Annotated in this window: 58 protein-coding genes (2 of these 58 running past the window's edge); 10 read left to right on the top strand and 48 right to left on the bottom strand. The window is 69.7% G+C overall.

Translation table 11 applies throughout. The features are described from left to right. Both ACILR4_RS00825 and ACILR4_RS00820 read right to left on the bottom strand, forming a co-directional pair. Positions 1–1,811: the 5' portion of a CHASE2 domain-containing protein gene (locus ACILR4_RS00825; RefSeq protein WP_395698951.1), read on the bottom strand. It extends 280 nt beyond the left edge of the window; only the first 1,811 of its 2,091 coding nucleotides appear in the window; its start codon is at positions 1,809–1,811; its stop codon lies beyond the left edge, outside the window. Positions 1,812–1,840: 29 nt separating this feature from the next. Continuing rightward, positions 1,841–3,268: a FecR domain-containing protein gene (locus ACILR4_RS00820; protein ID WP_395698898.1), complete on the bottom strand. Its 1,428-nt coding sequence runs from the start codon at positions 3,266–3,268 to the stop codon at positions 1,841–1,843. Here ACILR4_RS00820 and ACILR4_RS00815 point away from each other — a divergent pair. Continuing rightward, positions 3,267–4,031 carry a Crp/Fnr family transcriptional regulator gene (locus tag ACILR4_RS00815; protein WP_395698897.1) on the top strand — a complete coding sequence of 255 codons (765 nt, stop codon included), beginning with the start codon at positions 3,267–3,269 and terminating at the stop codon, positions 4,029–4,031. The genes ACILR4_RS00820 and ACILR4_RS00815 overlap by 2 nt on opposite strands. 6 nt (positions 4,032–4,037) lie before the next feature. Here the strand turns inward: ACILR4_RS00815 and ACILR4_RS00810 are convergent, their stop codons facing one another. Genes ACILR4_RS00810 through ACILR4_RS00755 form a run of 12 tightly spaced genes read right to left on the bottom strand, consistent with a single transcriptional unit; the run spans position 4,038 to position 15,892 of the window. Next, positions 4,038–4,550 carry a TlpA family protein disulfide reductase gene (locus tag ACILR4_RS00810; RefSeq protein WP_395698896.1) on the bottom strand — a complete coding sequence of 171 codons (513 nt, stop codon included), beginning with the start codon at positions 4,548–4,550 and terminating at the stop codon, positions 4,038–4,040. Positions 4,551–4,597: 47 nt separating this feature from the next. Further along, positions 4,598–6,490, bottom strand: a complete 1,893-nt coding sequence (locus ACILR4_RS00805) for a polysaccharide biosynthesis protein (protein WP_395698895.1) — start codon at positions 6,488–6,490, stop codon at positions 4,598–4,600. 10 nt (positions 6,491–6,500) lie between these two features. Further along, the gene (locus ACILR4_RS00800; RefSeq protein ID WP_395698950.1) at positions 6,501–7,097 is read right to left on the bottom strand and encodes a sugar transferase; all 597 of its coding nucleotides are present in this window, start codon (positions 7,095–7,097) and stop codon (positions 6,501–6,503) included. A 20-nt stretch (positions 7,098–7,117) separates the two neighbouring features. After that, positions 7,118–8,278 (bottom strand): DegT/DnrJ/EryC1/StrS family aminotransferase, encoded by a 1,161-nt coding sequence (locus tag ACILR4_RS00795; RefSeq protein ID WP_395698894.1) that lies wholly within the window; start codon positions 8,276–8,278, stop codon positions 7,118–7,120. Then, positions 8,275–8,982, bottom strand: a complete 708-nt coding sequence (locus ACILR4_RS00790) for a class I SAM-dependent methyltransferase (protein ID WP_395698893.1) — start codon at positions 8,980–8,982, stop codon at positions 8,275–8,277. The genes ACILR4_RS00795 and ACILR4_RS00790 overlap by 4 nt, the downstream gene beginning before the upstream one ends. Further along, on the bottom strand, positions 8,979–10,196 hold the full coding sequence (locus tag ACILR4_RS00785; protein ID WP_395698892.1) for a glycosyltransferase family 4 protein: 1,218 nt from the start codon (positions 10,194–10,196) through the stop codon (positions 8,979–8,981). Before ACILR4_RS00785 ends, ACILR4_RS00790 begins: the two co-directional genes overlap by 4 nt. Beyond that, the gene (locus ACILR4_RS00780) at positions 10,193–11,281 is read right to left on the bottom strand and encodes a glycosyltransferase (protein WP_395698891.1); all 1,089 of its coding nucleotides are present in this window, start codon (positions 11,279–11,281) and stop codon (positions 10,193–10,195) included. Before ACILR4_RS00780 ends, ACILR4_RS00785 begins: the two co-directional genes overlap by 4 nt. After that, positions 11,278–11,874, bottom strand: a complete 597-nt coding sequence (locus ACILR4_RS00775; RefSeq protein WP_395698890.1) for an acyltransferase — start codon at positions 11,872–11,874, stop codon at positions 11,278–11,280. Before ACILR4_RS00775 ends, ACILR4_RS00780 begins: the two co-directional genes overlap by 4 nt. Then, a complete protein-coding gene (locus ACILR4_RS00770) occupies positions 11,874–13,097 on the bottom strand; it encodes an oligosaccharide flippase family protein (protein ID WP_395698889.1) in 1,224 nt (407 codons plus the stop codon). Before ACILR4_RS00770 ends, ACILR4_RS00775 begins: the two co-directional genes overlap by 1 nt. 34 nt (positions 13,098–13,131) lie before the next feature. Then, positions 13,132–14,241: a DegT/DnrJ/EryC1/StrS family aminotransferase gene (locus ACILR4_RS00765; RefSeq protein WP_395698888.1), complete on the bottom strand. Its 1,110-nt coding sequence runs from the start codon at positions 14,239–14,241 to the stop codon at positions 13,132–13,134. Next, positions 14,223–14,825 carry an acyltransferase gene (locus ACILR4_RS00760; RefSeq protein WP_395698887.1) on the bottom strand — a complete coding sequence of 201 codons (603 nt, stop codon included), beginning with the start codon at positions 14,823–14,825 and terminating at the stop codon, positions 14,223–14,225. The genes ACILR4_RS00765 and ACILR4_RS00760 overlap by 19 nt, the downstream gene beginning before the upstream one ends. Positions 14,826–14,830: 5 nt before the next feature. Further along, positions 14,831–15,892, bottom strand: a complete 1,062-nt coding sequence (locus ACILR4_RS00755) for a Gfo/Idh/MocA family protein (RefSeq protein WP_395698886.1) — start codon at positions 15,890–15,892, stop codon at positions 14,831–14,833. 138 nt (positions 15,893–16,030) lie between these two features. Here ACILR4_RS00755 and lysS point away from each other — a divergent pair, with 138 nt between their 5' ends. Next, complete coding sequence (lysS, locus tag ACILR4_RS00750) at positions 16,031–17,545, top strand: lysine--tRNA ligase (RefSeq protein ID WP_395698885.1); 1,515 nt, start codon at positions 16,031–16,033, stop codon at positions 17,543–17,545. Positions 17,546–17,606: 61 nt separating this feature from the next. On the opposite strand, the gene ACILR4_RS00745 is transcribed toward lysS, so the two are convergent. The 7 genes from ACILR4_RS00745 to ACILR4_RS00715 form a co-directional block, all read right to left on the bottom strand. Beyond that, positions 17,607–17,969, bottom strand: coding sequence for a DUF4148 domain-containing protein (locus ACILR4_RS00745; protein ID WP_395698884.1), 363 nt, complete (start codon positions 17,967–17,969; stop codon positions 17,607–17,609). Between the two features lie 184 nt (positions 17,970–18,153). Then, on the bottom strand, positions 18,154–18,942 hold the full coding sequence (locus ACILR4_RS00740; protein WP_395698883.1) for an enoyl-CoA hydratase: 789 nt from the start codon (positions 18,940–18,942) through the stop codon (positions 18,154–18,156). 25 nt (positions 18,943–18,967) lie between these two features. Beyond that, positions 18,968–20,143: a DUF3108 domain-containing protein gene (locus ACILR4_RS00735; protein ID WP_395698882.1), complete on the bottom strand. Its 1,176-nt coding sequence runs from the start codon at positions 20,141–20,143 to the stop codon at positions 18,968–18,970. Next, a complete protein-coding gene (locus ACILR4_RS00730; protein WP_395698881.1) occupies positions 20,136–21,866 on the bottom strand; it encodes a M61 family metallopeptidase in 1,731 nt (576 codons plus the stop codon). The genes ACILR4_RS00735 and ACILR4_RS00730 overlap by 8 nt, the downstream gene beginning before the upstream one ends. A 3-nt stretch (positions 21,867–21,869) precedes the next feature. Further along, positions 21,870–22,316 carry a DUF3429 domain-containing protein gene (locus ACILR4_RS00725; RefSeq protein WP_395698880.1) on the bottom strand — a complete coding sequence of 149 codons (447 nt, stop codon included), beginning with the start codon at positions 22,314–22,316 and terminating at the stop codon, positions 21,870–21,872. 65 nt (positions 22,317–22,381) lie between these two features. After that, positions 22,382–23,110: a DsbC family protein gene (locus ACILR4_RS00720; RefSeq protein ID WP_395698949.1), complete on the bottom strand. Its 729-nt coding sequence runs from the start codon at positions 23,108–23,110 to the stop codon at positions 22,382–22,384. Between the two features lie 21 nt (positions 23,111–23,131). Then, on the bottom strand, positions 23,132–24,238 hold the full coding sequence (locus ACILR4_RS00715) for an FAD-dependent monooxygenase (protein WP_395698879.1): 1,107 nt from the start codon (positions 24,236–24,238) through the stop codon (positions 23,132–23,134). 99 nt (positions 24,239–24,337) lie between these two features. Here ACILR4_RS00715 and ychF point away from each other — a divergent pair, with 99 nt between their 5' ends. The 3 genes from ychF to rpoH all read left to right on the top strand — a co-directional run bounded on the left by ychF (position 24,338) and on the right by rpoH (position 29,788). Further along, positions 24,338–25,432, top strand: a complete 1,095-nt coding sequence (gene ychF / locus ACILR4_RS00710; RefSeq protein ID WP_395698878.1) for a redox-regulated ATPase YchF — start codon at positions 24,338–24,340, stop codon at positions 25,430–25,432. Positions 25,433–25,568: 136 nt separating this feature from the next. Then, positions 25,569–28,721: a CHASE domain-containing protein gene (locus tag ACILR4_RS00705; RefSeq protein ID WP_395698877.1), complete on the top strand. Its 3,153-nt coding sequence runs from the start codon at positions 25,569–25,571 to the stop codon at positions 28,719–28,721. 143 nt (positions 28,722–28,864) lie between these two features. Beyond that, positions 28,865–29,788 carry an RNA polymerase sigma factor RpoH gene (rpoH, locus tag ACILR4_RS00700; protein ID WP_395698948.1) on the top strand — a complete coding sequence of 308 codons (924 nt, stop codon included), beginning with the start codon at positions 28,865–28,867 and terminating at the stop codon, positions 29,786–29,788. 18 nt (positions 29,789–29,806) lie between these two features. On the opposite strand, the gene ACILR4_RS00695 is transcribed toward rpoH, so the two are convergent. From ACILR4_RS00695 to ACILR4_RS00675, 5 genes are read right to left on the bottom strand one after another with little or no spacing between them, the layout of a single operon-like run. After that, a complete protein-coding gene (locus ACILR4_RS00695; RefSeq protein ID WP_395698876.1) occupies positions 29,807–30,421 on the bottom strand; it encodes an SCO family protein in 615 nt (204 codons plus the stop codon). After that, positions 30,409–31,314 (bottom strand): heme o synthase, encoded by a 906-nt coding sequence (gene cyoE / locus ACILR4_RS00690; protein ID WP_395698875.1) that lies wholly within the window; start codon positions 31,312–31,314, stop codon positions 30,409–30,411. Before cyoE ends, ACILR4_RS00695 begins: the two co-directional genes overlap by 13 nt. A gap of 14 nt (positions 31,315–31,328) precedes the next feature. Next, on the bottom strand, positions 31,329–32,438 hold the full coding sequence (locus tag ACILR4_RS00685; protein ID WP_395698874.1) for a heme A synthase: 1,110 nt from the start codon (positions 32,436–32,438) through the stop codon (positions 31,329–31,331). Positions 32,439–32,460: 22 nt separating this feature from the next. After that, a complete protein-coding gene (locus tag ACILR4_RS00680) occupies positions 32,461–33,120 on the bottom strand; it encodes an SCO family protein (protein ID WP_395698873.1) in 660 nt (219 codons plus the stop codon). 10 nt (positions 33,121–33,130) lie between these two features. After that, entirely contained in the window at positions 33,131–33,862 is a 732-nt protein-coding gene (locus ACILR4_RS00675; protein WP_395698872.1) for an SURF1 family protein, read from the bottom strand. Positions 33,863–33,892: 30 nt separating this feature from the next. Between ACILR4_RS00675 and ACILR4_RS00670 the strand changes: the two genes are divergently transcribed. Beyond that, positions 33,893–34,117 carry a DUF2909 domain-containing protein gene (locus ACILR4_RS00670; RefSeq protein WP_395698871.1) on the top strand — a complete coding sequence of 75 codons (225 nt, stop codon included), beginning with the start codon at positions 33,893–33,895 and terminating at the stop codon, positions 34,115–34,117. Between the two features lie 67 nt (positions 34,118–34,184). On the opposite strand, the gene ACILR4_RS00665 is transcribed toward ACILR4_RS00670, so the two are convergent. The 8 genes from ACILR4_RS00665 to ACILR4_RS00630 all read right to left on the bottom strand — a co-directional run bounded on the left by ACILR4_RS00665 (position 34,185) and on the right by ACILR4_RS00630 (position 40,625). Beyond that, on the bottom strand, positions 34,185–35,069 hold the full coding sequence (locus ACILR4_RS00665) for a cytochrome c oxidase subunit 3 (protein WP_395698870.1): 885 nt from the start codon (positions 35,067–35,069) through the stop codon (positions 34,185–34,187). A 54-nt stretch (positions 35,070–35,123) separates the two neighbouring features. After that, the gene (locus ACILR4_RS00660; protein WP_395698869.1) at positions 35,124–35,354 is read right to left on the bottom strand and encodes a DUF2970 domain-containing protein; all 231 of its coding nucleotides are present in this window, start codon (positions 35,352–35,354) and stop codon (positions 35,124–35,126) included. Beyond that, a complete protein-coding gene (locus ACILR4_RS00655) occupies positions 35,351–35,959 on the bottom strand; it encodes a cytochrome c oxidase assembly protein (RefSeq protein ID WP_395698868.1) in 609 nt (202 codons plus the stop codon). Before ACILR4_RS00655 ends, ACILR4_RS00660 begins: the two co-directional genes overlap by 4 nt. A 43-nt stretch (positions 35,960–36,002) precedes the next feature. Next, entirely contained in the window at positions 36,003–36,128 is a 126-nt protein-coding gene (locus ACILR4_RS00650) for a cytochrome oxidase small assembly protein (protein WP_395698867.1), read from the bottom strand. A gap of 8 nt (positions 36,129–36,136) precedes the next feature. Beyond that, a complete protein-coding gene (gene ctaD, locus ACILR4_RS00645) occupies positions 36,137–37,786 on the bottom strand; it encodes a cytochrome c oxidase subunit I (protein ID WP_395698866.1) in 1,650 nt (549 codons plus the stop codon). 32 nt (positions 37,787–37,818) lie between these two features. Continuing rightward, positions 37,819–38,991 (bottom strand): cytochrome c oxidase subunit II, encoded by a 1,173-nt coding sequence (gene coxB, locus ACILR4_RS00640; RefSeq protein ID WP_395698865.1) that lies wholly within the window; start codon positions 38,989–38,991, stop codon positions 37,819–37,821. Continuing rightward, positions 38,988–39,569 (bottom strand): DUF2244 domain-containing protein, encoded by a 582-nt coding sequence (locus ACILR4_RS00635; RefSeq protein ID WP_395698864.1) that lies wholly within the window; start codon positions 39,567–39,569, stop codon positions 38,988–38,990. Before ACILR4_RS00635 ends, coxB begins: the two co-directional genes overlap by 4 nt. A gap of 102 nt (positions 39,570–39,671) precedes the next feature. Beyond that, entirely contained in the window at positions 39,672–40,625 is a 954-nt protein-coding gene (locus ACILR4_RS00630; RefSeq protein ID WP_395698863.1) for a biotin synthase, read from the bottom strand. Here ACILR4_RS00630 and ACILR4_RS00625 point away from each other — a divergent pair. Both ACILR4_RS00625 and ACILR4_RS00620 read left to right on the top strand, forming a co-directional pair. Then, on the top strand, positions 40,573–41,328 hold the full coding sequence (locus tag ACILR4_RS00625) for a double zinc ribbon domain-containing protein (protein WP_395698862.1): 756 nt from the start codon (positions 40,573–40,575) through the stop codon (positions 41,326–41,328). The genes ACILR4_RS00630 and ACILR4_RS00625 overlap by 53 nt on opposite strands. Positions 41,329–41,362: 34 nt before the next feature. Further along, positions 41,363–41,833 carry a tRNA (cytidine(34)-2'-O)-methyltransferase gene (locus tag ACILR4_RS00620; RefSeq protein ID WP_395698861.1) on the top strand — a complete coding sequence of 157 codons (471 nt, stop codon included), beginning with the start codon at positions 41,363–41,365 and terminating at the stop codon, positions 41,831–41,833. Between the two features lie 18 nt (positions 41,834–41,851). On the opposite strand, the gene ACILR4_RS00615 is transcribed toward ACILR4_RS00620, so the two are convergent. From ACILR4_RS00615 to ACILR4_RS00600, 4 genes are all read right to left on the bottom strand, one after another. After that, positions 41,852–42,832, bottom strand: coding sequence for an NAD(P)H-dependent glycerol-3-phosphate dehydrogenase (locus ACILR4_RS00615; protein WP_395698860.1), 981 nt, complete (start codon positions 42,830–42,832; stop codon positions 41,852–41,854). A gap of 15 nt (positions 42,833–42,847) precedes the next feature. Beyond that, a complete protein-coding gene (gene secB, locus ACILR4_RS00610) occupies positions 42,848–43,321 on the bottom strand; it encodes a protein-export chaperone SecB (protein ID WP_395698859.1) in 474 nt (157 codons plus the stop codon). A 108-nt stretch (positions 43,322–43,429) separates the two neighbouring features. Further along, complete coding sequence (gene grxC, locus ACILR4_RS00605; RefSeq protein ID WP_395698858.1) at positions 43,430–43,690, bottom strand: glutaredoxin 3; 261 nt, start codon at positions 43,688–43,690, stop codon at positions 43,430–43,432. 129 nt (positions 43,691–43,819) lie between these two features. Then, entirely contained in the window at positions 43,820–44,227 is a 408-nt protein-coding gene (locus tag ACILR4_RS00600; RefSeq protein ID WP_395698857.1) for a rhodanese-like domain-containing protein, read from the bottom strand. An 84-nt stretch (positions 44,228–44,311) separates the two neighbouring features. Between ACILR4_RS00600 and gpmA the strand changes: the two genes are divergently transcribed. Then, positions 44,312–45,055, top strand: coding sequence for a 2,3-diphosphoglycerate-dependent phosphoglycerate mutase (gene gpmA, locus ACILR4_RS00595; protein ID WP_395698856.1), 744 nt, complete (start codon positions 44,312–44,314; stop codon positions 45,053–45,055). A 16-nt stretch (positions 45,056–45,071) separates the two neighbouring features. Here gpmA and ACILR4_RS00590 read toward each other — a convergent pair whose 3' ends face one another. From ACILR4_RS00590 to ACILR4_RS00555, 8 genes are all read right to left on the bottom strand, one after another. Next, entirely contained in the window at positions 45,072–46,178 is a 1,107-nt protein-coding gene (locus ACILR4_RS00590; protein WP_395698855.1) for an HD-GYP domain-containing protein, read from the bottom strand. A gap of 115 nt (positions 46,179–46,293) precedes the next feature. After that, positions 46,294–47,178 (bottom strand): ribose-phosphate diphosphokinase, encoded by an 885-nt coding sequence (locus ACILR4_RS00585; protein WP_395698854.1) that lies wholly within the window; start codon positions 47,176–47,178, stop codon positions 46,294–46,296. 17 nt (positions 47,179–47,195) lie between these two features. Then, entirely contained in the window at positions 47,196–47,957 is a 762-nt protein-coding gene (locus tag ACILR4_RS00580; protein WP_395698853.1) for a lysophospholipid acyltransferase family protein, read from the bottom strand. Continuing rightward, the gene (locus ACILR4_RS00575) at positions 47,958–49,265 is read right to left on the bottom strand and encodes a dihydroorotase (RefSeq protein ID WP_395698852.1); all 1,308 of its coding nucleotides are present in this window, start codon (positions 49,263–49,265) and stop codon (positions 47,958–47,960) included. It lies immediately after the preceding gene. Between the two features lie 5 nt (positions 49,266–49,270). Beyond that, a complete protein-coding gene (locus ACILR4_RS00570; RefSeq protein WP_395698851.1) occupies positions 49,271–50,233 on the bottom strand; it encodes an aspartate carbamoyltransferase catalytic subunit in 963 nt (320 codons plus the stop codon). A gap of 6 nt (positions 50,234–50,239) precedes the next feature. Further along, positions 50,240–50,743, bottom strand: a complete 504-nt coding sequence (gene pyrR / locus ACILR4_RS00565) for a bifunctional pyr operon transcriptional regulator/uracil phosphoribosyltransferase PyrR (RefSeq protein WP_395698850.1) — start codon at positions 50,741–50,743, stop codon at positions 50,240–50,242. Further along, complete coding sequence (gene ruvX / locus ACILR4_RS00560) at positions 50,740–51,171, bottom strand: Holliday junction resolvase RuvX (RefSeq protein ID WP_395698849.1); 432 nt, start codon at positions 51,169–51,171, stop codon at positions 50,740–50,742. Before ruvX ends, pyrR begins: the two co-directional genes overlap by 4 nt. Next, entirely contained in the window at positions 51,168–51,746 is a 579-nt protein-coding gene (locus tag ACILR4_RS00555) for a YqgE/AlgH family protein (protein ID WP_395698848.1), read from the bottom strand. The genes ruvX and ACILR4_RS00555 overlap by 4 nt, the downstream gene beginning before the upstream one ends. Positions 51,747–51,762: 16 nt before the next feature. On the opposite strand from ACILR4_RS00555, the gene ACILR4_RS00550 reads away from it, so the two are divergent. Next, positions 51,763–53,250 carry a cryptochrome/photolyase family protein gene (locus tag ACILR4_RS00550; protein WP_395698847.1) on the top strand — a complete coding sequence of 496 codons (1,488 nt, stop codon included), beginning with the start codon at positions 51,763–51,765 and terminating at the stop codon, positions 53,248–53,250. Positions 53,251–53,259: 9 nt separating this feature from the next. Here the strand turns inward: ACILR4_RS00550 and ACILR4_RS00545 are convergent, their stop codons facing one another. Continuing rightward, entirely contained in the window at positions 53,260–54,309 is a 1,050-nt protein-coding gene (locus ACILR4_RS00545) for an alpha/beta hydrolase family protein (protein ID WP_395698846.1), read from the bottom strand. 12 nt (positions 54,310–54,321) lie between these two features. Next, positions 54,322–54,408 carry the 3' end of a GGDEF domain-containing protein gene (locus tag ACILR4_RS00540; RefSeq protein WP_395698845.1) on the bottom strand. It continues 945 nt past the right edge of the window, so 87 of the gene's 1,032 nt are visible here — the last part of the coding sequence; the start codon falls outside the window, past its right edge; it ends in the stop codon at positions 54,322–54,324.

The raw sequence follows: 54,408 nt of genomic DNA, 5'->3' as shown, positions 1-54,408 counted from the left end.
AGCGTCATTTGTTGCAATCGGGCAGCAACGCTCACCGGCTCTCCCAGCGCCGCATGCGCACGGCGCCGCGCCGGGCCGAAGGAGCCGACCACGGCAACGCCGGACTCCAGCCCCACGCCCAGCGCCAAGGGCTGGACAGGACTGTCTTCATGCGGGGGTTGAGAGGGCGCAAGCAAGGTTCGGGTGGCACGCAGCAGTTCCTGGGCGGCAAGCAGCGCCTGCCGCGGGTGATCAGCGCAATCCGAGTAGGCATTCCAGACGGCCAGCACCGAGTCACCCACCACATTTTCCACCACGCCGCCATGCTGCTCGACCACATCGACTGCAATGCAGCAGAAGGCGTGCAGCATCGCGGCCGTTTCCTCGGCCGGCTTGTGCGCCGCAAACGACGAGAAGTTGCGGATGTCGGCCACCAGCACGCTGATGTCGCGGCGGTTGACCTGCACGCTGCCCGAAGGATCGGTGGCCATCAGGCGCTGCGCCACCGGCGCCGGGAGGTAGGCCCCGAGGTGGGCCGACAGCCGCTCGCGCTGAGCCCGGGTCAGCGCGTGCTCGGCCGCCGCCAGCGCCGAAGCCCCGATCAGCGCGAACAGCGCTGTCGAGGCCCAGGGCAGCCACAGGTCAGATTGCAGCAGCGCCGCCATCGAGCCCAGATAGCAGGCCAGCGCGAGCACGATGCCCGCGATGGGCAAGCGCTTGGCCGTCACCCCGGGCCGATGGCGCACCAGCAGCAGCAGCACACCCCCCAGCAGCACCATGGCCACCGACTGCAGCGGCCACACGCTCGCGGGCGCGTATGGCAGGCGATGCTCCAGCAAGCCCACGATGGACTGGGCATGGATCTCCAGCCCCGAGGACACGGCCGCATGCGGCGTGGCTACCGTATCGCCGATGCCGAATGCCGTGGCACCGACCAGCGCCACCGCGCCGTGCAGCAGACTGGTCTCAGCCGTGCCGTTCAGGACCTCGGCAGCCGACACCGACGCAAAGGCCTTGCGCTGGAGCCGATAGGGCACCCGCATGTCGCCGTGCACATCCACCGGTACCACCACGCCGGGCAGGCTGGCGCTCGTCAGCCAGCCGGCGGGCCGCAGCACGCCGCCGCCGAAGGCCTGCTCGCCGGCCTCTGACCACACCCAGTCGGGCGCCGGCAACGCACCCGTGCTGCCCGGTTGCGCCGCCCGCCACAGCGTGGCCAGGGCCAGGCTCGGGTAGGCACGACCTTCATGGCAGACCAGGGCGGGCACCTTGCGGACGACGCCGTCGCTCTCGATCCGCGGCGTGATGTGGCCGACGGCTGGCGCCTGCCGCAACAGGTCGGGCGCGTTGCCATAGAAACCATGGCTGCGCGGCGCGAACGCCGGGCAACGGCCCACGGCCAGCGCACCCGACACCTCACCGACGCGCGGCGTGACCTGCGGGTCGAGCGAGAAGATCTGGCCCGCGATCACCGGTGCCTGGGCCCAGGCAGCCGCCAGCGCCGCGTCGCCCTCGCGTTCGTCGGAGAAATTGATGTCATACGCCTGCACGACGGCACCCGCCTCGTCCAGGCGCTGCGCGAGCCGGGCCATGGTCTGGCGTGGCCAGGGCCAGGGGCCAATCTGCTTCAGGCTGGCTTCATCGATGTCGACCACCACGACGCGGCGCTCGGGCTTGGCACTGGCCCCCAGCCGCCAGGTGACATCGCCCGTCATCTGCTCGACCCGCACCAGCACCTCGGGCGCCAGCCCCTGCAGCAGCGCGACCGCGAGTGCCGCCAGCAGCAGCACCGCGACGCGCAGGCGCCAGGGATGGTTTCGCCAGGTGGCCATGGTCAAGCGCTCGGCGTCCTACGCCGCCCTCAGCGGCCCCACAGCGTCTTGCCGCGGAACAGCCCGCCGACCACGCTGCGTTCGAACAGATAGCCCGCTTCCTTGCCGTCGTAGGACAGTGCGCCGCTGACCTTCTGCGTCGCGTCCGAGACGGCGAAGGTGCCGTCAGGGGCGATCGAACCGCCGGCGCGCAATTCGGTCTTGCCGCCGGTCGCCGAGGACAGGCCCAGCGCCGTGGCAAAGGTCCGGCGGCCGAAGTCGATGGTCATGCTGCCGTTGACCGTGGCGGCCTCGCTGCGCCCATTGGCTTCGTAGCTGGCGGTCGCGCGGGTCAGCGTGAAGTCGAACTTGGCATCCGTGCCCGGGTTCAGCAGGCCGTCGGGGTTGTTCGGGTCACGACTGCGGAACAGCGCACCGTACTTGTCGGAAGCCGAGGTCGGATCCCGGCCCGTCCAGGCCTGCGCGAAGGGCACGCTGACGCTGTCATTGGCCGCTGACGTGAAGGTCCAGCGCCCCCAGACCAGTTGGCGGTTCAGGTCCGATGGCACATTCAGATTGACCGCACCCGGCGCGGCGATGGCCAGCAGGTCTGCCGCGGCGCGATCGGTGTCGCGCATTTGGGCGAAGCCCTTGGTATCGGCAGCGAGCTGCGCGGCAGAGCGGGCCGCCTGCTCGGCGGCATACAGCGCTGCAGCGCGCTCCTCGGCACCATTGACCGCCAGTTCAGCGACACCCGCGCCGACCGGCACGACACGCGCCACGCGCTCGCCGGGCCGCACCTCGGCCATGAAGCGCCCCATGTCGGCCGACAGGACCCGGGACTCGGCGGCGCCGCAGGGACCCAGGCCGGCAGCAGTGCAAGTGCCTCCGAGCGCGCCGACGACGATGGCTCCGTCGGCCACCGTGGCCCGCACGCCGGCAGCGTCGGTGTGGACGATGAAATCGGTCCCGCGCACACCGATGGCCGCGATGGGCGTGTTGAGGCGGAAGCGGTTCTTGTCGACTTCGGTGGCGGCGCCGGAAATCGAACGCGCCGTGCCCTGCTCCACCCGCAGTCGCACCTCGTTGGTCTGCGGCTTGTCGGCGTCGTACTTGTAGGCCTGTACTTCCAGCACGCTGTCCGGCCGCACGCTGACAGCGCCGTTGTCGATGAAGCGCAGGTGCACATGGCCATTGGCCGAGGTTTCGACCCGGTCGCCGACCAGGATGGACGCGCCACGCTTGAGGGGCTCGCTGCTGCCGTCGAGGTGGGTCACGCGGGCGGCGCCGATCAGCAAGCTGACCTGGCCGACGGCGGCAGACTCGCTGGCCCGCGCTGTTCCGCCGAAACCGATGCCGCAGGCCACCGCCAGCGCCGCGACGAGCGGGCGGAGGACGGAAATGGCGGGTTGACGATTCATCGCTTCACTCCTGGACCTGGGGCGGGATGCTGGAAAATCTATCTTGCCCCCGGTCATGATCAACCGGTGTGTTGTGCATCACAAGCTTTCGGGCTTTGTTGCGGGCACAGTTGCACCCCCGATGCCCATCCTGATTCCGATTCTTCAGGGCCTGCGCCTGTTCGACAGTCTGCCGGCCGCCAAACTGGCCGAGGTGTCGACCACCATGAGCGAGCGCCGGGTGGAGCGGCGCGAGGTGGTGATCAAGCGCGGCCAGACCGACGCGGGCCTCGGCTTCCTGATCGAAGGGCGGCTGCAAACTGTCAATTTTACGTTGGACGGACGTGAAGTTGGCATTGACTTCATCGAGGACGGCGACTTCTTTGGCGAGTTGTCGGTGATCGACGGCCAGCCTGCACCCGAATACATCATCGCGGTGGCCCCGTCACGCCTGACCTTCCTGGACCGCGACCGGGCCCGCGAGCTGATGTTCTCGACCCCCGCGGGTGCGGCGGCCGTGGCGGAGCGGCTGGCCGCCCGGATGCGCCGCGCCGCAAGCCATCGTTCGCTGCTGGCGCTGCCCAGTTCGTTCCAGCGCGTCTGCGCCCAACTGGCGCTGCTGGCGCAGCGGGACGGCAAGGGTCAGGTGGTGATCGTGATGCCGCCCACGCACCAGGAAATCGCGATCATGGTCAACACCAGCCGCGAGACGGTGACGCGAACGCTGCAGTTCCTGCAGGGCCTGAAGGTGCTGGCACGCGACGGCAACCTGCTGGTGGTGCACCAACCGGACACGCTGCAGCAAGCGGCCGACGGCAAGGTGGCGCCGGCCAAGGCCTGAGCGCCTTCAGGCCAGCGCCGCGGCGATGCGCCGCTCGAGCGCCTCGCGATCCTCGCTGCGGAAGCCGCGGTGCGCCCACAGCACGCTGCGGTCGGCGCGCAGCAGGAAGGAACTGGGCATGGCCTTGACGCCGAAGGCCCGGGCGCTGGCGCCGGCCGCGTCGAAGGCGATCGGGAAGCGCGCCGGCAACTGCTGCAGGAAGCCCTGGGCATCCTCGGCCTTGGCATCGAGGTTGATGCCGACCACTCGCAGCCCGGCGGCCTGGTAGCGCTCGACAAGCTGGTTCATCCACGGGAAGGACTGCCGGCACGGCCCGCACCACGAGGCCCAGAAGTCGAGGTAGATCACGCGCCAGCGGCCGGCGGCGAAGACCGGCTCGCCATCGGTGGCGGTGAGCGACAGGCTGGGCGCGGTGCCACCGGCTTCGGCAGCTGCCCGGCCCAGCGCGGGACTCAGCCACGCCGCGGTGCCCAGCAGGAGCTGCCGGCGTTGCAGGACCGAAGCGGTGTCGACGACCATGGGCGGATTCTGCGGTGACGACGCGATCCGCGACATCCCGACATCCCTCAGGCGACCCGGTACTCCGGTACCAGCTCGCGCAGCCGCGCGCGCACCTGTGCATCGTCGAGCCGGGGCGACTGGCTCACCGCCTGCACCCAGGCCAGCACGGTGTCGGCATCCTCGTCGTGCAGTTGCGCCACGCGCAGCCGGGCCACGTCGGTCGGCAGCGTCGTGTCGGCATCGGCCAGAAGCTCCTCGTACAGCTTCTCGCCGGGGCGCAGGCCCGAGAACACGATCGCGATGTCGTCGACCGAATGACCCGACAGCCGGATCAGGTCGCGCGCCAGGTCGACGATCCTCACCGGCTCGCCCATGTCCAACACGAGCACCTGGCCGCTCTGGCCAATGGCTGCGGCCTGAAGCACCAAGCGCGCGGCCTCGGGAATCGTCATGAAGTAGCGAATGATGTCCGGGTGGGTCACGGTGATCGGCCCGCCCTGCGCGATCTGCTCCTTGAACTTCGGGATCACGCTGCCGCTGGAGCCCAGCACGTTGCCGAAGCGCACGGCCATGAAGCGGGTGCCCGGATGGCGCAGCGCCAGCGCCGACACCACCCGCTCGGCCGCGCGCTTGGTCGCGCCCATCACGTTGGTCGGGTTCACCGCCTTGTCGGTGCTGATCAGCACGAAGCGCTCGGCGCCGCACTCGGCGGCCGCCAGTGCCGCATGGCAGGTGCCCAGCGTGTTGTTGCGCAGCGCGTCCCAGGCGTTGTGCTCCTCCATCAGCGGCACATGCTTGTAGGCCGCGGCATGAAACACGACCTGCGGCCGCCAGCGCTGGCACACCGCGCGCAGCGCCTCGAGGTCCTTCACGTCGCCGACCAGCCGCACCAGCGGCAGCTGCGGAAAGGCCGCGCTCAAGGATTGCTCGATGCTGTAGAGGTTGAACTCGCTCTGCTCCAGCAGCACCAGCCGGGCCGGGCCGTACATCGCCAGCTGGCGGCACAGCTCGCTGCCGATCGAGCCGCCCGCGCCGGTGACCAGCACGGTCTTGCCCGACAGCACCTCGGCCACGCCGGCCTCGTCCAGCTGCACCGGCTCGCGCCCGAGCAGGTCGTCGGGCTCGATGTCGCGCACGCGCTCGATCGCCGCACGGCCGGTGTGCAGCTCGGCCGCCGAGGGCACGGTCAGCACCGGCAGCCCGGTCGGCGCGGCCAGCTCCAGCGCACGCCGGCGCTGCGCCCCGCGCGCGGCCGGCATCGCGACGATCAGGTGCGTGGCCTGACCGTGCACGGCCTTGTCGCGCACCGCCTCCAGCGGCCCCAGCACCGGCATGCCGGCGATGCGCGCACCCTGCTTGGCCGGATCGTCGTCGAGCAGGCCGATCACCTGCCAGCCCTGGTTGTGGATGCCGGCGATCAGGCGCCGCGCAGCCTCGCCGGCGCCGAGGATGATCGCGCGCCGCACCTCGGCGTCGCTGCCCGTGATGCGCGAGCGCGCATGCTCGTACAGCATGCGGTAGGCCAGCCGCACCAGCGCCACGCCCATCAGGGCCACCACCGGGTGCAGCGCCAGCACGGCGCGCGGCACAGCGCGCAGTTGCAGCATCAGCACCACCACGGCCGCCCCGAGCCCGGCGATCGCGCAGCCCAGCGCCAGGCGCTTGATGTCGCCGAAGCCGGCAAAGCGCCACATGCCGTGCGGTACGCGCAGCGCCGAGAACGCCAGCAGGTACGCGCCGACGATGCCCAGCATCACCCACGCGTCGTAGCCGGGCCGCGCGCTGATCCAGCGCTCGAAGCCCAGTCGGAACAGGTAGGTGACGTTCCAGGCCAGCGCGACCATCAGGCCGTCGATGGCCAGCGACAAGGGCACGCGATGCGGCCGCAGCCGCGCCATGAACAGGTCCAGCCGTTGCCAGAACGACAGCGTGACCGGGGCATCGTCTTGCGGATTCATCAAGGCAGCATCAACGGGCAATGAGCACGCGCACCGTGCGCAGCAGGACCGCCAGGTCGGACGCGAGTGTCGCCCGCGCGGCATAGTCGGCCTGGCGTGCGAGCTTGTGCGGCAGGATGGTCTCGATGTAGGCCCGTTCGGGGTCGGCCGCGTCGGCCAGCAGCGTGGCTTCGTCGATGTGCTCCAGCGACGCCGGGTCGGTGATGCCGGGGCGAACCGCCAGCACGCGCTCGCGCAAGGCCGCCGGATAGTGCGCGACGAAACGCGGCACCTCGGGCCGCGGGCCGACCAGGCTCATGTCGCCGGCCAGCACGTCCAGCAGTTGCGGCAGTTCGTCGAAGCGGTAATGCCGCAGCCAGCGGCCGCTGCGGGTGATGCGGGCATCGTCGCCCACCGTCACCGCCGGTCCGCGCTGTGGCGCATCGGTCTGCATGGTGCGGAACTTGTGGATGCGGAAGGTCCGGCCATGCCGCCCCACCCGCTCCTGCCGGAAGAACACAGGCCCCGGGGAATCGAGCTTGACCACCGCCGCGACCAGCAGCAGCACCGGCGCCAGCAAGAGCAGCGCCAGCGCGGCGATCAGCAGGTCGAACAGGCGCTTGGCCATGGACATCGGCGCGTGGGGCCTCAGGCGGCCAATGCGGACTTCACCGCAGCAATCACCCGCTCGACGTCGGCATCGCTCATGCGGCTGTAGATCGGCAGGCTCAGCATCTGCTCATAGGCCTGCTGGCTGTGCGGGAAGGCCGAGGACTTCAGCTGATAGCGGTCGCGCCAGTAGGGCTGCAGGTGCAGCGGGATGTAGTGCACGCTGCAGCCGATGCCGCGCTCGAACAGGCGTTCGATGAAGCGGTCCCGCGCGACGCCGGCTTGCGGTTGCAGCCGGATCGCGTACAGGTGCCAGGCATGTTGTTCGCCCGCCGGCGGTTGCGGCGCGCGGATCAGCGGCAGCCCGGCGAACGCTTCGTCGAAGCGCGCGGCAATCTCGGCGCGGCGCTGCTGGAAGCGACGCGCCTTCTTCAGCTGCTGCAGGCCCAACGCGGCGCCGATGTCGGTGAGGTTGTACTTGAAGCCCGGCGCCACGACCTCGTAGTACCAGCTGGGCACCTTGGCAGTGAAGCGGTCGAAGGCATCGCGGCTCATGCCGTGCAGGCGCATCACCTTCGCGCGCTGGGCCAGCGCGGCGTCGCGCGTCACCAGCATGCCGCCTTCACCGGTGGTGATGGTCTTGTTGGCGTAGAAGCTGAACACGGTGGCGTCGCTCGCCAGCGTGCCGATCAGCCGGCCGGCGCTGGTGGTCGGCAGCGCATGCGCGGCGTCTTCCACCACCTTCAGGCCATGGCGCTGTGCGATGGCGTGGATCGCCGGCATGTCGGCGGCCAGGCCGGCGTAGTGCACCGGCATGATGGCCTTGGTGGCCGGCGTGATCGCCGCCTCGACCGCGCGCGGATCGATGTTCAGCGTGGCCGGATCGATGTCCACCAGCCGCACGTCGGCACCGAGGTAGCGCACCACCTCCGCGGTGGCGGTGAAGGTGTGGGTGGTGGTGATCACCTCGTCGCCGGGGCCGATACCCAGCGCCTCAAGCGCCAGGTGCAGGCCGGCGGTGGCCGAGTTCACCGCGATGCAGTGCAACGAAGGCTCGCCCAGGAACTCGGCGAAGTCGGACTCGAAGCGCTTGGCCTTCGGGCCGGTGGTGACCCAGCCCGACTTCAGCGTGTCCACCACCTCGGCGATGTCGGCATCGTCGATCTCGGGCAGCGCGAAGGGCAGGAACGGTTCGGTCATGGTGCGGGTTTCTCCAGCCAGGCCAGCACATGGGTGCGCAGCGGCGGCAAGGTATTGAACACGGTGTACAGCGCGGGGTGGATGCGGCACAGCACGCGGGCCAGCGGCGGCGCCAGCGTGAGCCGGCGGTGCCACAGGCGGGCGTGCGGGAACAAGGCCTCAACGCGCCGCAGCGGCACGCCGCGCACATCGCGGTTGCGCGGATTGTCGATGGTGAAGTCGTACCACAGCACGCCGCCACCGGGCGCCACCCAGGACCACATCGCCGCGGCCAGCTGCTGCTGGAACGCGTCGTCGAGCAGCGACGAGAACACGGTGAACTGGCACACGATGTCCCGGCTGGCGGGCTCGACCGGCAGCCGGCTCGCATCGCCCTGCCACAGCGTGACGGCCGGCGGCAGCACCGCACGGGCGATCTCGTGGCGCTCGGGCAGCAGCTCGACGCCGGCCAGGTGTTCGGGCCGCAGGCCCATGCGCAGGAACTCCAGCAGGTTGCCGCCGGCGCCGCAGCCCACCTCCAGCAGCCGCAGCGCGGCCAGGTCGCTGAGCCCGCGCCGCGCGAACAAGCGCAGCAGCGCGCGCTGGCGTTCCTGCACCGTCTGCCACACGTCGGGTTGTAGCAGGCTGTAGCGATCGAGCGCCCCGCGGCGTGCGTAGCGCTGCGCCAGGTCCCGGGTCTCGTCGGCCGACGGCGATCCGCTCATCGCTGCATCGCCTGCAGGAAGCGCTGCGCCAGCACCGGGTAGGTGTGGTGCGCCATCACGAAGGCGCGGCCGCGCTCGCCCATCGCGCGGCGCTCGGCCGCCGGCGTGGCGGCCAGGCGGCGCAGGCCGTCGGCCACGGCTTCGGGCGATTGCGGCGCGACGGTCAGCCCGCAGCCGCTCTCGGCCACCGGGTCGTTGCCGGCCTCCACCGAATGCAGCACCGCGCAGCGGGCCATCATGTAGTCCATCAGCTTGTTCGGCGCGATGCCGAAGCGGTAGATCGGCACCCGCTGCCAGCCGATGTAGGCGATGTCCAGCGCGGCCAGGAAGCTGGGGATCTGCGCCTTCGGGATCGGCGGCAGCATCGTCACCCGCGACAGGCCCTCGGCCGCGACGCGCTGCGCCAGCCGCTCGCGTTCCAGCCCGTCGCCGACCATCACGATGGCCAGCGCATCCTCGCGCAGCCGCTTCGCGGCATCGAGCAGGGTGTCCAGCGCATTGGGCAGGCCCATCGAGCCGGCATAACCCACCACCGTGCGGCCGGCCGCCCGCTGCAGCGCGATGGCCGCGGCCACGTCCTCGCGCAGCGGCGCCGGCGTGCCCTGCCATTCGTCGAGCGTGATGCCGTTGGGCACGATGGCCAGGCGCCGCAGGTCCAGCCCGCGCGAGGCCATGTACTCGTGCACCACCGGCAGCATCGAGACCACGCGGTCGGCATCGCGGTAGGCAGCCGTCTCGGCCGCATGGCACAGCCGGATGAACGGGTGTGATGGCGACATGCCCGAGAGCTCGATCGGCGACAGCGGCCACAGGTCGTGCACCTCGAACACCAGCAGCGCACCGGCCGCGCGCGCGATGCGGCGTGCCGGCCAGATGTCCATCGGGTAGGTGCTGGAGGCGATCACCGCATCCGGCCGGAACTCGCGTGCCAGCAGGGCGGCGTCGCGCCACAACGGCCAGGCGTAGTGCCAGATGTTGCGCGCGCGGCCGACGCCGTTGCCCTGGTAAGCGGGCGTCGGCAGCCAGCGGTAGCGGATGCCGTCGATCAATTCGTCGCCCGGCGCCGGCTGCCGCGTGCGCACATGCGAATGCGAGGCCGCGACGATCTGCACGGCGTGGCCCAGGCGCACCCATTCGCGCGACAGGTAGTAGGGCCGGTATTCCATGCCCAGCGCCGGGCTGCCGGCATAGTGGTTCAGGTACAGGATGTTCATGGCGTGCGGCGCCGCCCGCGGCCCGACTGCAGCGCATGCAGGCGCGCGACGAAGCGCTCGACCGCCGGCTCGAACATTGCCTGCCGCGCCACCCAGGCATGGTTGGCCGCCGCCACCTGTGCGGCGCGCCGGCCCAGCATGCCGATCGCGGCCAGGTCGGGACCTGCGCCGTCTTCGAGGATCAGCCCGTTGTCGAGATGGTTCACCAGCTCGCGGTTGGCCGGCAGGTCGGACAGCAGCGGGATGCAGCCATGCGCCATGGCCTCCAGCACCGAGACCGAGACCGAATCGCTCAGCGGCAGGCTCAGGTACCAGCGCGCCTGGCGATAGCACTGCGCCTGCGCCTCGGCGTCGAGCCGGCCGACGAAGCGCACGCGCCCGGCCAGGTCGCTGTCGCGCACCTGCTGTTCCATCGCCGCGCGCAGCGAGCCGTCGTTGGCCACCACCAGCTCGGCCTGCGGCCAGCGCTGCGCGATCTGCGCGAACACCGCCAGCACGCGCTGCGGCGCGTAGATCGGCTCCAGCCCGCGGTTGGCGAAGAACAGCTGCTCGCGCTTGACGGTGGACAGCTCGGGCAGCGTCTCCAGGCCGAACGGGAAGCTCATCACTTCGCCGGCGCCCAGCGCCTTCATGCGCTCGGCCATGTGCAGCGAATCGCTGGTGCACAGCGTGCAGGCCTGCAGCACGCGCTGCGTGAGCCAGCGCAGCGCAACGCTGCGCTGCGGCGCGACCAGGATGTCCGAGCCCCAGGCCGACCCGACGATGCGGCCCGGCACCCGCCACAGCGCATGCGCCAGCCAGGCCAGCGTGCCGTGCGAGGTGAGGTAGTGCGCATGCACCCAGTCGGGCCGCACCTGGCGCAGCCAGCGCGCCAGCCGCGGCAGGCTGCGCAGCACGGCCACGTTGCCACCGGCGAAGCTGGGCCGCGTGTCCAGCGCCAGCCGGCGCTCGGGCGGCAGCAGCTCGGCCAGCGCCGGCGTGAAGCCGCGCGACGAGGCAGCGTACAGCTCCAGCCGCGGTGCCAGCGCCCGCGCCCACTTCAGCAGGTGCGGGCTTTCGCCGTCGCCGAGCAGCACCAGCTTCATCGCGGGCCGCTCACTTTGGACGCCATGCCGGCCCAGGCTTCGTAGTGCGCGCGCAGTTCAGGATGGCGCTCGAGCCAGCGCTCGTCGCGCTCGCGCGCATCGCCCAGCACCTGGGCCGGGTTGCCCCCGATCACCGCGAAATCGGGAAACACGCCGCGCACCACGCTGCCGGCCCGCACGATGCAGCCACGGCCCAGCCGCGAACCGGCCTCGATCACGCTGTGCGGGCCGATGAAGCAGTAGGGCCCGATCTCCACCGGCCCCGCAATCCAGCCCGGCCGGTCGCCCGGCCAGTCGACGAAGCGCCGGCCCAGCAGCCGCTGCGCACGGTGCGAACTGTGGGTGACGATGCTGGCGTGATGGGTGATCTGAACGCCCTCGCCGATCACCACGCCGGCGCTGGCCTCGATGAAGTTGAACGGGCCGATGAAGACGTGGTCGGCCAGCTGCAGCCGGTCTTCGTGCTCGATGCAGGCCGAGGGCGCGATGCGGGTGTGCGGCAGCCAGCGCCCCTGGGAGCGCTCGCCGAACACCACGCGGTGCCAGAGCCAGCGGGCCGCCCAGCGGCGGGCGCGGTTGAAGGCGGCGCGCATCACACGGCCCCCCGTGCAGGGTCGGCCAGGGGCCAGCGCGCCAGTCGCAGGAAGTACCACCCGAAGTACGCGGCCGTGACCAGCGACACCACCCAGCCTGCCGCGGCCAGGCTGCCCAGCTGCAGCCCCACCACCAGCGCCAGCACGAAGCTCAGCTGCCCGACCAGCGCCAGACGCAGCGCCCAGGCCTGGGCCTGCCAGGCCATCGTGACCACCGCCAGCGGCGAGGCGACGAAATGCACGCCGATGTACAGCGCCAGCGCACGCGCCAGCTCGCCGGCTTCGCGCCAGCGCTCGCCGAAGGCCCAGGCGAAGAGCTGCGGCCCGAAGGCCCACAGCCCCACGACCAGCGGGGCGGCGATCGCGGCCAGGGTCAGCATCGCCTGCCGCACGGTGTGGCGCGCCTCGGCGGTGACGCCGCCGGCCGCCGCCAGGCGCGGGTACAGCGCCTGGGACAGGGCCCCGCCCACCAAGGTGGCCGGCGCCTTCAGGTAGCGCAGCGCCAGGCCCCAGGCGCCGGCCGCCGCGCTGCCCAGCGTGGCGGTGATCAATGCCACCGTCACGGTGTCCTGCAGGGCACCCAGGAATGCGTGCGGCGTGTTCAGCAACGGAAATTCGCGGTGCTGGCGCGCGGCATCGACCAGCGCGGCCCGCGTGGCCTGCGCCGGGCGGCCCAGCGGAAGGCGCAAGGCCAGCAGCGCGGCCAGGCCCGCGACGACCGGCGCGACGATGAGCCCCTGCACGCCCGCCTGCGCCACGCCGGCCGCCGCCTGCGCCGCCGCCCCACCGCCATGCTGCAGCACGCGCGCCACGGCCAGCGCACGGAAGTGCTGCAGGCGGGTGGCCCACAAGGTGGCCAGCGACACCAGGCCCAGCACCGCCACCGCCAGCGGCAGCCAGGCCGGCCAGGCGGCCGCCGCCCAGGCGCTCCACAGCAGCCCGGCCAGCGCACACAGCAAGGTCGTGGCCAGCAGCAGCATCAGGCACAGCCAGCGCAGCACGCCGGCCTGCTGTGCGTCGGCCGCCAGTGGCAGCGCGAACTCGTAGCGCGCGCAGGCCACCACCGCGAGGTTGGCCGCGGCCGCTGCAAACAGGTGATAGGTGCCGAATTCCTGCGGGCTGTACAGCCGCGCCAGCCAGGGCCCCAGCAGCAGCGGCAGCGCCTGCGCGAGCGCGCCGCCGGTCAGCAGGGTCAGCGTCGGGCGCAGCAGGCCGGTGCTCATGCGTGAATCGGGAGCCGCGCGCGCCGGGGCCGGGTCAGGCGGTGGCCGGCACGGTGGCCGCGGCCAGCGCGGCGACCACGCGGTCCTGGTCGGCCTCGCTCAGGTCGGCACTCATCGGCAGGCTCAGCACGCGCTGCGCGGCGCGCACGCTGTGCGGCAGCGCCGCCGGGTCCCACCCTGCCGCGTAGGCGGGCTGGTGGTGCAGCGGCTTGGGGTAATGCACAGCCGTGGGAATGCCGGCCGCCTGCAGCGCCTGCTGCACGCGCGGCCGCTCGTCGACCATCACCGTGTACTGGGCCCAGACGCAATCGCGATCCGGCCGCACCGCCAGCAGCTGGACCGGCGCGCCCGAGGCGCGGATCCGCTGCGCGTAGCGTTCGCCCAGCACGCGCCGGCGCTCGAGCTCCCAGTCGAAGCGCTCGAGCTTGCCCAGCACCACCGCGCACTGCAGGGTGTCCATGCGGCCGCCAACGCCGATGCGGGTGTGGTGGTAGCGGCCGCTCTGGCCATGCACGCGGATCTCGCGGCAGGCCTGGGCGAGCGCGTCGTCGTTGGTGAACAGCGCACCGCCGTCGCCATAGCAGGCCAGCGGCTTGGAGGGAAAGAAGCTGGTGCAGCCGAAGGTCGAGAGATTGCAGCTGGATCCACCCTGGTAGGTGGCGCCGAAGCTCTGCGCGGCATCTTCGATCACCGGCAGGCCGTGGCGCTGCGCGATGGCGTTGATGGCCGCCATGTCGGCCACCTGGCCGTACAGGCTGACCGGCATGATGGCCCGGGTGCGTGGCGTGATCGCCGCTTCGATCAGCGAGGCGTCGAGGTTGCAGGTGTCCGGCTCGATGTCCACGTACACCGGCTGGCCGCCGGCCAGCACGATCATCTCGGCCGTCGCGGCGAACGTGAACGGCGTGGTGATGACCTCGTCGCCGGGCCGGATGTCCAGCGCCATCAGCGCGATCAGCAAGGCTTCCGTGCCGCTGGCCACTGCAATGCAGTGGCGTGCCCCGGTGCGCCGGGCCAGTGCCTGTTCCATCTCGGCCACCTCGGGGCCCATGATGTACTGGCCATGGTCGAGCACGCGCTGGATGCGCGCATCGATCGAGGGCTTCAGCGCCGCGTACTGGGTCTTCAGGTCGGTGAACTGCATAGGCTGAGGCGGTTGCCGTCGAGGCGGTAGGTTTCTCCGGTAGCCGGGCAGCGCGCTTGGGCATGGCCCTGCACGGGCAGGTCCAGGCGCTCGCCGTGGCGGCTCATCCAGCCGATCTGGCGCGCCGGCACGCCGACCATCAGCGCATGGGCCGGCACGTCGCGGCTGACCACCGCGCCGGCGCCGACGAAGGCGTACTCGCCGATCGTCGTGCCGCAGACGATGGTGCAGTTGGCGCCCAGCGTGGCGCCACGCCGGACCAGCGTGCGCCGATACTCATGCTTGCGCGGCACCGCCGAACGCGGGTTGTGCACGTTGGTGAACACCATGCTGGGGCCGCAGAACACGTCGTCTTCCAGCGTCACGGCGTCGTAGACCGAGACGTTGTTCTGCACCTTGACGTTGTCGCCGATCGTCACATCGTTGCCGACGTAGACGCCCTGCCCGAACGAGCAGCCGCGGCCGATGCGCGCGCCGGCGCTGATGTGCGCGAAGTGCCACACGCGGCAGCCCTCGCCGAGCTGCGCGCCTTCATCGACGATGGCCGACGGGTGCGCCACCACATTGCTCGCCTGGCCGCTCATCTTGCTCAATATTCCAGGGGCAGATTGATCCGCTTGCCGTCGCGCGCCGAGCGGTACATCGCGATCAGCAGTTCCAGGCTCTTCAGCCCCTCGCGGCCATCGGTCTCGGGCTCGCATTCGCCGCGCAGGGTGCGGATCACGTTGTCGTAGTACAGCGGGTGGCCGAAGCCGTAGACCGAGGTGGTGTGGTAGCTGGCGTCGTCGAGCTGCGCATCCATCTCGTGCGGCTGGGCGAATTCCCAGTGCTCGATCTTGTTGACGGCCACGCCGCCGATGCGCACGGTGCCATGCTCGCCGAGCACGGTGATCGAGCCCTCGAGGTTCTTCGGGTAGGTCAGCATCGTCACGTTGATCGACCCCATCGCGCCGTTGCGCCACTTCAGTGCGGCGACGCCGGTGTCCTCGACCTCGATGTTGCGGGCCAAGGTGCCGGTGTAGGCCATCACGCTCTCGACCGGGCCGATCAGCCAGTCCAGCAGGTCGACGTAGTGGCTGGCCTGGTTCATGAACGCGCCACCGTCGAACTCCCAGGTGCCGCGCCAGGCGGCCGAGTCGTAGTAGCTCTGCGGCCGCGACCAGAACACGTTCACCGTCACCATGTACAGCCGACCGAAGCGGCCCTGCTGCAGCGCCTGGCGCAGCAGCTGCAGCGTGCGGTTGCGGCGGTTCTGCTTGACGACGAACATGCGCACGCCGGCTTCGTCGCAGGCCTTGACCATGGCCAGGCCGTCGGCCCAGCGCGTGGCCATCGGCTTCTCGGTCATCACATGGAAACCGGCCTGCGCCGCCTCGATGGCCTGCTGCGGGTGCAGGCCGCTCGGGGTGGACAGCACCACGCAGTCGGCCTCGACGTCGGCCAGCATGCGGCTGTAGTGCGCGAAGCCGCGTGCGCCGGTGCGCTGGACCATCGCGGCCAGCGCCGCGGCGTCGGGGTCGCACACGGCCACCAGCTCGGCACGGTCGGCATGGCGGGCCAGCGCCTCGGCATGGTTGGCGGCAATGCGGCCGCAGCCGGCCAGCGCGAAGCGGATCTTGCGATCGGTGATGGAAGCGTGTTGCAGGTGCATGGTGGGGCGCGGGTGGCGGCGCTGGCGGCGTGAAGCGCCGCAGGCCAGACCCTCGGGGCCAGGGCAAGGATTATCCGCCACTGCCTACAATCCGCGGTTTCCCTGACCCCGCCCGAGCAACGGGCCGAGCGCCGCGCCATGAGCCAGGACACCTTGCTTCCCGACGACGACAACAAGCTGATCGCCGAGCGCCGCGCCAAGCTGGCCGCGATCCGCCAGCAGGGCGTGGCCTTCCCGAACGACTTCAAGCCGCAGCACCAGGCCGCCGACCTGCAGCACAAGTACGGCGAGATGCCCAACGAGGAGCTCGAGCCGCTGGGGGTGAAGGTGGTGGTGGCCGGCCGCATGATGCTCAAGCGCATCATGGGCAAGGCCAGCTTCGCGACGCTGCAGGACGGCTCGCTGGGCAAGACCCACGGCCGCATCCAGCTCTTCATCAGCAAGGACGCGGTGGGCGAAGCCGGCTACGAGGCCTTCAAGCACTGGGACCTGGGCGACATCCTCGGCGCCGAGGGGATGCTGTTCAAGACGCGCACCGGCGAGCTGTCGGTGAAGGTCGGCAGCGTGCGCCTGCTGACCAAGAGCCTGCGGCCGCTGCCGGACAAGTTCCACGGCGTGGCCGACCAGGAGGTGAAGTACCGGCAGCGCTATGTCGACCTGATCACCGACGACGCGGCGCGCTCGCGCTTCGTCGCGCGGAGCAAGGCGGTCAGCTCGATCCGCAGCTTCATGGTCGAGCACGGCTTCCTCGAGGTCGAGACGCCGATGCTGCACCCGATCCCGGGCGGTGCGAATGCCAAGCCCTTCGTCACGCACCACAACGCGCTGGACCAGGAGATGTTCCTGCGCATCGCGCCCGAGCTGTACCTCAAGCGCCTGGTGGTCGGCGGCTTCGAGCGCGTGTTCGAGATCAACCGCAACTTCCGCAACGAAGGCATCTCGGTTCGGCACAACCCCGAATTCACGATGATGGAGTTCTATGCGGCCTACTGGAACCACCACGACCTGATGGACTTCACCGAGGCCGTGCTGCGCCATGCCGCGCGCGCAGCCACCGGCTCGGCCGCCCTCACCTACGCCGGCAAGCCGGTGGAGCTGGACAAGCCCTTCGCACGGCTGTCGGTGCGCGAATCGCTGGTGGTGCATGCAGGCGTCAGCGAGGCCGAGTCGACCGACGCGAAGGCGCTGCACGCCAAGCTGAAGTCGCTGGGCGAGGAGCCACCGGCGCACTGGACCCTGGCCGAGCTGCAGTTCGGCCTGTTCGAAGCCGCGGTCGAGGAAAAGCTATGGCAGCCGACCTTCATCATCGACTATCCCGTCGAGGTGAGCCCGCTGGCACGCGCTTCGGACACCAATCCGTCGATCACCGAGCGCTTCGAGCTCTTCATCACCGGCCGCGAGTACGCCAACGGCTTCTCGGAGCTGAACGACGCGGAAGACCAGGCCGCGCGCTTCCAGGCCCAGGTGGCCAACAAGGAAGCCGGTGACGAGGAGGCGATGTACTACGACGCCGACTTCATCCGCGCGCTCGAGTACGGCATGCCGCCCGCCGGCGGCTGCGGCATCGGCATCGACCGGCTGATGATGCTGCTGACCGACAGCCCCAGCATCCGCGACGTGATCCTGTTCCCGGCCCTGCGCCGCGAGGGCTGAGCCGGCCAACAAGAACGCCCGGCCAGAGCCGGGCGTTCGTTGCACGCAGGGGGGCGCGGTCTCAGCGCTGCGCGGTGGCCAGCACGGTTGCTGCCGGCTGAGCGCGGCGCTTGGCGTTCGACGCCAGTGCACCGCTGTCCTCACCCGTGATCGCGTTCAGTTCGCCGGCGGCGCGGGCGGCCAACACCTCGGCCTTGACGTCGGCGCGGGCGCGCACCGACTTGATGTCCTGCGCCGGGGTCAGCTGCGGGCGGTTGGCATAGGCGCGGATCGAACCGTCGGCGATGGCCTGGTGGTACTCGGCCACCACCTGTGCGCGCGTCTTCAGCGAAGGCACGCTGGCGCTGTTGTCGATGGTGGGATCGTCGGCCATCGCCACACCAGCGGACAGCACGGTCAAGGCGGCAATCATCAGCTTCTTCATCACGGAACTCCTACAGGGTTGTTGGGCTTGGCTGTCTGTTCCGGTGCGTCTGCACCGGCTGCATCCATGGGCACCACTGTAGAAACCCTAGGTCCAAAGAAAAACCGCAGCGGCGCGAACGCACCGATGCGGTTTTGCAAACAATGGATCCGCCTCGCCGGGCTTGAAACGCCCGGCAGCGCCCTCAGCGGTGCTTGAAGACCGGCTTGCGCTTGTTGACGAAGGCGTCCATGCCTTCCTTCTGGTCCTCGGTGGCGAACAGGGCATGGAACATGCGGCGCTCGTACATCACGCCGTCGCTCAGCCCGCCCTCGAAGGCCCGGTTCACACATTCCTTGGCGGCCAGCACGCTGGCCTCGCCAAAGCCGTTGATGATGGCGGCCACCGCCAGCGCCTCGTCCATCAAGGCAGCGGCCGGCACCACGCGCGAGACGAGCCCGCTGCGCTCGGCCTCGGCCGCATCCATCATGCGGGCCGTGAGCACCAGGTCCATCGCCTTGGCCTTGCCCACCGCGCGCGGCAGTCGCTGCGTGCCACCGGCGCCGGGAATCACGCCGAGCTTGATCTCGGGCTGGCCGAACCTGGCGCTGTCGGCGGCGATGATCATGTCGCACATCATCGCCAGCTCGCAGCCGCCGCCCAGCGCGAAGCCAGCCACCGCGGCGATCACTGGCTTGCGCACGCTGCGGATGGTTTCCCAGTTGCGGGTGATGTAGTCGCCCTGGTAGACGTCGGCGAAGGTGTAGCCGGCCATCGCGCCGATGTCGGCGCCAGCCGCGAAGGCCTTCTCGTTGCCGGTGATGACCATGCAGCCGATGCCGGGATCGAGGTCGAAGGCCTTCAATGCGCGACCCAGTTCGTCCATCAGCTGGTTGTTCAGCGCGTTCAGCTGCTTCGGGCGGTTCAGGGTGATCACGCCAGTGCGGCGATCGCCGTCGCCACGGGTGTCGACCAGGATCAGTTCGTAGTCCATATGGGCTTGCCTCTTCGGGTGGGGGTCACTTGGCCGCCTGCAGCGGCGGCTTGCTCAGGGTCAGGTCGATGAAGGTGGATTCGTCCTGCCGCAGCAGGATGCGCACGGGCAGGTACTGCAGCGAAGGCGCGAACCACATCTCTGGGGTCAGGTCGCCACGCTCGGCCAGCCGGCGCGCCTTGACATGGTAGGTCGCCACCGGACCAAAGGGCAGGTTCAGGGTCTCCTGCTGGTCGACCTCGTAGATCCAGCGGTAGAAGCGCTTGTTCAGTACCAGCGGCAGCTCCAGCGTCTTGCCCACCTGCAGCAAGCCGGGCTGCGTGGTGAACAGCCAGGTGAGCTGCACGAACTGGCTGGCCTCGTCCTGCACGCCGGGCACGCTGTCGATCTCGCGGCCGTCGGGCATCGTGATGCGCTCGGGTCCGAACTGCTGCGACCAGCGGCGCGGCGCGCGCAGCAACTGCTTCTGCTCGCCATCGAAGCGGCGCGGCGACAGGCCCCGATCGCCCAGTTCACCGTCGCTGGACGCCTGGCGCGAGAACAGCGGCCCGATGCTGGCCTCCAGCCGCACCTGGTAGCGCGAACCCGAGCGCAGCCAGTCGACCTGCGCCTTGCCGCCTTCGATGGGTCCCCGGTAGTAGCCATTGAGCGCATAGCTCAGGCGCGTGGACGGTGGCCATTCGAAAGGCTCGGCGGTCGGTGCCGAGGCCACGGCGGGCGCGGGCGCGGGTTGGGGCGGCTCGGCGACACGCGCCACCGGCTCGACCACGGGCGGCGGCGGCGCTGGCTCGGGCGCCGGCGCGGGGGCCGGTGCTGCTTCTGCGACGACCTGCGCTGGGGGCGGCGGCAGGGCCGCGGGTTCGGGCTGCGGCGGTGGCGGGGCCGGCTTGTCGGCCCGACGGGGCGCCGAAGCCGGCGCGGGCGGCGCGGGCGTCACGCTGGGCAAGGCGCGCTCGGCCGCGGGGGCCCGCACCGCCACCGGCGCCGGCGCCGCCTGCTGCAGCTCGCGCACGAATGCCACCTCGATGCGCGGCGGGGCTTTCTCGCCCTCGCCCCAGCCGAAGCGGTCGCTCAGCAGTTCATCTGCGGCCAGCAGGTGCAGTCCGACGATGAGCGCCAGCACCAGCCAGCCCGATGGCCGACGCAACAGCGGGTGCCCGGGCCCGCGGCCCGGTGCGCCGGCCAGCGCGAATTCAGCCATCGAGCCAGGCGCGCCGGCGCGCCAGCACCGGCTTGGCCGGCTTGTCGGCGAGCGAGAGCGCGACCGTCTGCGCCAGCGGGTTGTCCGCCTGCGGGGCGACACGCAGGCTCGTCAGGCGCTGGTCGCGCACCAGCGTCAGCTCGAAAGGCCTGCCGCGCTCGACCCAGTTCAAGGCGTCGTCGAAGCGGCGCAGGCGCCAGCCATCGATGGCCAGCAGTTCGTCCCCTGCCGAGAGCCCGGCCTTCATCGCCGCGCTGCCCGCCAGCACCTGCTTGACCAGCACGCCGGTCACCGGCCCTTCGGACAGGCGCAGGCCCAGCGACGCCGCCCAGCCGGCGCGCTCGCTGCGCAGCTGCACGCCCACGCTCTCGAGCAGTTCGGCCAGCGGCAGGTCCGCCGTGCCATGCACCCAGGCCTGCAGTTCCGGACCGAAGTCGCGGCCGCCCACGTCGCGCAGGGCGGCCGCGATGTCGGCCTCGCTGATCGGCCCCCCGCCACTGCGTTGCCACAGCGCGCGCATCACCTCGTCGAGCGATGCGCCTCGCTCGCGCAGCCGCAGGTCCAGCGCCAGGCCGACCAGCGAGCCCTTCAGGTAGTAGCTGACGGTGGCATTCGGCGTGTTCTCGTCGGCGCGGTAGTACTTGACCCAGGCGTCGAAGCTGGCCTCGGCCACGCTCTGCACATGGCGCCCGGGTGTCGCCGCCACCGCATTGATGGCCTTGGCCAGCAGCTTCAGGTAGCGGCCGGCATCGATCAGCCCGGCGCGCAGCAGCAGCAGGTCGTCGTAGTACGAGGTGAAGCCTTCGAAGAACCACAGCAGGCGCGTGTAGTTCTCCTGCGTGTAGTCATAACGCGCAAATTCAGCGGGCTTCAGGCGCTTGACGTTCCAGGTGTGGAAGTACTCGTGGCTGATCAGGCCCAGCAGCGTGACATAGCCATCGCTCACGCCCTCCATCGCCTTGCGCGGCAGGTCGCGCCGGTTGGCGATGAGCGCGGTGCTGGCGCGGTGCTCGAGCCCGCCGTAGCCTTCGTCCACGGCATTGAGCATGAAGACGTAGCGCTCGAACGGCGGCTTGGTGTGCGTCTCTGCGTGCCAGAAGCGGATCTGTTGCTCGCAGATGCGGCGGGTGTCGTCGAGCAGGCGCTGGCCGTCGAAGCCGGGCCAGGCGCCGGCCACGACGAACTCGTGCGGCACGCCGCCCGCCTGGAAGCGACCGCGCCAGAACGTGCCGAGCTCGAACGGATGATCGGCCAGTTCGTCGTAGTCGGCGGCCTCGAAGCTGCGCGGACCCAGCGCACGCATGCCGCTGGCCACCTGCCAGCCTTCGGGCAACTGGCCGAGCGTGACACGGTGCACCTCGGCCTCATGCCCCTGCGCCCGCAGGAACAGGCTGGTGCCATTGAAGAAGCCGCGCCGCGCATCGAGAAGGGCCGTGCGCACCGAGGTGTCGAAGGCGTAGACCCGGTAGCTCACGGTCAGCGCCGCCCGGCCGCTGCAGCGCGCCAGCCAGCGCGTCTTGTCCTGCTGCTCCAACACCACCGGCCGCTGGCCCTGGCGGGCCTCCAGCTGCGACAGATGCCGTCCGAATTCCCGCACCATGTAGCTGCCCGGAATCCACACCGGCAGCGACAGCATCTGCTCGGCTGCCGGTTGCGGCAGCGTGAGCGTCACGCGGTAGTGGTGGCTGTGCGGATCGGCAACGTCGACGCGGTAGGTGATCATGGTTCAGGTGCCCGCGGCACCCAGAAAACAGCTGAGGGCCGCCACCGCCGAGAGGCGGAATCGCAGCGTGAGCCAGCGCGCCAGGCCCTGCGCCGGGTAGACCTTGCGGTCGACCAGGTAGCACAGCACCAGCAGCGCGCCATTGAGCGCCAGCCCGGCGTTCGGCGGCATCATCACCGCGACCCAGGCCAGCAAGGAGGGCAGCACGCCCCACAGGAACAACGAGGTCGGCGGATCGGCCTGCGCGAAACCCACGCCCCAGTGGATGCCGCCCAGGAACGAGACGATGAGCGCCGCATAGGCCGAGAGCGCCAGGGTCACGTACGGATGCGCGGTGTCGTTGACCAGCCAGACCAGCAACGCGCCCAGCACGAAGGGCAGCAGGCCGGCATAGGCAAGGCGCCGCGCGGTCGGCGGCAGGGGCAACTCAGGCGGAACGGGGGCACTCATCGTGCCCGCATTGTCACCGCAGGCCCGCCGACGCGAAGCCCGGATCGGCCCGGGGCGGGCCCTGGTCAGCTCTTCTTCGCGGCGGCGGCGACGATGCGCGCCTCGATCTGCGCGGCCGGCAGCGCGCCGGGCGCCCGCGAGCCGTCTTCGAACACCACCGCGGGCGTGCCCTGCACCCGGTGCCTCTGGCCCAGTTTGACGTTGCGGTCCAGCGCAGCCACATCGCATTCGCCCGTCGACTTCGGCGGCATGACGCCGTCCACCATCCACGAGCGCCAGGTCTTCGCGGCATCCTTGGAGCACCAGATGTCACGCGACTTGACGTTGGAATCGGGGCCGAGGATCGGGTACAGGAAGGTGTAGATCGAGACGTCCTTCAAGGTCAGCAGGTCGCGCTCGATGCGCTTGCAGTAGCCGCAGTTCGGATCGGCAAACACCACCAGCTTGCGCGCCCCGGTGCCCTGCTTGAACAGCATGGCGTCCTTCAGCGGCAGCGACGCGAAGTCGATCTGGGTGAGCTTGTCGATGCGCGCCTGGGTCAGGTCGGTCCGGGTCTTGGTATCGATCAACGAGCCCTGGATCAGGTAGGAGCCATGCTCGTCCGTGTAGACGATCTCGGCGCCGCCGAAGCGAACCTCGTACAGCCCGGGGATCGGCGACTTGCTGACCTCGTCGATCTTCGGCAGGTTCGGCAGGCGTTCGCTCAGGTTCTTGCGGATCGCGGCTTCATCGGCCCAGGCGGACGCCGCAGCCATCAGGGCACAGGCCAGGGCGCCGCGGCGCAGCATCGTCATCGAAGTCATCGGGTGGTCCCTTCAGGCGTCTAGCGCCCTGGCAGTGAGCAGGCGCTTGATCGGCGCCAGGTGGTTGAGCAGAGTCATGCCGCGGTTGCGGAGTTCCCGCAGTGCTGGCTGGTCGGTGGCAAAGAGGTGCAGCAATCCGTCGGTGAGCCCGGCCATGGCCCGCGTCGGGCCGGCGCGCAGGCGCACGTAGCGGCGCAGCAGAGTCTCGTCACCCAGGCTGCGCCAGCCTTCACGCTCGGCCAGCACGCGCGCCAGCGCAGCGACATCGGCCAGGCCCAGGTTGAGGCCCTGGCCGGCCAACGGGTGCACCACATGCGCCGCGTCGCCCACCAGCACCCAGCCCGGCCCGCACAGGCGATCGGCCTGCGCCAGGGCCAGTGGCCAGCTGCCGCGCTCGCCCGACAGCGACAACTGGCCCGCTGCGCCGGCGGTGGCTTCGCTCAGGGCCTGCTCGAACTCGGCCACCGTGGCCTGCCGCAAGGCCTCGGCCCGGGCCGTCGGCAAGGACCAGACCAGCGCCAGGCTGTGCCCGGGCTGTGGCCGGTCCAGCGGCAGCAAGGCCAGCACGTCGGGTGATCTGAACCACTGGCGCGCCAGGCCGCCGTGGGGCCGGGTGCTGGTGAGCCTGGCCGCCAGAGCCGTCTGGTCATAGGCCCGGCGCTCGAAGCGCACGCCCAGCTGTTCGCGCGCCGCCGATTCCTTGCCTTCGGCCAGCACGGTGAGCGCAGCCTTCACCTCGCCACAGGCCAGGCGCAAATGCGGCGCGAAGCGGGCGGCGGTGCGCAGCGCGACTTCCAGCTCGGCAGCATCGACGATCCAGGCGAGCGCCTCGACCTGCTGGCGCCAGGCCGAGAAGTCGATCGCGCCACCGGCGGCGTCGCCTGCCACATGCATGTCGTACACCGGTGTCACGGCGTCGGCCGGCAGCGCGTCCCAGACCTTCAGCGCGCCGAGCAGCTGGCGCGAGGCGGCATTCAGCGCATAGGCCCGCACGTCGCCGGCTGCCGGCAAGGGCGGCACGGCCGGCAAGGCCACGTCCAGGCCCTGGCGCGACAAGGCCAGCGCCAGGCTGAACGCCACCGCCCCGCTGCCGCGGATGCAGACATCGACCGATTCCATCCCCGGATTGTAGGAAGCCCGGCAAAGCCCCGGCGTCGGCCGAATAAACTTGCGCACTTTGGCCGCGCACTCTGCCCGGCCAGCGCCAGAAAGTCTTCCATGAGCCTCAAATGCGGCATCGTTGGCTTGCCCAACGTCGGCAAGTCCACCCTGTTCAATGCCCTGACCAAGGCCGGCATCGCCGCCGAGAACTATCCGTTCTGCACGATCGAGCCCAACGTCGGCGTGGTCGAGCTGCCCGACCCCCGGCTCACTAAGCTGTCTGAGATCGTGCGACCCGAGCGGGTGGTGCCGGCCATCGTCGAGTTCGTCGACATCGCCGGCCTGGTGGCCGGCGCGAGCAAGGGTGAAGGCCTGGGCAACCAGTTCCTCTCGCACATCCGCGAGACGGACGCGATCGTCAACGTGGTGCGCTGTTTCGAGGACGACAACGTCATCCACGTGGCCGGCAAGGTCGACCCGATCGCCGACATCGAGGTGATCCAGACCGAGCTCTGCCTGGCCGACCTCTCGACGGTGGAAAAGAGCCTGCAGCGCTCGATCAAGCTGGCCAAGGCCGGCGGCGACAAGGAAGCGCAGCGCCTGGTGGATGTGCTGAAGAAGTGCGAAGCGGCGCTGAACGAGGCCCGCCCGGTGCGCAGCATCGACTTCAGCAAGGAAGAGCAGGCCGTGCTCAAGCCGCTGTGCCTGATCACCGCCAAGCCGGCGATGTTCGTCGGCAACGTCAGCGAAACCGGGTTCGAGAACAACCCCTTCCTCGATCGGCTGCGCGACTACGCCGCCAAGCAGGATGCGCCGGTGGTGGCCATCTGCGCCAAGACCGAGGCCGAGCTGGCCGACATGGGCGACGAGGACAAGGCACTGTTCCTGGCCGAGATGGGCCAGGACGAGCCCGGCCTGAACCGGCTGATCCGCGCCGCCTTCAAGCTGCTGGGGCTGCAGACCTACTTCACCGCCGGCGTCAAGGAAGTGCGGGCCTGGACGATCCATATCGGTGATACGGCGCCACAGGCCGCCGGCGTGATCCACACCGATTTCGAGCGCGGCTTCATCCGCGCCCAGACCATCGCCTACGACGACTTCGTCGCCCATGGCGGCGAGCAAGGCGCCAAGGATGCAGGCCGCATGCGGGCCGAGGGCAAGGACTACGTCGTCAAGGATGGCGACGTGATGAACTTCCTGTTCACCGTCTGACGGGTTTCCCTGCCTGCTGGCCGCCCCTTTGCGCGGTGGGCGGTGGTAGTCTCGGCCCTCTGCCTGAACAGGCGTGTGAACGGGCGCGCGCGCAAGCGGCGTCCGACCCGTGATGCCGGCTGCCGGACTGCTCGCGTTGCTGCTGCCCGCCGTGCTGACCGCGCTGGCCTACCTGGGCGCGGGTCAGCTGGCGGTGCTGCTGGCAGTACCTCCGAGCTACGCCGCGCCGATCTTCCCGCCCGCCGGTATCGCGTTGGCCGCGGTGCTGGTTTACGGCTATCGCGCCTTGCCGGGCGTGCTGGCCGGCGCGTTCGCTGTCAATCTTCTGCTGGCCCAGCCGCGTGGCTTGCCCGCGCTGACCGCGCAGCTGCTGACGCTGGCCATCGCCCTGGGTGCCACCGCGCAGGCCGGGCTGGGTGCCTGGCTGATGCGCCGCCGCGGCCCCGGCCGGGCCATGGCCGAGCCACGCGACGTGATGGCCTTCTGCGTGTTCGGCGCGATGGTGGCCTGCCTGGTCAGTTCGTCGACCGCCACCACGGCGCTGTCGCTGGCAGGCGCGCTGCCGGCCGAAGCCCGGGCATTCACCTGGTGGACCTGGTGGGCTGGCGACACGCTGGGCGTGCTGATCGGCACGCCGGTGGTGCTGAGCCTGATCGGCCGGCCGCGCTCGGACTGGGCACCGCGCCGCATGGCGCTGGCCCTGCCGCTGCTGGCGGCGCTGACGCTGCTGGCCGTGGCCACCGTGCAGGTGTCGCGACTGGACCGTTTGCGGTCGCGCGCGGTGTTCGAGCAGACGGCCGCGGCCGCCGCCGATGCGGTGGATGCCCAGCTCAGCCACGCACTTTTCGCGTTGCAGGCCACGCAGAGTCTGTTCCTTGCCTCCGGCGAGGTATCACGCGACGAGATGCGCCGTGCGGCCGAGCCCTGGCTGGCACTGCCGATCAACCTGCAGGCCATCGGCTACAGCGAGCGCGTGCCGCGCGCCCGGTTTGCCGAGTACGAGGGCCGCATCTCGAGCCGTGACGGCCGCGCGCTGCGCATCTTCGAACGCCGCGAGCGGGGCAGCGCTCCGATCTCGGCGCAGGATGCCGATGGCATCGTGATGCGCTTCGTCGAGCCGGCCGAGCGCAACAGCGCGGCGCTCGGTTTGAACGTGATGTCGGTGCCGGCCGCGCGTGAGGCGATCGGGCGCTCGGCCCGCGAGGACCGTCCAATCGCCTCGGCCGGGTTTCGCCTCACCCAGGAGGTCGGCGACCAGACCGGCGTGGTCGTCTATCGCGCGCTGTACCGCGGCGAGCCGGCCGCGGCCGAACGGGCCGAAGCCCTCACCGGCGTCGTCTTCGTGACGCTGCGCATGGACCAGTCGCTGGCCGCCGCGATGAAGGACCAGCCGGGCCACCTGCGCTGGTGCCTCATCGACAGCGACCCCGGCGCCGCCCGGCCGCGGCTCGCCGGCCCGCCGGGTTGCGACACCGCGCCCGCGGCCGTGCATGAGTTCCAGCGCCCGATCAGCTTTGCCGGACGGCCATGGCGGCTGCGCATCTCGACCGCCGTCACCGACTATGTCGAGGGCAGCCACGTCAATGCGTGGCTGTTTTCCAGCGTCGGGCTGCTGTCCACTGCGCTGCTGGCGGTCCTGCTGCTGGTGGTGACCGGGCGCACGCGGCGCATCGAATCGGCGGTGGCACAGCGCACCGCGGAACTCGAACGCGAGATGGCCGAGCGCGCCCGCACCGAGCAGGCCCTGCGCGAAAGCGAGCAGCGCCTGCGCAACATCCTGGACCACGCGCCGATCGGCATCGTCTACGCCGACCTGGCCAGCCGTGTGCGCGAAGCCAATCCCAGGCTGCGCGACATGCTCGGGCACACCCTGGAATCGCTGAGCGGCAAATCGCTGGCCGAGCTGACCCCCGAGGAAGACCGCGCCGGCGACGCCGAGGTGCTGGCCCAACTGCTGCGCGGCGATGCTTCATCGGTGCGCCGTCGCAAGCGACTGCTGCGTCGCGACGGCCAGGCGGTGTGGGTGCAGATGATCCTGAGCGTGCTGCGCGACGCGGCCGGCCAGCCGCAGCGCCTGGTGGCGGTGGTCGAGGACATCACCGAGCACCTGAAGCTGGTCGAGGCCGAACGCGGCCGCGACCTGGCCGAGTCGGCAAACCGGGCGAAGAGCGAGTTTCTCTCCCGCATGAGCCACGAACTGCGCACCCCGTTGAACGCGATGCTGGGCTTTGCGCAATTGCTGGAGCTGGACCGACAGCCGGCCCTGAGCGAGCACCAGCGCGAGTGGACCGCGCAGATCCAGCATGCCGGCTGGCACCTGCTGGAGATGATCAACGACATCCTGGACCTGTCGCGCATCGAGTCCGGCATGATCCGGCTCGACACGGTGGCCATCGATGTCGCGCCGCTGCTGCGCAGCTGCGTCTCGATGGTCGAACCCGCGGCCGCGCAGCGCGGCATCCAGGTGCGGGAGCACATCGGCCCGGACGCACGCTCGGTGATGGGCGACCCCACGCGGCTCAAGCAGGTGCTGGTGAACCTGCTGTCGAATGCGGTGAAGTACAACGTGCCGCACGGCCGGGTCGACCTGGAAGCGCTGGCCGCCCCCGGTGGCATGGTCGAGATCCGCGTCACGGACACCGGCATGGGCCTGTCAAAAGACCAGATGGCCGAGCTGTTCCAGCCGTTCAATCGGCTGGGCCGTGAGTACAGCAACATCGAAGGCACCGGCATCGGGCTGGTGATCAGCCGGCGCCTGGCCGAGTTGATGGGCGGCCAGTTGCTGGCGCGCAGCCAGCCGGGCCAGGGCTCCACCTTCGTGCTGAGCCTGCCGGCCGCGGCGGGGCGCGTGGACGACGACGGCGGCGACGGGCTGATCGATCCGCTGAGCGCCCCCTACCGCCAGCGCCAGGTGCACTACGTCGAGGACAACGACACCAATGCCGAGGTGATGCGCGGCATCCTGGCGCAGCGTCCCCAGATCACGATGACCGTGTCCGCCACCGGGCTGGACGGCCTGGCCGCGATCCGCCAGACGCCGCCGGACCTCATCCTGCTGGACATGCACCTGCCGGACATCGACGGCCTGGAACTGCTGCGCCATCTGAAGCACGACCTGCGGACAGCCGACGTTCCGATCATCGTGGTCTCGGCCGACGCGACGCCGGCCCGCATCAACGAGGCCGTGGCGGCCGGGGCGGCGCATTACCTGACGAAGCCGCTCAACCTGGGCGCGTTCCTGGCATTGGTGGATGGCCTGCTCGGGGAAATGGATACGCGCTTTGGTTGATGTTTGTGATCACTTCCGTTTTTGGCAAGACAAACCTTGACCTGCCGATGGATTCACTGGCCTGACGGTGGTACTTAGCACTCAGACATCGAGAGTGCTAATATCTTGGGAACCAAGACACGCCAAGCATGTCAGACACCTCCATGAACCTTTCATCCTCCACCGCTCTGTCCGTGCGTGATCCGTGGGCGCTGGTGCCCTCGCTGGGCAACCTGGATGCCTACATCACGAGCGTGAATCGCTTGCCGATGCTGTCGCAGGAAGAAGAAGTCTCGTTCGCGCGCCGCTTGCGCGAACAGGGCGATCTCGAGGCCGCCGGGCGGCTGGTGCTGTCGCACCTGCGCCTGGTGGTTTCCGTGTCGCGCCAGTATCTGGGCTATGGCCTCCCCCACGGCGACCTGATCCAGGAAGGCAACGTCGGCCTGATGAAGGCCGTCAAGCGCTTCGATCCGGACCAGGGCGTGCGCCTGGTGAGCTACGCGCTGCACTGGATCAAGGCCGAGATCCACGAATACATCCTGCGCAACTGGCGCATGGTGAAGCTGGCCACCACCAAGGCCCAGCGCAAGCTGTTCTTCAATCTGCGCTCGATGAAGCAGTCACTGAAGAGCGAGACCGACGACGGCAATGCGCACCGCAACACCTTGTCGGCGGCCGAGATCGAACGGGTGGCGCAGGAACTGAAGGTCAAGCCATCCGAGGTGATCGAGATGGAGACCCGCCTGTCGGGCGGTGATGTGGCGCTCGAGCCGCAAACCGATGACAGCGAAGAAACCTACGCACCGATCGCGTATCTGGCGGACGATTCCGGCGAGCCCACCCAGGTGCTAGAAGCGCGCCGCCGCGATGCGCTGGCATCGGATGGCCTGACTCAGGCGCTGGCCGTACTCGACCCACGCAGCCGTCGCATCGTCGAAGAGCGCTGGCTGAAGGTCAACGACGACGCCAGCGGCGGCATGACCCTGCATGAACTGGCTGCCGAGTACGGTGTCAGCGCAGAGCGCATCCGCCAGATTGAAGTGGCGGCCATGAAGAAAATGCGCAAGGCGATGGAGATGGCCGCCTGAGGGCGCCAGCCGCTGCCTTCAGGGGGTTTCGGCGAGCAAGAGCCGCAGGTCGTCGGCCAGCGCCTTGCTGCCGCTGCCGTAGCGCGTGAAAAGGCGGATGCGGCCCTGCGTGTCGAACACGTAGGAGCCCGCCGTGTGGTCGACCGTGTAGCTGCCCTCGGTCTTGCCCGGCACCTTGGCGTAGAACACCTTGAACTGCTTGGCCAGGGCCTGGGTCTGCTCAGGCGTGCCACGCAGCCCGATCTGGTCCGGGCCGAAGTTGCCGACATAGGCCTTCAGCAGGGCCGGCGTGTCGCGCTCGGGGTCGACGGTGATGAACACCCCCTGTACCTTGGCACCATCCGTCCCCAGCGCCCGCTTGACCTCGGCCAGTTCGGCCAGCGTCGTCGGACAGACATCCGGGCATTGGGTGTAGCCGAAGAAGACAACCACGACCTTGCCCTTGAAGTCCGCCAGGCTGCGAAGCTGGCCATCCGCATCGGGCAGCGAGAAGTCACGCGCATAGTCGGCGCCGGTGATGTCGATCGCCTTGAAGCTGGGTCGGCTGCCGGGCGCCTTGTCGCAAGCGGCCAGCAGGGCCGCGCTGCCGAACAGGGCAGCCAGGATCCGGCGGCGTTGAATCAATGCAGCCATGGCATCAGGTAGTGGTCAAGCAGCAGCGCCGCAAACAGCAGCGACAGATGCAGGATCGAGAAGCGGAAGGTCCTGCGTGCCAGCGCGTCGCTGTAGTCCTGCCAGAGCGCGAAAGCCAGTCCGATGAACCACAGGCCGAGCACCACCGCGCAGGCCAGGTACAGCCAGCCGCTCATGCCGATGACGAAGGGCAGCAGCGTCGCGGCAAACAGCACCAGCGTGTACAGGAAGACGTTGAGGCGCGTGAACTCGGCGCCATGCGTCACTGGCAGCATCGGCAGCCCGGAGCGGCGGTAGTCCTCCACCCGGTAAAGCGCCAGCGCCCAGAAGTGCGGCGGGGTCCACAGGAAGATGATCAGGCACATCACCAGCGCCTCGGGGCCGACATCGCCGCGCATGGCCGCCCAGCCCAGCACCGGCGGCATCGCGCCGGACGCACCGCCGATCACGATGTTCTGTGGCGTCAGCGGCTTCAAGACCACCGTGTAGATCACCGCGTAGCCCACGAAGGTGGCGAAGGTCAGCCACATGGTCAGCGGGTTCACCAAGAGGTACAGCAATGCGCTGCCCGACAGGCCCAGCAGCATCGAGAACACCAGCGCCTGCACATTGCTCAGCTCGCCCTTGGCGGTGGGCCGCCACGCGGTGCGGGCCATCTTGCGATCGATCTGCTGCTCGACCAGGCAGTTGAACGCTGCCGCCGCGCTGGCCACCAGCCAGATGCCGATGGCTGCGGGCAACGCAACACGCAGGTCAGGCCAGCCCGGCTCGGCCAGCAGCATGCCGATGACGGCGCAGAAGACGATCAACTGCACCACGCGCGGCTTGGTCAGCACCATGTACTGCGACCAACGGGACGCAGTCTGGGGCGAGGTGGCGAGGGTCTGGCTCATCGAGGGCCCGGATTCTAGGCGGCCGGGCTGTGCGCAGCGCCCTGGGGGGACAAGCGGACGGCCAGCGATGCCAGCACGCCCGCCAGCGCGGCGGCACCGCCGCTGTGCGCCAGCGCGGCAAGAATCGGCCAGTCCAGCACGACGTTCGACAGGCCGCTGCCGGCCTGTGCCAGCGTCAACAGCAACAGCCAGCGCGCGTAGCGGCGATGGTCGACATCGCCGACGCGGTGAAGGCGCAGGACCAGCCAGGACAGGGCCGTCAGGGCCACCAGCGCGAACAGACGGTGGGTCCAGTGGATCGCCACCAGGGCTTCGAACGGCAGCAGCCCACCGTGGCCGGCGCGGCCCAGCTCGCGCAACAGGGTGAAGGCATGCCCCCAGTCCATCGCCGGCCACCACTGGCCGTTGCAGCTGGGGAAACCCCGGCAGGCCAGCACGGCGTAGTTCGTGCTGACCCAGCCACCCAAGGCCATCTGCACCACCACCAGCGCCAGCACCAGCAGGACGGGTCGGCGCGCCATGCCGCGCGACAGCGGCCGGTTGGCAAAGGATTCATGCTGCAGCACCAGCAGCAGCAGCAGGACGGTCGCGCCCAGCAGGTGCAGCGTCACCACCGCGGGGTACAGCTTCAAGGTGACGGTGTACTTGCCAAACAGGCCCTGCACGACGACCCAGGCCAGCGTGGCAAGGGCCCACCAGGGCGAATGCGGCAGGCGCGCACGGATGCGCCAGGCGAACGCCGCAGCCACCAGGATCAGCAGGCCGACGACCATCGCCAGGTAGCGATGGACCATCTCGATCCAGGCCTTGGACCAGGTCACCGGCCCGCTGGGCATGGCCGCCTGCGCCGCTTCGATGTGGGCGCCGGCGCCCACCGGGCTCGCCTGCCCGTAGCACCCGGGCCAGTCCGGACAGCCCAGTCCGGAATCGGTCAGCCGGGTGAAGGCGCCGAACAGGATGAGATCGAAGGTGAGAAACAGCGTCAGCGCCGTCAGCGCGGCGAGCCGGGCACGGCTGTCGGCGCCCCGCTGCCGCAGCCACCACCAGGACAACGGCGCCAGGGCCACCGTCACGGCCAGGGCGGCCAGCCGCAGCAGCGACGCCGGATCGTGCGCCAGGTCCATCGTTCTCCCCCGGGGTCCCGCTTCAGCGTCCGGGCTGGTCCCAGCCGGCCGACGCGCGTAGCAGCCGTTCCAGATCGCGCTTCAGCTTGCTCGGATCGGGATCGGCTGGCGCACGCATCATCCATTCGCCCATCGGGTCGACGAGGTACACGTGGTCCTCCAGCGCATGGCCGGCCGCCGGCTTCAACCAGGCCGCGACCGTCGCCCGGGGCAGCCGCAGCACCTGCGTGGCCGGATTGGCCGCCAGCGCGGCGCGCAGCGCGGCGCCGGGCATCGCGTCGTCGGTCACGAGCCAGAGCTTGTCGATGCGATCGCGCTCTCGGCCTGTCATCTCGCGCAGCTGGCGCTGCAGGAACAGGCGCTTCTCGCAGGCCGGGTCGCAACTGCCGTCGCCGACCACGACCAGCAGCCACTGCCCCCTCAACGAACGCAGCGCGACCGGCTGGCCGTCCAGCGTGCGGGCCTCGACGGCCGGCAACGGGGCGCTGGGCTGGATCAGCGTGCTGTAGGCGGCGCCAGCACCACTTGGGCGCACGACGTAATACATGAAGTAGCTGGCCACCACGGGCGCCGCGCAGATCGCGAACACCACCAGCATCTTGATGCGACCACGGCGCATGCGCTGGCTGTCGCCAGCCTCGTCGCCGACGAGTGCGGCGGGAGGCATTGCATGGACCGTCATGCTCAGTGGTTCAGCGGGCGGCGCGACGTCGGGGGCGGATGAGTTGGAACCAGACATAAAGGCCGGTGATGAGCGCGCTGAGCGCGAACCACTGAAAGGCATAACCATGGTGCTTGCCAACATCGAGTGCCGGCAGCGGCCAGCGGCGCTGCAGCAGGTCGGTCGGCGCCGACGGAGGCTCCAGCTGCTGGATCGACAGCGGCCGCAACGCCACACCGATCTCGCGCGCGAAGTCAGCCACCGCGACATTCTGCCGGATCATGCCGGCCTCCTCGCTGCCCATGGCGAACAGCGCCGAAGGTGGTGGGGCCACTCGGCCGGCGATGCTGACCTCGCCATCGGGCGTGTCCACCGGCACCAGCCGCGTTCGCTGCTCACGGTCGCGTGGCACCCAGCCGCGCTGCACCAGCACCGCATCGCCCGGCGCCAGCAGCAGCGGCGTCAGCACGATGAAGCCGGGGCGGCCATCGAGCTGCCGGTTGTCGAGGTACACGACGTGCCGCGACAGCCAGCGGCCCTGCACCCGGATCGGCCGGTAGTGCTGCTGCGCCGCGGTGTCGCTGTCGCGGGCCAGGTCGGCGGCTGCGATGGGCGCTTGCGCGCCGCGCTGCTCGATCTCGTCGTGCAAAGCGATCTTCTGACGCGCCCGATCGAGCTGCCAGAAACCCAGCCTCGCCGTCAGCGCCGCTGCCAGCAGCGCGGCAAGCAGGACGAGCCAGCGAGAAGCCGCGGGCGAGCGCATCAGCCCCATCCCCCCGGATAATCCGCCGCCATGAAGACTCTCATCGTCATCACGCTGATGCTGGTGCTGGGCGTGCTGGCGAGCGCCGGCGTGTTCATGCTGCGCAAGGGCGACGACAACCCGGCGGCCCGCAACAAGCGCATGGCCTGGGCGCTGGCACTGCGGGTCGCGCTGTCGATCTCGCTGTTCCTGTTCATCCTGCTGTCCTGGCACTTCGGCTGGATCCGCCCCACCGGTCTGCCGACCGGCCGGTGACGCCAGGCCCTTCACCAACGACAACGCCGCCCGCGGGCGGCGTTGTGCTGTCAGGTTCCGGGCCGGATCAGAGCCAGTAGACCAGGAAGTAAAGGCCCAGCCACACCACGTCGACGAAGTGCCAGTACCAGGCCGCGCCTTCGAAGCCGAAGTGACGCTTCGGGGTGAAGTGGCCTTTCATCAGCCGCAGCGTGATGAAGGTGAGCATCAGCATGCCGACGAACACATGGAAGCCGTGGAAGCCGGTCAACATGAAGAAGGTCGAGCCGTAGATGCCCGAAGTGAGCTTCAGATTGAGCTCGTGATAGGCGTGGATGTACTCGTAGGCCTGGAAGCAGAGGAAGGTGATGCCCAGCAGCACCGTGACCCACATCCAGAAGATCGTCTTCGACCGATGATTGGCCAGCAGCGCGTGGTGCGCAATGGTCAGCGTGCCGCCGGAGGTGAGCAGGATCGCGGTGTTCACCGTCGGGATCGGCCAGGGGCCCATCGTCGTGAAGGCTTCCACCGTGCCGGCCGGCGACGCCGTGCTTCCCGCCGCAATGCTCGGCCAGATGGCCTTGAAGTCGGGCCACAGCACCTGGTGGTCCAGGTTGCCCAGCATCGGCAGCGCGAAGGCGCGCGCCCAGTACAGCGCACCGAAGAAGGCCGCGAAGAACATCACCTCGGAGAAGATGAACCAGCTCATGCTCCAGCGGTAGGACACGTCCACCCGCTCGGAGTACAGCCCGCCTTCGCTCTCGCCGATGGCGTCGCGGAACCACGCGAACAGCGTGGACAGCCAGATGAACAGCCCGAGGAGCAGCGACCACTTGCCCCAGTCGTTGCCATTGACCCACTGGCCGGCACCCAGGATCACGAAGAACAGGCCGAGCGCGGCCATCGCCGGGTGGCGCGACGGTGCCGGAATGAAGTAATAGGGCGTTTGCCCGTGGGGCGTCGCTGCGGACATCTCGTGTGCTCTCCTCGAAACCAAATCAACCTGTAGTCTGGGTGGGCGACCCGCCTAGCTGGCGACCCCGCTGTTGACCACCCATCGCACCAGCAGCACCAGGCCGCCGACAAAAATCGCTGCGCCCAGGATGCCGGCGATGATCACATGCACCGGATTCAGCTGGGCCACGTCCTTCTCGTAATCGGCCGATCGGCGAATGCCGAAGAATGACCAGGCCACCGCCCGCATCGTCTGCAGCGGCGAGGCCTTGCGCGAGGTGGCGCTCTTCAGCTCTTCGCTCATGTGCCGACCTTCCCGGACTCGGCCGCGGCCGTCTTCGGCGCGGGCTGCACCTTGCCGCCCACTTCGAAGAAGGTGTACGACAAGGTGATCGTCGTGACGTCCTTCGGCAGCTTCGGGTCCACGTAGAACACCACCGGCCACTGTTTGCTTTCGCCCGGCTTCAGCGTGTACTCGTTGAAGCAGAAGCACTCGAGCTTGGTGAAGTGGGCTGCGGCCTGCATCGGTGCATAGCTCGGGATCGCCTGGGCGGCCATGGTCCGGTTCTGGACGTTGCGGAACTCGTACATCACCGTGGTCAGCTCGCCCGGATGCACCTGCAACGACCGCACGGCGGGCTTGAAGTCCCAGGGCCCCCGGGCGTTGGCATCGAACTCGATCGTCACGCTGCGGCTGTAGTCGATCTGCGTGCTGGCCTTGCGCTCGCGCGTGCCGCCCAGGCCTGCCGAGGTGATGCGCTCGTTGAGCGTCAGCACGTTGATGCCCAGAGCGTCACAGATCGTGCGATACAGCGGCACCAGTGCGTAGCCGAAGCCGAACATCGCCAGCACGATGACCGCGAGCTTGCCCATCATGCGCAGGTTGTCGCTGCGCAGGGCGGAGGGCATTGCAGGCAGGGCCATGGGCTGACGCGGATTCGGTGCGGCCGCCTCAGCGGCCGAGGAACACGATCTTGGCCACGAAGCCGAGCCCGAGCATCAGCGCCACCGACGCCAGGATCAGCGCCAGCCGCACATTGGCCTTGCGTTGCTGCGCTTCGCGGTCCGTCGCATTCATGGTCGGGCTCAGCCGATCACCTTGGTGGCGGTGGCATCGAGCTTGGGCGGCGTCTCGAACGAGTGGTACGGCGCCGGCGACGGCAGCTCCCACTCCAGGCCCTCGGCCGCTTCCCACGGCTTCTGCGGCGCCGGCTGGCCCTTGCCGCGCATCATCGGCAGCGCGACGAACAAGAAGAAGTACACCTGCATCAGCCCGAAACCGAAGGCGCCGATCGAGGCGATCGCGTTGAAGTCGGCGAACTGCATCGGGTAGTCGGCATAACGGCGCGGCATGCCGGCCAGGCCGAGGAAGTGCATCGGGAAGAAGGTGACGTTGAAGAAGATCAGCGAGCCCCAGAAGTGCAGCTTGCCGCGGGTTTCGCTGTACATCACGCCGGTCCACTTCGGACCCCAGTAGTACACGCCGCCGAACAGCGCGAACAGCGAGCCGGCCACCAGCACGTAGTGGAAGTGGGCGACGACGTAGTAGGTGTCCTGCAACTGGATGTCGATCGGCGCCATGGCCAGGATCAGGCCGGTGAATCCCCCCATCGTGAAGACGAAGATGAAGCCGACGGCCCACAGCATCGGGGTCTCGAAGGTCATCGAGCCGCGCCACATCGTGGCGATCCAGTTGAAGATCTTCACGCCGGTGGGCACCGCGATCAGCATCGTCGCGTACATGAAGAACAACTGGCCGGTCACCGGCATGCCGGTGACGTACATGTGGTGGGCCCAGACGATGAACGACAGGATCGCGATCGACGCGGTGGCGTACACCATCGAGGTGTAGCCGAACAGCTTCTTGCGGGCGAAGGCCGGCACGATGGCACTCACGATGCCGAAGGCCGGCAGGATCATGATGTACACCTCGGGGTGGCCGAAGAACCAGAAGATGTGCTGGTACATCACCGGGTCACCGCCGCCGGCCGGCGTGAAGAAGCTGGTGCCGAAGTGGCGATCGGTCAGCGTCATCGTGATCGCGCCGGCCAGCACCGGCATCACCGCGATCAGCAGGTAGGCGGTGATCAGCCAGGTCCACGCGAACAGCGGCATCTTCATCAGCGTCATGCCGGGCGCGCGCATGTTCAGGATCGTGACGATGATGTTGATCGAGCCCATGATCGACGAGGCGCCCATGATGTGCATCGCGAAGATGCCGGCGTCCATCGAGGGGCCCATTTGCAGCGTCAGCGGCGCGTAGAGCGTCCAGCCTGCGGCCGGCGCACCGCCCGGCATGAAGAACGAGCCCGCCAGCATCAGCGCCGCCGGAATCAGCAGCCAGAAGCTGAGGTTGTTCATGCGCGCGAAGGCCATGTCGGCCGCGCCCACCTGCATCGGGATCAACCAGTTCGCGAAGCCGACGAAGGCCGGCATGATCGCGCCGAACACCATGATCAGCCCGTGCATCGTGGTGAACGAGTTGAACAGCTCGGGGTTGAAGAACTGCAGCCCGGGCTGGAACAGCTCGGCCCGGATGCACAGCGCGAGCACGCCGCCGATCATCAGCATCGTGAACGAGAACAACAGGTACATCGTGCCGATGTCCTTGTGGTTCGTCGCGAACACCCAGCGACGCCAGCCCTTCACCGGGCCGTGGTCGTGGTGGTCGTCGTGGGCATGGTCGTGCCCGTGGTCATGTCCGTGGGCGGCGGAAGGCGGGAGGACGGCGCTCATTGGCGGGGCCTTTCAGCGGTCGGTGCTGGTGATTACTTGCGGGCCGCGACGACGTCGGCGGGCTGGACGATCTGGCCGGTCTTGTTGGACCAGGAGTTCTTCGTGTAGGTGATGACGGCCGCGATCTCGGTGTCCGACAGCGCCTTCCACGACGGCATCGCGCCATTCAGGCGGCCCTGGAGCACGACCTCGATCTGCTTGGTCTTGTCGGCGTCCAGCACGATAGGCGAGGCATCCAGCGGCTTGATCGGGCCGGCGCCCTTGCCGTCCGGACGGTGGCAGACCGCGCAGTTGGCGTTGTAGACCTTCTCGCCGCGCGCCACGAGCGCGGGCAGTTCCCACACCTTGCTCGGGTCATCGGCCTTGGCGGCCATTTCCTTCTTCTTGCCCTCGACCCACTTGCTGTAGTCGGCGGCCGACAGCACCTTCACGTGGATCGGCATGTACGCGTGCTCCTTGCCGCAGAGTTCGACGCACTGGCCGTAGAAATCACCCGTCTTCTCGGCGCGGAACCAGGTGTCGCGCACGAAACCCGGGATGGCATCCTGCTTCACCGCAAAGGCCGGCACCATCCAGGAATGGATCACGTCGTTGGCCGTGGTGATGATGCGGATCTTCTTGTTGACCGGCACCACCAGCGGGTTGTCGACCTTCAGCAGGTAGTCGTCGCCGGCGGGCTTGCCCGCGTCGGACAGTTGGCGCTGCGTGACGTCCAGGGTCGAGAGGAAGCCGATGCCTTCGCCCTCGCCCTTCAGGTAGTCGTAGCCCCACTTCCACTGATAGCCGGTGGTCTTGATCGTCAGGTCGGCGTTGCTGGTGTCCTTCATGGCCACCACGGTCTTCGTGGCCGCCAGACCCATCACGATGACGATCAGCAGCGGCACCACGGTCCAGGCAATCTCCACCGCGACGCTCTCGTGGAAATTCGCCGACTTGGCACCGACCGACTTCCGGTGCTTCAGGATCGAATAGAACATCACGCCGAACACGGCGACGAAGATCACCAGGCAGATGATCAGCATGAACAGGTGCAGGCCCTGGACATCCGATGCAATGCGGGTGACCGCCGGATGCAGGTCGATCTGATTCTTCGCCGGGCCGCCAGGCAGATCACCCACCGCCAGCACGGCCGGGCTGGCCAGCGTCACGGCCAATCCGGCCAGCCCTGCGCCGATGCGATGCCAAAGCTTCTTTGTCGTGTTCATCGTGATGCTTGAAGTTCGTGATCCAAAACCCGCTCGCCCGCCGCCCGCGACAGGCGCAGGGCCCGGCGCAGTTCCTGTGCCAGCTCGAATCGCAGTTCGGGCCGCACATGGCGACCAATGCGGACACGGCGCCCCTCGCCGGACAGTTCCACCAGCGACCCCTCGGCGGCCGCCGGCTCCACCCGCACCCATTCGACCCGGAAGCGCGTGCGCTCCACCACTGGACCGACGTGCTGCTCGACCGCCATTTCCCGGCCGTCGAGCGTGATGATCTCGCGATCGCGCGCATGGCGTGCCATCAGCAGCATGCCGACGCCCACCGCGAGCAGCTCGACACCGGCAAAGGCCATCACCAGTTGGACGCCCTGCCACCAGAACCCGAAGGCGACCGCCAGCGCCAGCACGCAGACGAGCACGTAGGCCATCAACATCTGGCGCGGCGAGATGGCGCAATTGCGCCGCAGGTCCCACAGCCAGCTGGTGCCGGCCAGTCCTTGCGCCCGTCCGAAGCGCCACTCGCCATCGCGGCGTGGGGCCGTCGGTGCGGGCCAGGGGCTGGGTGCGAGCGTGGCGGTCATGGAGGGTGTCGGGATCGGGGTGTCGCTACTGCAGCGGTCAGCACATCGCCCCCTAGGAGGCTTTGTCCCCGATCAGCAGAACTGCGGAATTCTAGCGGAGTGCTACGGCGCTCCCGGTTTGCCGCGGCGCGCAGCCAACGAGGCGCGCAGTTCCGACAGCGGCACGCTGACCGGTGCGCCCGCAACCGGGCGCGGCGCGGCCTTGAAGGCATGCCCGTACACGATTTCGAAACTCATCGCGATGCGGCCTTGCGCGTCGGCCCGCCTTCCCAGCGCCGCGACCAGTTGCGCGTGCCAGCGCGGCGTGCGCAGGCCGGCAAAACGCTGCGAGGACAAGTGCCCGCCCAGCGTGCGCAGCTCGGCCAGCAGCGCGTGCGGCGAAGACCAGGTGAGGTTCACTGCCTCCTGGTCCATCACCGGGTCGGCAAAACCGCCGTGCACCAGTTGGTCGCCGATGTCGTGCATGTCGGTGAACGGCAGGTGCGGTGCCGGCCAACCGGCTTCGGCGTAGAGCGCGCGCAACTCGCGCAGGGTGTCGGGCCCCAAGGTCGAGAACATCAGGAAGCCATCGGCCGCCATCGCGGCATGCCAGCGTGCCAGCATCGCGGCCGGGTCGGGGCAGGCGTGCAGCACCATGTTGGCCCACAGCATCGGCGCACTGGCGGGCGGAACCTCCGACTCATGCACTGCCAGCGCGGCGCCATCGCGCCGGTGCAACGCCCACCAAGGCTTGCGCAGGGCTTGGCGACTGCGCTGCAGCATGACCTCGGTCGGCTCGGCGACGCTGCGCTGCGCTGCGGGCAGCACGGCCTTCACGGCCTCGGCGCTACCGCCGAGAAACCCCCACCAGTCCAGCCAGCGCTCGGGCGGCTTGCGGATGGCCGGCAATCGCTGGGCCATGCGCCGCGCGATCTCCTGGTGCAGCCACGGCGCCGCTTCGGCCCGGCCCAGCCGGTCCAGCACGCGCGCGAGCGCACGGGGATCGACGAGGGCGGGCGCAGACATGGGCGGGCAGTATATTGAGCCGATGTTGGCCCTCCCGAGGAAGCGCAGCACTAGCACCCAAGGTCGATGGCCGCGCCTGTGCGAGCTGTGTCGCAGCTGGGCCGATCGTTCAATCTGCAGTGACTGCGTGGCCAGGCTGGCCGCGCCAAGGCCTCGTTGCCGGCGCTGTGCGTTGCCGCTCGGCAGCCCAGAGGAGCACTGCGCCGATTGCCTGCGGGATCCGCCAGCGTTCGAGCGATGCCATGCGCTGGGCGACTATGGCTACCCCTGGGACGGCCTGATCAAGGCCTTCAAGTTCCATGGGCGTGTCGACCTGGCCGGCCCGCTGGCGGTGGCCCTGGCCGACCGGCTGGCCGGGGAAGACCTGGCCCCCGTGGACCTGGTGCTGTCCGTGCCCTTGAGTCCCGCACGGCTGCGCGAACGGGGCCACAACCAGGCCTGGGAGATCGCCCGCCGGGTGGCCGCCGTGCGCGGCCTGCCGGCCGATGCGCACTGCCTGCGGCGGCTGCGCGACACCGCGCACCAGGTCGGCCTGACGCGTCGCGAACGTGCGGCCAATCTGCGCGACGCGTTCTGGGTGCCGCCAGAGTGCGGGGCACAGGTCCGGCATCGGCGCGTCGCGCTGGTCGATGACGTGCTGACCACCGGTGTCACCGCGTCCGCTGCCAGCCGCGCGCTGCTGGCCGCTGGCGCCAGCCAGGTGCAGCTCTGGGTGCTGGCGCGCACGCCGGCGCCGGCCGACGCCGACGGCTGATGCCGCGCCGCCGGGCCGCGACAATGCGGCCACCATGTTCCACATCGTCCTGGTCCAGCCGGAGATTCCACCCAACACCGGCAACGTGATCCGTCTGGCCGCCAACACCGGCTGCACGCTGCACCTGGTGGAGCCGCTGGGGTTCTCGATGGAAGACCGCCTGCTGCGCCGTGCCGGCCTGGACTACCACGAGTTCGCCGCGGTGCGGCGCCACGCCGACTGGGCGGCGCTGTGCGCCCAGCGCGAGGCCATCGGCGGTCGCTGCTTTGCGTTCAGCACCAGGGGCGCCCAGCCCTTCGCCGACCAGCATTGGCAGCCCGGCGACTGGTTCGTGTTCGGCAGCGAGACCGCCGGTCTATCACCTGAAGTGATCGGCCAGTTCGACCTCACCCATCGGGTGCGGCTGCCGATGCGTCCGGGCCAGCGCAGCCTGAACCTGAGCAACACGGTGGCGGTGGTGGTCTTCGAGGCCTGGCGCCAGCAGGGCTACGCCGGCGGTCAATGAGCTGCGGACGCGGGCCCGTCAGCCCTCGGCGCGGGCCTCGCGCGACATCAGTTGACGCAGGGCCTGCGCCGGCGTCAGCGTGCCCGCCAGCACGTCGACCACCGCATCGGTGATCGGCATCTCGACGCCCAGCGCGCGGGCGCGCGCCTGCAGCGTCGGCGCGGTCAGCACGCCTTCGGCCACGTGGCCCAGCTGGGCCAGGATGCGCGCCAGCGGCTGGCCGCCGGCCAGCAGCAGGCCGACCTGGCGATTGCGCGACAGGTCACCGGTGGCCGTCAGCACCAGGTCACCAAGACCGGAGAGCCCCATGAAGGTGTCGGCGCGAGCACCGAGCGCAAGCCCGAGCCGTGTGATCTCGGCGAGCCCGCGGGTGATCAGTGCCGCGCGGGCGTTCAGGCCGAGCCCCAGGCCATCGGCAATGCCGGTGGCAATCGCCATCACGTTCTTGACGGCGCCGCCGACCTCGACCCCGATCGGATCGGCCGAGGTGTAGATGCGCAGCGAATCGCTGTGGAAGGCCTGCACCGCCAGTTCGCACAGGGCGTCGTCGGTGCTGGCGGCCACCAGGGCCGTCGGACGGCCCTGGGCCACCTCCTGCGCAAAGCTGGGGCCGGACAGCACCCCCGCGTGGGCCGCGGGCCGCAGTTCGCGCGCGATCTCGTGGCCCAGCGCGCCGGTGTCGCGCTCGAAGCCCTTGCACAGCCACAGGACCCGGGCCTGCGGTGGCAGCTGGCCCAGCTGCTCGCGCAGGCCGGACATCGGCGTGGCGATGATCACCAGGCCGCCATCGGCGTGGGCCAGCGCCTGCCCGTGGTCGCGGCTGAGTTGCAGGTCGGCCGGCAGGCTCACGCCAGGCAGGTAGCGCTGGTTGCAGTGCTGGGCCTGCATCGCCGCGACCTGCGCCGCATCACGGCCCCACAGCAGCACCTCGTGCCGCGGCGCGGCCGCCACGGCCAGCGCCGTGCCCCAGGCGCCGGCGCCGAGCACGGCAATGCGCATCGTGTGGGCGCGGAATCAGTTCGCGCTGGTCAGCACGCCGCTGCCGTTGCCGTTCTGGGCCTGGGCAGCCTGCTGCGCCTCGAACATGGCCTGGAAATTCACCTCGGTCAGCAGGATCGGCGGGAAGCCGGCACGGGTGCAGACGTCGGAGACGATCGCCCGCAGGTAGGGATAGATCATCTGCGGGCAGACGATGCTGAGGATGCCCTGCAGCTGGTCTTCCGGCACGTTGCGGATCTCGAAGATGCCGGCCTGCTTGGCCTCGATCAGGAACAGCGTGCGGTCCTTGACCTTGGTCGTGACGGTGGCCGTGACGCTGACTTCGAACACCCCTTCGCCGATCCCGCTGGCGCCCATCGACAGATTGATGTCGACCTGGGGCTGCTGCTGCTCGAGCAGGATCTGCGGCGAGTTCGGCTGCTCCAGCGACAGGTCCTTCAGGTACATGCGCTGGATCTGGAACACCGGGGTTGCGTCGTGGTCGGCCATGGCGGAATGGGGAATCGAATGGAATGAAGAAGCCCGCCACCGTCAACGGTTGGCGGGCAGGCTACGGCGCGGATTATCGCTCGCCGCCGTGGGCGGCCGATGACGGCTTCAGGCGCCCTGCAGCAGCGGCGCCAGCCCGCCGCTGCGGTCGAGCTGCATCAGGTCATCGCAGCCGCCGACATGCGTGTCGCCGATGAAGATCTGCGGCACGGTGCGCCGGCCGGTCAGCTCGATCATGCGGTCGCGCTCGGCGGGGTTGAGGTCCACCCGCACTTCCTCGATCTGCTCGACACCGCGCTGCTTCAGCAGGGCCTTGGCCCGCACGCAATACGGGCAGACCTGTGTGGTGTACATGCGGACGGCATTCATGAGCGGGCAACGACGGCAAGTGCGAAGACCCGAATTGTGACCGTGGCGCAATGGCCTTGCAGCGGCTCCGGCATGGCCGGCCCGGGGGCAGACCGGCGACCGTGAAGCCCGCCACGCGCCATGGCGCGCTCAGGCTGATTTCTCGATGGGCAGGCCCGCCTCGCGCCAGGCCTTCAGGCCACCGGCCACCGACACGGCCTTTTCGTGGCCGGCCTTGCGCAATTGCGCGGCGGCCCGTGCCGCGCGAGCGCCGGTGGTGCACATCAGCACCAGCGGCAGCGCCTTGTTCGACGGCAGTTCCTTCGCGCCGTCGAGCTTGCCCATCGGCACGTTGCGCGCGCCATTGGCATGGCCGGCGGCAAATTCGGCCGGCTCGCTCACATCCACCAGGACCGCCTTCTCGCGGTTGATCAGGCGCACCGCCTCGGCGCTGCTGATCGCACCGCCCTGGCTCTTCTGCAAGGTCTGCCACAGCAGCAGGCCGCCGGACCCCACGGCCAGCACGATGAGCCAGATGTTCTCGATGATGAATTTCACGGCAGCCACAAGGGGGTTCGAAAAGGGGCCGGATTATAGAATTCGTCCCCTTTGCCCTCCCCACCTTCTGCACTGCCTCAGCCCATGTACAAGCTCGTGCTGATTCGCCATGGCGAATCGACCTGGAACCTCGAAAACCGCTTCACGGGCTGGACCGACGTGCCGCTCACCCCCACCGGCGTGGCGCAGGCGCAGGAGGCCGGTCGCCTGCTGAAGGAAGCCGGCTTCGAGTTCGACATCGCCTACACCTCGGTGCTCAAGCGCGCCATCTGGACGCTCTGGCACACGCTGGACCAGATGGATCGCACCTGGCTGCCGGTGGTCAACGACTGGCGCCTGAACGAGCGCCACTACGGCGCACTGCAGGGCCTGAACAAGGCCGACATGGCCAAGCAGTACGGCGACGAGCAGGTGCTGATCTGGCGTCGCAGCTACGACACGCCGCCGCCGCCGCTGACGCCCGAGGATCCGCGAGGCCAGCGTGCGGACCTGCGCTATGCCGCGCTGGCCCCTGAGCAGGTGCCGCTGACCGAGTGCCTGAAGGACACCGTGGCGCGCGTGCTGCCGTGCTGGAACGAGGTGCTGGCGCCGGCCCTGCTGCGGGGCCAGCGCATCGTGGTGGCCGCGCATGGCAACTCGATCCGCGCACTCGTCAAGTACCTCGACGGCATCAGCGATGCCGACATCGTCGGCCTGAACATCCCGAACGGCATCCCGCTGGTCTACGAACTGGACGCGCAGCTGAAGCCGATCAGCCGCCGCTACCTCGGCGACCCCGAAGCGGCGGCCAAGGCGGCTGCCGCGGTGGCAAGCCAGGGCAAGGCCTGATCGCCTGACGGCCGAATTACTCGGCCAGGCCGTACAGCCGCTCGGGCGGCACACGCTGCGCCAGCGCCAGGTCGGTGGCGGCCGCCTTGATCGCATAGCCCGGCTGCGCAGTGTCGCGGCGCAGGGTGGTGGTGGTCGGCATGCCGGATTTGTCGGTGATCGCGGCGACGATCGGCGTCTGCAAGCTCGCGCCACGCCGCACCACCACGGCCTGCTCGCCCGAGGCCAGCTGCACCACCTGCCCCGGCGGGAAGATGCCGTACTCCTTGATGATGGCGGCCGCCGCGGCATTGCCCTGCGACTGGGCGAAGAGCTGGCGCGCGGCGTCCTGGATCGGCAGCGCCGGCCTGTCGGCGCGTGCGCTGATCTTGGCCAGGAACACATCGGCCAGGCGCAGCGCAGCGGCGGCTTCGCCCACCTCCGCCAGTTGATGGGGGTAGCCGCCGCCGCCCACCTGCTCGTGGTGTTGCAGCACGGCCTGCACCCAGTCCTCGTCCGCCACCCCGGCGTCGCGCAACTGCTCGGCCGCGCGCGTCGGGTGCTGCTGGATCTGGGCTCGCTGCGCTTCGGTGATGCGACCGGTGGCCGCCACCCGTCCTTGCAACTCGATGATGGCCAGGTTCATCGTCAGCGCCGCCTTGACCAGGCTGCCGCAGCGCGCCGGCGGCCAGCCGATCCGGGTGGCCAGCAGCTGACACACCAGCGCCGTGTGCAGCGCGTGCGTCAGGCCGTACATCGGCAGGCGACGCGCGTCCTGGCGCACCGACAGGAAGATCGCGATGTCGAGGTCGCGCGACATCAGCTCGACCAACTGCATCGCGAACTCGTCGCAGCGCGCCGCGAAGCCGGGCTCGTCGATGCTCTTGTGCAGCCGCTCCAGCCGTGGCACCGCCTGGTCCCACAGGTCGAACAAGGTCAGCTTGCGGCGCTGGCCATCGGCCGCCGACGTGCGGCCGTCCTTGGCGGCGCGCAGCTCTTCCTGGTCAGCGTACAGGCCCCGCGCCAGCAGCACGGCCAGCTGGGTCTCGTTGTGGATGACCTGACCGCGGGCCAGCAGCAGCTTGCCCTGCTCGTCGCGCACGCCGAACGGCAGCGCCGTTCCCACCTTGAGCTGGCTGGCCACGAGCCGAAGCAGTTGAGTCGCCACCTGTGCCCTTCGCCGAATTGCGCCGCAGGGTACACCCGCAGGCCGGTGCCCGGCCAGCCCCCCCTTTGCGCGGCGCGCGCGCGGGCGGCGCTCACAAAGCGCGGATCGCCTCGGCCAGCAAGGGGGCCACCGGGATCACTGCGGTCTCGTGCGGCACCGCGTCGCTGCTCCAGACATGGCGCACGCCACAGGCGCGCAGCTGGGCCAGCGACCCGCCAACGAAGAGCGCATGCGTCACCGCGACGTCGACCGTGGCCGCTCCAGCGGCAAGGCAGGCCGTGGCCGCCTCGATCAGCGTGCGGCCGGTGCTGGCCACGTCGTCCACCAGCACCACCGCGCGGCCGGCCACCGGCACGGACGGCAGCATCACCCGCACGTCGCGGTCGCCGAAGCGCTGCTTGGTGCAGGCGGCATGGTCGAAGCCATGGGCCAGGCTGGCCTGGGCCACCCACTGCAGCGCTTCTTCGTCGGGCCCCAGCAGCAGCGGACGTTCGTGTCGCGCCGCGATCCAGGCGCCGAGCGCCGGGGCCGCGCTGATCGCCCGCTGACGACACCCGGGCATCACCTCGTCCAACGAGGCGATGCGGTGCAGGTGCGGATCGATGGTCACCAGCGCATCGACCTGGCCCGCGAGCAGCCGCGCGATGTGGCGCTGGCTCACGGCCTCGCCCGGCTGGAACGCCATGTCCTGCCGCATGTAGGCCAGGTAAGGACAGGCCAGCGACAGCTCCTGCACGCCGAGCTCGCGCGCGGCGGGCGCCGCAATCAGCAGCTCGACCAGCTTGTCGTTCGGCTGGTGCAGCCCGCGCAGCAGCAGCACACGGGGCGGCAGGGCGGCGGGCAGCCGGAGCTTCAACTCGCCATCCGGGAAGCGGTGACGCTCGATGCGCTGCAAGGGCAGCCCGCCCAGCGCGACGGCCAGTCGCTGGGCCAGCGCCCACTCGTCGTCGAAAGCCAGCAGCAGGTCCGGTGTCATCAGGGTTCTCCTGGCGCTCAGGCCATGTCCTGGTGCGGCGCCAGGGCCGCGGCAATCTGCTCGCGCACCTCGAGCGCCAGCGCCCGTCGATCGAAGAGCTGGCTGTCCATGCTGGCCAGGGGCTGCACGTGCACGCACAGGCCCTCCGCGCGAGCCACCCACCACAGGCTGCGCAGCAGCGTGGTCTCGCCCACCCAGGCCGCGGCCGGGCTGATCGGCAGGCCGGGCTGGGCGTAGCGCAGCACCACCGGCTGCACCGGCATCGCACTGCTGATGGCGGCCTGCAGCAGGTTGGCATGGAAGGGCAGCAGCCGCCGGCCGTCGCCCGTGGTGCCTTCGGGGAACACGGCCACCGTGTCGCCCGCGCTCAGCGCCGCGGCCGTCTGGTGCACCACGCGCATTGCATCGCGCTTGCGTTCACGCTCGATGAACAGCGTGTCGGCCGCCATCGTCAAGCGGCCGATCACGGGCCAGTGCAGCACATCGGCCTTCGAGACGAAACGCGCCTGCGGGCACACCGCATGGATCGCCGCGATGTCGAGCCACGACACATGGTTGGCCAGCAGCAGCACCCCCCCCTCGGCGAACCGACCCTCCAGCCGCGACTGAACGCCCAGGCCACGCAGCAGCTTGCCGGCCCACCAGCCGACGCGCGCCTGCCGCTGCGCCGGCGCCAGCCCGGGCCAGGTCAGCCACACGATGGCCAGCCCGTGCAGCACGTGGGCGACGGTCCTCAGCAGGCGCCAGACCGCGCGCGCGGCCACCGCCGGCGGCGCCAATCAGCGCGCCTCGTAGGCGACGGTGCCAGCCACCAGCGTGGCCTTCACCCGACCCGGCAATGCCATGCCGGTGGCCTCGAACGCGAACGGGGTGTACTTGCCCTGGCTGCGCAAGGCTCCCGGGGTGAGCGTCCAGGTCGTCGCGGGATCGAACACGCAGACATCGGCCACGCCGCCCTCGACGAGCCGGCCAGCGCTGGAAGCCAGCGAGCCCAGCGCGTCACCGAGCACGCGCACCGGCTCGCAGGTGACGCGCGCCAGCGCAGCGGACAGCGGCAGCTCGGCCTCCTGGCCCCATTTCAACGCCAGGCTCAGCAACAGTTCCAGGCCGCTGGCGCCGGGCTCGGCCTCGGCAAAGGGCAGGTTCTTCTCGTCGGCGTCCACCGGCGTGTGGTCGGACACCAGCGCGTCCAGCGTGCCGTCGGCCAGCGCCTCGCGCAGCGCAGCGCGGTCTGCGCCCTGCCGCAGCGGCGGCGTCAATCGCATCGCCGAATTGAAGTAGCCGATGTCGACATCGGTCAGGTGCAGCGAGTTGATGCTGACGTCTGCGGTGATCGGCAAGCCCTCGGCCTTGGCCTGGCGGACCAGCGCGACACCCGCCGCGCTCGATAGCCGGCACAGGTGCACGCGGCACCGCGTGCTGCGCACGAGTTCGAGGATCAGTTGCAGCGCGATGGTTTCGGCGGCCACGGGCACGCCGGACAGGCCCAGCCGCGTCGCCACCGCACCGCTGGCCGCGACGCCACTGCCCAGCCAGGCATCCTGCGGCCGCAGCCACACGGTGTAGCCGAAGGTGCTGGCGTACTGCAGCGCGCGCATCAGCACCAGCGTGTCGCGCACCGGCGCCTCGGCCTGGCTGAAGCCGATGCAGCCGGCTTCGGTGAGCTCGGCCATCTCGGTCAGCACCTCGCCGCCGAGGCTGCGCGTCAACGCACCGAGCGGGAACAGCCGGCACAACGAGAGCTTGCGGGCGCGGAACTTCAGCATCTCGACCAGGCCCGGCTCGTCCAGCGCCGGGTCGGTGTCGGGCGGGCAGACCAGGCTGGTCACGCCACCGGCAGCCGCGGCATTGAGCTCGCTTTCGAGCATGCCTTCGTGCTCGTGGCCCGGCTCGCGCAGCCGCGCGGCCAGGTCGACCAGGCCGGGGGCGACGACACAGCCGGCGGCATCGATCACGCGGTTGGGATTGAAGTCGCTGCTGACACGGCCGACGCCGACGATGCGGCCGGCGGCGATGCTGACATCGGCGTTTTCGTCGCGCCCCGAGGCGGGGTCGATGACGCGTCCGTTGCGTACCAGGATCTTCATGGGCGTCAGGCCTCGTTGCCGGCGATGATCGACATCACCGCCATGCGCACCGCGATGCCGAAGGTGACCTGCGGCAGGATCACGCTGTGGCTGCCGTCGGCCACCGTGGAGTCGATCTCGACGCCGCGGTTGATCGGTCCCGGGTGCATCACGATCGCATCGGGCTTGGCCAGCGCGAGCTTGTCGTCGGTGAGGCCGTAGTTCTTGAAGAACTCGCCGGCCGAGGGCAGCATCGCGCCGCTCATGCGTTCGTTCTGCAGCCTGAGCATGATCACGACGTCGGCGCCGCGGATGCCTTCGGCCATGTCGTGGCACACCCGCACGCCCATCGACTGCAGGTCGCCGGGCACCAGCGTCTTCGGGCCGACGGCGCGGATGTCCGGCACGCCCAGCGTGGTGAGCGCATGGATGTCCGAGCGCGCGACGCGCGAATGCACGATGTCGCCGACGATGGCCACCGACAGCTGCGTGAAGTCGCGCTTGAAGTGGCGGATGGTGTACATGTCCAGCAGCCCTTGCGTCGGGTGCGCATGCCGGCCATCACCGGCATTCACCACATGCACATGCGGCGCGCAGTGCTGGGCGATCAGGTAGGGCGCGCCCGATTCGCCGTGCCGCACGACGAACATGTCGGCATGCATCGCCGAGAGGTTGGCAATGGTGTCGAGCAGGCTCTCGCCCTTGGCCGTTGAAGAGCGCGCGATGTCGAGGTTGATCACGTCGGCCGACAGGCGCTTGGCGGCGATCTCGAAGGTGGTGCGGGTGCGCGTCGAGTTCTCGAAGAACAGGTTGAACACGCTCTTGCCGCGCAGCAGCGGCACCTTCTTGACCTCGCGTTCATTGACCGAGAGGAAGGTGCCGGCGGTGTCGAGGATCTGCGTGACGACGTCGCGCGGCAGGCCCTCGATCGACAGCAGGTGGATCAGCTCGCCGTGGCTGTTGAGCTGGGGGTTGCGCTTGTGGAGCATCGGGCGTCAGCTCTGCTCTTGGACGGAGAAGGTGAAACGGCCGTCATCGGCCCGCGCCAGCGACAGCCGCTGGGTGGCCGGCAGCACGATCTTGGCCGCCGCGAAGGCAGGCTGGACCGGCAGTTCACGACCGCCGCGGTCGACCAGCACCGCCAGCGTCACGCTGGCCGGGCGGCCGAAGTCGAACAGCTCGTTCAATACCGCGCGAATGGTGCGGCCCGTGAACAGCACGTCGTCGAGCAGCAGGATGTGCGCGCCCTCCACCTCGAACGGGATCTTGGTGGCGCCCGTCGTGCCCGCCAGGCCGCGCTCGCCGAAGTCGTCGCGATGCAGCGCGCTGCTGATGACGCCCGGCTTGCCGTCGAGCCGCAGGTCCATCTGCAGCCGCTCGGCCAGCCACGCGCCGCCGGACCAGATGCCCAGCAGGTTCATGCCGGGCAGCCACAGGCCGCGCACGCCGGCACGCAGTTCGGCATACAACGCTTCGGCATCGAGGGTCAGGGTGGTCATGCGCTCAGCGTGTGTAGGAATTGGTCGAGGATCACCGCGGCCGAGGCGGCATCGACATCGGCCGCGCCGCTGCGCAGCGCCTCGGTGGTCGAGTAGCGCTCGTCCACCTCGTGCACCGGCAGGGCAAAGCGGCCCTGCAACTGGCGCGCAAAGCGCCGGGCGCGGCGGGTCATCTCGTGCGGCACGCCGTCGGGATGGAACGGCACCCCGACCACCAGGGCATCGGGCTGCCATTCGGCGATCAGCGCAGCGATGCGCGGGAAGCGGGCGTCGCCCTCGGCGGCAATCGTCGTCAATGCGCGGGCCTCGCGCAGCAGGCTGTTGCCAGTGGCCACGCCGGTGCGCTTCTGGCCAAAGTCGAAGGCCAGGAAGCAGAGGTCCTTCTTCATGGCCATGGGCGCTGACGACACCGGCGCCAGGCCGCTCATGCGTGCCCAGCCTCCTGGCTGAGCATGCGCGGGTCGAAGCCCAGCAGCGACAGCGCCCGCTCGTAGCGCAACTCGATGGGCGTGTCGAAGATGATCTCGCGGTTCGCGTCCACGTTCAGCCAGCCGTTGCGGCCGATCTCGTCTTCCAGCTGGCCGGCCGCCCAGCCGCTGTAGCCCAGCGTGACCAGCACGCGCTTCGGGCCGCTGCCATGGGCCAGCGCCTCCAGCACGTCCTTGCTGGTGGTCATCTCGAGGCCACCGGGAATCTGCAGCGTCGAGTTGTACGGGCTTTGCTCGCTGCCGAGCTTCTCGTGCAGCACGAAGCCGCGCTCGGTTTGCACCGGACCGCCGAAGAACACCGGCTGCTCGGCCAGTTCCGGCGATTCCAGGCTCAGCTCGACCTTCTCGAACAGGTTCTTCAGCTTGATGTCGATCGGCTTGTTGATGACCAGCCCGAGCGCGCCTTTCTCGGTGTGCTCGCAGAGGTAGACCACCGAGCCCGCAAAGGTATCGTCGGCCATGCCGGGCATGGCGATGAGGAACTGATTGGTCAGGTTGATCCGGTCCGAGGACATGGGCTGAATTCTAATGATGCGCGACACTTCGACCGTGCAGAAATCCATCGCCCGCGCCCTGGTCTGGTTCCGGCGCGACCTGCGCGCCGACGACCAGGCGGCGCTGTACCACGCCCTGAAGGCCGCGCGCCAGGTGTTCTGCGGCTTCGTGTTCGACACGACGATCCTGGATCCGCTGCCCCGCGCCGACCGGCGCGTGGAGTTCCTCGTCGACAGCGTGGCCGACCTGGACGACCAGTTGCGGGCGCTGGGCCGCTCGCATGGCATCGAAGGCTGCGGCTTGATCGTGCGTCATGGCCCGGCGGCGAGCGAACTGCCCCGGCTGGCGCAGTCACTGGGTGTCCAGGCCGTGTTCACGAACCACGACGACGAGCCCGATGCCCTGCTGCGCGACAGCCGCGTGCGTGGCGCCCTGAGCGACGCCGGCATTGCGCTGTACACCAGCAAGGACCATGTGGTGTTCGAGCGCGACGAGCTGATGACCGCGGGCGGCAGCCCCTACAGCGTGTTCACGCCCTACAAGAACGCCTGGCTGCGCAAGCTCACGCCGTTCTTCGTGCATGCGTACCCGGTGGCCCGGCATGCCGGGGCGCTGGCGCCGCTGCCAGCGGATGAAGCGCTGCCGACACTGGCCCAGTTGGGCTTCGAGCGCAGCAACCTGCACCAGCTGAAGCTGCCCACCGGCAGCCGCGGCGCAGCGGAGCTGCTGGACGACTTTCTCGACCGCATCGACGCCTACGGCGAGGCGCGCGACTTCCCGGCCGTCAAGGGGCCGAGCTACCTGTCGACCCACCTGCGCTTCGGCACCGTGTCGATCCGCCACCTGGCCCGCGAAGCCTGGCAACGCATGCAGGGCGGCTCACGCGGCGCCGAGGTCTGGCTGTCGGAGCTGGTGTGGCGCGATTTCTATCACCAGATCCTGCACCACCATCCGCATGTGGTCGGCCGCGCCTTCAAGCCGGCCTACGACGCGATCCGATGGGAGCATGGCAAGCACGCCGATGCGCTGTTCGAGGCCTGGTGCCAGGGGCGTACGGGCTACCCGCTGGTCGATGCCGCGATGCACCAGATCAACCAGACCGGCTACATGCACAACCGGCTGCGCATGGTGGTGGCGAGCTTCCTGGTGAAGGATCTGGGCCTGGATTGGCGCCGCGGCGAGGCCTATTTCGCCACCCACCTGAACGACTTCGACCTGGCCGCCAACAATGGCGGCTGGCAGTGGGCCGCCTCGACCGGCTGCGATGCGCAGCCCTATTTCCGCATCTTCAACCCGGTCAGCCAGAGCCTGAAATTCGACGCCGAGGGCCGCTTCATCCGACGCTACCTGCCCCAGCTGTCCGCGCTGCCCGACAAGCTGATCCACGCGCCGTGGCTGGCGCGCCCGGTCGACCTGGTGGCCGCCGGCATCGAGTTGGGTCGCGACTATCCGACGCCGATCGTCGACCACGACGACGCGCGCCAGCGCACGCTGGCGCGCTATGCGGTGGTGAAGCAGGCTTGAGGCCCGGCCTCAGCGGGGGCCTGAAACGAGGTCGGAAACCGGGCTGTAGCGTGCCAGCAGCGGGCCGAAGGCTGCCGGCCATTGCGCCAGGGCACTGCCATCACCGTCGAACACGCGCCGCAGGAAGGCCAGCGAGAGCGCCTGCGTCGCACGCTTGACCTGCGGGTTCAGGGTGGCGCCGCCCGTGCCGGCGCGGTCGGTGAAGATGCTGTGCGACCCGCCGGCGAACACCGCCAGCGTCTTGTCGGGGCCGCCGGTGGCATCGAAGACCGCTACGCGGTCGCTCGCCGGCGAGTAGTGGCCGGGCACGCGGATCACGTCCTCGGTGGCGGTGATGTGCAGCGTGGGCACTGCGATGGCCCCGAGGACCCGCTCTGCCGCCCGCTCGCCATAGAACGGAGGGGCCGAAATCACGATGGCCGCCCGCAGCCGCGGATCGCGCAGCGCCAGTTCATGGCCGTCGCGCTCGATGCGTGCGCCCACCGCCAGCAGCGTCGTGTTGGCCCCGTAGGAGTGACCCGCCGCGACGATGCGCTGTGCATCGATCAGCGGTGCCAGTTCGCCGCCCAGGAGTTGATCGAGCGCGAAGTGCAGGTCCTGCACCCGCGCCATCGCTTCCGACTCCTGCGTGGCCGCCTGCAGGCGACTGAACACGCCCAGCGGATTGCCGGTCCACACGGCCCGGTCGCTGCCCACATGCTGCAGGTGCAGGCTGGCATAGCCTTGACTGGCCCAGTACTGCCCCAGGTAGCTGTAGCCCCGCCGCGAGCCGCCAATGCCGTGGGAGAACACCACCAGCGGCACCGGATGGGCGGCGCTGGCGCGATCGGGCAGGTACAGCCGCACCGGCACCGCCCGGTGACGCGCGGCGTCCAGCCATTCGAAGTCGCGTTGCTGGAAGCCGGCGAGCGGCGGCAGCGGCGCGACGACCTGCGGCTCGGGCACCCAGGCCTCGCCGTTGGTCTCGGACAGCGCTGTCAGCGGCAGCCAGGCCACGCTGGCGGCCAGCAGCAGGCTGGCGAATCGAGGGCGGGTCAGGGACAGGAACGAGGTCGGCATGGCGTCGATGCATCAGAAGAGCTCGACGTCTCCGACCTTCGAATCGTCATCAAGTTCACCGCGGCGGATCAGATCGGCGTGGCTGCACACCTGGTTGCG

This window comes from Aquabacterium sp., assembly GCF_044226965.1.
Classification (GTDB): domain Bacteria; phylum Pseudomonadota; class Gammaproteobacteria; order Burkholderiales; family Burkholderiaceae_C; genus Pseudaquabacterium.
This window is presented reverse-complemented; position numbering and strand designations above follow the sequence as displayed.

Coding starts and splice junctions, on each gene's coding strand:
- ACILR4_RS00815 (WP_395698897.1), top strand. CDS start 3,267: ATGATCAACCGGTGTGTTGTGCATCACAAGCTTTCGGGCTTTGTTGCG.
- ACILR4_RS00820 (WP_395698898.1), bottom strand. CDS start 3,268: ATGACCGGGGGCAAGATAGATTTTCCAGCATCCCGCCCCAGGTCCAGG.
- ACILR4_RS00810 (WP_395698896.1), bottom strand. CDS start 4,550: ATGGTCGTCGACACCGCTTCGGTCCTGCAACGCCGGCAGCTCCTGCTG.
- ACILR4_RS00805 (WP_395698895.1), bottom strand. CDS start 6,490: ATGAATCCGCAAGACGATGCCCCGGTCACGCTGTCGTTCTGGCAACGG.
- ACILR4_RS00800 (WP_395698950.1), bottom strand. CDS start 7,097: ATGGCCAAGCGCCTGTTCGACCTGCTGATCGCCGCGCTGGCGCTGCTC.
- ACILR4_RS00795 (WP_395698894.1), bottom strand. CDS start 8,278: ATGACCGAACCGTTCCTGCCCTTCGCGCTGCCCGAGATCGACGATGCC.
- ACILR4_RS00790 (WP_395698893.1), bottom strand. CDS start 8,982: ATGAGCGGATCGCCGTCGGCCGACGAGACCCGGGACCTGGCGCAGCGC.
- ACILR4_RS00785 (WP_395698892.1), bottom strand. CDS start 10,196: ATGAACATCCTGTACCTGAACCACTATGCCGGCAGCCCGGCGCTGGGC.
- ACILR4_RS00780 (WP_395698891.1), bottom strand. CDS start 11,281: ATGAAGCTGGTGCTGCTCGGCGACGGCGAAAGCCCGCACCTGCTGAAG.
- ACILR4_RS00775 (WP_395698890.1), bottom strand. CDS start 11,874: ATGCGCGCCGCCTTCAACCGCGCCCGCCGCTGGGCGGCCCGCTGGCTC.
- ACILR4_RS00770 (WP_395698889.1), bottom strand. CDS start 13,097: ATGAGCACCGGCCTGCTGCGCCCGACGCTGACCCTGCTGACCGGCGGC.
- ACILR4_RS00765 (WP_395698888.1), bottom strand. CDS start 14,241: ATGCAGTTCACCGACCTGAAGACCCAGTACGCGGCGCTGAAGCCCTCG.
- ACILR4_RS00760 (WP_395698887.1), bottom strand. CDS start 14,825: ATGAGCGGCCAGGCGAGCAATGTGGTGGCGCACCCGTCGGCCATCGTC.
- ACILR4_RS00755 (WP_395698886.1), bottom strand. CDS start 15,892: ATGCACCTGCAACACGCTTCCATCACCGATCGCAAGATCCGCTTCGCG.
- lysS (WP_395698885.1), top strand. CDS start 16,031: ATGAGCCAGGACACCTTGCTTCCCGACGACGACAACAAGCTGATCGCC.
- ACILR4_RS00745 (WP_395698884.1), bottom strand. CDS start 17,969: ATGAAGAAGCTGATGATTGCCGCCTTGACCGTGCTGTCCGCTGGTGTG.
- ACILR4_RS00740 (WP_395698883.1), bottom strand. CDS start 18,942: ATGGACTACGAACTGATCCTGGTCGACACCCGTGGCGACGGCGATCGC.
- ACILR4_RS00735 (WP_395698882.1), bottom strand. CDS start 20,143: ATGGCTGAATTCGCGCTGGCCGGCGCACCGGGCCGCGGGCCCGGGCAC.
- ACILR4_RS00730 (WP_395698881.1), bottom strand. CDS start 21,866: ATGATCACCTACCGCGTCGACGTTGCCGATCCGCACAGCCACCACTAC.
- ACILR4_RS00725 (WP_395698880.1), bottom strand. CDS start 22,316: ATGAGTGCCCCCGTTCCGCCTGAGTTGCCCCTGCCGCCGACCGCGCGG.
- ACILR4_RS00720 (WP_395698949.1), bottom strand. CDS start 23,110: ATGACGATGCTGCGCCGCGGCGCCCTGGCCTGTGCCCTGATGGCTGCG.
- ACILR4_RS00715 (WP_395698879.1), bottom strand. CDS start 24,238: ATGGAATCGGTCGATGTCTGCATCCGCGGCAGCGGGGCGGTGGCGTTC.
- ychF (WP_395698878.1), top strand. CDS start 24,338: ATGAGCCTCAAATGCGGCATCGTTGGCTTGCCCAACGTCGGCAAGTCC.
- rpoH (WP_395698948.1), top strand. CDS start 28,865: ATGAACCTTTCATCCTCCACCGCTCTGTCCGTGCGTGATCCGTGGGCG.
- ACILR4_RS00695 (WP_395698876.1), bottom strand. CDS start 30,421: ATGGCTGCATTGATTCAACGCCGCCGGATCCTGGCTGCCCTGTTCGGC.
- cyoE (WP_395698875.1), bottom strand. CDS start 31,314: ATGAGCCAGACCCTCGCCACCTCGCCCCAGACTGCGTCCCGTTGGTCG.
- ACILR4_RS00685 (WP_395698874.1), bottom strand. CDS start 32,438: ATGGACCTGGCGCACGATCCGGCGTCGCTGCTGCGGCTGGCCGCCCTG.
- ACILR4_RS00680 (WP_395698873.1), bottom strand. CDS start 33,120: ATGACGGTCCATGCAATGCCTCCCGCCGCACTCGTCGGCGACGAGGCT.
- ACILR4_RS00675 (WP_395698872.1), bottom strand. CDS start 33,862: ATGCGCTCGCCCGCGGCTTCTCGCTGGCTCGTCCTGCTTGCCGCGCTG.
- ACILR4_RS00670 (WP_395698871.1), top strand. CDS start 33,893: ATGAAGACTCTCATCGTCATCACGCTGATGCTGGTGCTGGGCGTGCTG.
- ACILR4_RS00665 (WP_395698870.1), bottom strand. CDS start 35,069: ATGTCCGCAGCGACGCCCCACGGGCAAACGCCCTATTACTTCATTCCG.
- ACILR4_RS00660 (WP_395698869.1), bottom strand. CDS start 35,354: ATGAGCGAAGAGCTGAAGAGCGCCACCTCGCGCAAGGCCTCGCCGCTG.
- ACILR4_RS00655 (WP_395698868.1), bottom strand. CDS start 35,959: ATGCCCTCCGCCCTGCGCAGCGACAACCTGCGCATGATGGGCAAGCTC.
- ACILR4_RS00650 (WP_395698867.1), bottom strand. CDS start 36,128: ATGAATGCGACGGACCGCGAAGCGCAGCAACGCAAGGCCAATGTGCGG.
- ctaD (WP_395698866.1), bottom strand. CDS start 37,786: ATGAGCGCCGTCCTCCCGCCTTCCGCCGCCCACGGACATGACCACGGG.
- coxB (WP_395698865.1), bottom strand. CDS start 38,991: ATGAACACGACAAAGAAGCTTTGGCATCGCATCGGCGCAGGGCTGGCC.
- ACILR4_RS00635 (WP_395698864.1), bottom strand. CDS start 39,569: ATGACCGCCACGCTCGCACCCAGCCCCTGGCCCGCACCGACGGCCCCA.
- ACILR4_RS00625 (WP_395698862.1), top strand. CDS start 40,573: ATGGGCGGGCAGTATATTGAGCCGATGTTGGCCCTCCCGAGGAAGCGC.
- ACILR4_RS00620 (WP_395698861.1), top strand. CDS start 41,363: ATGTTCCACATCGTCCTGGTCCAGCCGGAGATTCCACCCAACACCGGC.
- ACILR4_RS00615 (WP_395698860.1), bottom strand. CDS start 42,832: ATGCGCATTGCCGTGCTCGGCGCCGGCGCCTGGGGCACGGCGCTGGCC.
- secB (WP_395698859.1), bottom strand. CDS start 43,321: ATGGCCGACCACGACGCAACCCCGGTGTTCCAGATCCAGCGCATGTAC.
- grxC (WP_395698858.1), bottom strand. CDS start 43,690: ATGAATGCCGTCCGCATGTACACCACACAGGTCTGCCCGTATTGCGTG.
- gpmA (WP_395698856.1), top strand. CDS start 44,312: ATGTACAAGCTCGTGCTGATTCGCCATGGCGAATCGACCTGGAACCTC.
- ACILR4_RS00585 (WP_395698854.1), bottom strand. CDS start 47,178: ATGACACCGGACCTGCTGCTGGCTTTCGACGACGAGTGGGCGCTGGCC.
- ACILR4_RS00575 (WP_395698852.1), bottom strand. CDS start 49,265: ATGAAGATCCTGGTACGCAACGGACGCGTCATCGACCCCGCCTCGGGG.
- ACILR4_RS00570 (WP_395698851.1), bottom strand. CDS start 50,233: ATGCTCCACAAGCGCAACCCCCAGCTCAACAGCCACGGCGAGCTGATC.
- pyrR (WP_395698850.1), bottom strand. CDS start 50,743: ATGACCACCCTGACCCTCGATGCCGAAGCGTTGTATGCCGAACTGCGT.
- ruvX (WP_395698849.1), bottom strand. CDS start 51,171: ATGAGCGGCCTGGCGCCGGTGTCGTCAGCGCCCATGGCCATGAAGAAG.
- ACILR4_RS00555 (WP_395698848.1), bottom strand. CDS start 51,746: ATGTCCTCGGACCGGATCAACCTGACCAATCAGTTCCTCATCGCCATG.
- ACILR4_RS00550 (WP_395698847.1), top strand. CDS start 51,763: ATGCGCGACACTTCGACCGTGCAGAAATCCATCGCCCGCGCCCTGGTC.
- ACILR4_RS00545 (WP_395698846.1), bottom strand. CDS start 54,309: ATGCCGACCTCGTTCCTGTCCCTGACCCGCCCTCGATTCGCCAGCCTG.